This window comes from Streptomyces sp. NPDC048603 (assembly GCF_043199475.1).
Lineage (GTDB): Bacteria > Actinomycetota > Actinomycetes > Streptomycetales > Streptomycetaceae > Streptomyces.
Genome location: NZ_JBICVY010000015.1, coordinates 1 through 57,487, shown reverse-complemented (window position 1 = coordinate 57,487; position 57,487 = coordinate 1). Strand labels below are relative to the sequence as shown.

General features: G+C 71.4%; 51 protein-coding genes (1 of these 51 cut by a window edge). 5 read left to right on the top strand and 46 right to left on the bottom strand.

Annotated features, from left to right (window positions below; genetic code table 11):
- The 15 genes from ACGFQ9_RS31485 to pyrR form a co-directional block, all read right to left on the bottom strand.
- Positions 1-3,503, bottom strand: the 5' portion of a protein-coding gene (locus ACGFQ9_RS31485) for a trypsin-like peptidase domain-containing protein (RefSeq protein WP_393578540.1). It extends 100 nt beyond the left edge of the window; 3,503 of the gene's 3,603 nt are visible here — the first part of the coding sequence; its start codon is at positions 3,501-3,503; the stop codon falls past the left edge of the window.
- A 53-nt stretch (positions 3,504-3,556) separates the two neighbouring features.
- Entirely contained in the window at positions 3,557-5,680 is a 2,124-nt protein-coding gene (locus tag ACGFQ9_RS31480; RefSeq protein ID WP_393578539.1) for a primosomal protein N', read from the bottom strand.
- A gap of 176 nt (positions 5,681-5,856) precedes the next feature.
- Complete coding sequence (gene metK / locus ACGFQ9_RS31475) at positions 5,857-7,065, bottom strand: methionine adenosyltransferase (RefSeq protein WP_393578538.1); 1,209 nt, start codon at positions 7,063-7,065, stop codon at positions 5,857-5,859.
- A 191-nt stretch (positions 7,066-7,256) separates the two neighbouring features.
- Complete coding sequence (gene coaBC / locus ACGFQ9_RS31470; protein WP_393578536.1) at positions 7,257-8,474, bottom strand: bifunctional phosphopantothenoylcysteine decarboxylase/phosphopantothenate--cysteine ligase CoaBC; 1,218 nt, start codon at positions 8,472-8,474, stop codon at positions 7,257-7,259.
- A 92-nt stretch (positions 8,475-8,566) separates the two neighbouring features.
- The gene (gene rpoZ, locus ACGFQ9_RS31465; RefSeq protein WP_004948662.1) at positions 8,567-8,839 is read right to left on the bottom strand and encodes a DNA-directed RNA polymerase subunit omega; all 273 of its coding nucleotides are present in this window, start codon (positions 8,837-8,839) and stop codon (positions 8,567-8,569) included.
- Positions 8,840-8,879: 40 nt separating this feature from the next.
- The gene (gene gmk, locus ACGFQ9_RS31460) at positions 8,880-9,443 is read right to left on the bottom strand and encodes a guanylate kinase (protein WP_393578534.1); all 564 of its coding nucleotides are present in this window, start codon (positions 9,441-9,443) and stop codon (positions 8,880-8,882) included.
- A gap of 61 nt (positions 9,444-9,504) precedes the next feature.
- Positions 9,505-9,828: an integration host factor gene (locus tag ACGFQ9_RS31455; protein WP_016638838.1), complete on the bottom strand. Its 324-nt coding sequence runs from the start codon at positions 9,826-9,828 to the stop codon at positions 9,505-9,507.
- A gap of 213 nt (positions 9,829-10,041) precedes the next feature.
- Positions 10,042-10,878 (bottom strand): orotidine-5'-phosphate decarboxylase, encoded by an 837-nt coding sequence (gene pyrF, locus ACGFQ9_RS31450; RefSeq protein ID WP_393578533.1) that lies wholly within the window; start codon positions 10,876-10,878, stop codon positions 10,042-10,044.
- On the bottom strand, positions 10,875-11,984 hold the full coding sequence (locus ACGFQ9_RS31445) for a quinone-dependent dihydroorotate dehydrogenase (protein WP_393578532.1): 1,110 nt from the start codon (positions 11,982-11,984) through the stop codon (positions 10,875-10,877). The genes pyrF and ACGFQ9_RS31445 overlap by 4 nt, the downstream gene beginning before the upstream one ends.
- A gap of 108 nt (positions 11,985-12,092) precedes the next feature.
- Positions 12,093-15,401: a carbamoyl-phosphate synthase large subunit gene (carB, locus tag ACGFQ9_RS31440; RefSeq protein WP_393578531.1), complete on the bottom strand. Its 3,309-nt coding sequence runs from the start codon at positions 15,399-15,401 to the stop codon at positions 12,093-12,095.
- Positions 15,394-16,542 (bottom strand): glutamine-hydrolyzing carbamoyl-phosphate synthase small subunit, encoded by a 1,149-nt coding sequence (gene carA / locus ACGFQ9_RS31435; protein WP_393578530.1) that lies wholly within the window; start codon positions 16,540-16,542, stop codon positions 15,394-15,396. Before carA ends, carB begins: the two co-directional genes overlap by 8 nt.
- A complete protein-coding gene (locus ACGFQ9_RS31430) occupies positions 16,539-17,135 on the bottom strand; it encodes a hypothetical protein (protein ID WP_393578529.1) in 597 nt (198 codons plus the stop codon). The genes carA and ACGFQ9_RS31430 overlap by 4 nt, the downstream gene beginning before the upstream one ends.
- Positions 17,132-18,430 (bottom strand): dihydroorotase, encoded by a 1,299-nt coding sequence (locus ACGFQ9_RS31425; RefSeq protein WP_393578527.1) that lies wholly within the window; start codon positions 18,428-18,430, stop codon positions 17,132-17,134. The genes ACGFQ9_RS31430 and ACGFQ9_RS31425 overlap by 4 nt, the downstream gene beginning before the upstream one ends.
- A 2-nt stretch (positions 18,431-18,432) precedes the next feature.
- Complete coding sequence (locus tag ACGFQ9_RS31420; RefSeq protein WP_393578525.1) at positions 18,433-19,425, bottom strand: aspartate carbamoyltransferase catalytic subunit; 993 nt, start codon at positions 19,423-19,425, stop codon at positions 18,433-18,435.
- A 155-nt stretch (positions 19,426-19,580) separates the two neighbouring features.
- Complete coding sequence (gene pyrR, locus ACGFQ9_RS31415) at positions 19,581-20,168, bottom strand: bifunctional pyr operon transcriptional regulator/uracil phosphoribosyltransferase PyrR (RefSeq protein WP_393578524.1); 588 nt, start codon at positions 20,166-20,168, stop codon at positions 19,581-19,583.
- 303 nt (positions 20,169-20,471) lie between these two features.
- On the opposite strand from pyrR, the gene bldD reads away from it, so the two are divergent.
- Positions 20,472-20,972, top strand: a complete 501-nt coding sequence (bldD, locus tag ACGFQ9_RS31410; protein WP_125645028.1) for a transcriptional regulator BldD — start codon at positions 20,472-20,474, stop codon at positions 20,970-20,972.
- 119 nt (positions 20,973-21,091) lie between these two features.
- Here the strand turns inward: bldD and nusB are convergent, their stop codons facing one another.
- The 14 genes from nusB to ACGFQ9_RS31340 all read right to left on the bottom strand — a co-directional run bounded on the left by nusB (position 21,092) and on the right by ACGFQ9_RS31340 (position 34,194).
- Entirely contained in the window at positions 21,092-21,526 is a 435-nt protein-coding gene (nusB, locus tag ACGFQ9_RS31405; protein WP_393578522.1) for a transcription antitermination factor NusB, read from the bottom strand.
- A gap of 2 nt (positions 21,527-21,528) precedes the next feature.
- Entirely contained in the window at positions 21,529-22,095 is a 567-nt protein-coding gene (gene efp / locus ACGFQ9_RS31400) for an elongation factor P (RefSeq protein ID WP_393578520.1), read from the bottom strand.
- 54 nt (positions 22,096-22,149) lie between these two features.
- On the bottom strand, positions 22,150-23,262 hold the full coding sequence (locus ACGFQ9_RS31395) for an aminopeptidase P family protein (RefSeq protein ID WP_393578518.1): 1,113 nt from the start codon (positions 23,260-23,262) through the stop codon (positions 22,150-22,152).
- Positions 23,263-23,341: 79 nt separating this feature from the next.
- Positions 23,342-24,064, bottom strand: a complete 723-nt coding sequence (locus tag ACGFQ9_RS31390) for an AAA family ATPase (RefSeq protein WP_393578736.1) — start codon at positions 24,062-24,064, stop codon at positions 23,342-23,344.
- Positions 24,065-24,136: 72 nt separating this feature from the next.
- Positions 24,137-24,586 carry a type II 3-dehydroquinate dehydratase gene (aroQ, locus tag ACGFQ9_RS31385; protein ID WP_393578517.1) on the bottom strand — a complete coding sequence of 150 codons (450 nt, stop codon included), beginning with the start codon at positions 24,584-24,586 and terminating at the stop codon, positions 24,137-24,139.
- Positions 24,583-25,689, bottom strand: coding sequence for a 3-dehydroquinate synthase (gene aroB, locus ACGFQ9_RS31380; RefSeq protein WP_393578516.1), 1,107 nt, complete (start codon positions 25,687-25,689; stop codon positions 24,583-24,585). Before aroB ends, aroQ begins: the two co-directional genes overlap by 4 nt.
- Positions 25,686-26,204 (bottom strand): shikimate kinase, encoded by a 519-nt coding sequence (locus tag ACGFQ9_RS31375; RefSeq protein ID WP_393578515.1) that lies wholly within the window; start codon positions 26,202-26,204, stop codon positions 25,686-25,688. The genes aroB and ACGFQ9_RS31375 overlap by 4 nt, the downstream gene beginning before the upstream one ends.
- Entirely contained in the window at positions 26,201-27,385 is a 1,185-nt protein-coding gene (aroC, locus tag ACGFQ9_RS31370; protein WP_393578514.1) for a chorismate synthase, read from the bottom strand. Before aroC ends, ACGFQ9_RS31375 begins: the two co-directional genes overlap by 4 nt.
- 144 nt (positions 27,386-27,529) lie before the next feature.
- Positions 27,530-28,357, bottom strand: coding sequence for a shikimate dehydrogenase (locus tag ACGFQ9_RS31365; protein ID WP_393578513.1), 828 nt, complete (start codon positions 28,355-28,357; stop codon positions 27,530-27,532).
- Positions 28,354-30,189: an endolytic transglycosylase MltG gene (gene mltG, locus ACGFQ9_RS31360; RefSeq protein ID WP_393578511.1), complete on the bottom strand. Its 1,836-nt coding sequence runs from the start codon at positions 30,187-30,189 to the stop codon at positions 28,354-28,356. Before mltG ends, ACGFQ9_RS31365 begins: the two co-directional genes overlap by 4 nt.
- Positions 30,190-30,272: 83 nt before the next feature.
- Entirely contained in the window at positions 30,273-30,743 is a 471-nt protein-coding gene (gene ruvX, locus ACGFQ9_RS31355) for a Holliday junction resolvase RuvX (protein ID WP_393578510.1), read from the bottom strand.
- Positions 30,743-33,412 (bottom strand): alanine--tRNA ligase, encoded by a 2,670-nt coding sequence (gene alaS, locus ACGFQ9_RS31350; RefSeq protein WP_393578509.1) that lies wholly within the window; start codon positions 33,410-33,412, stop codon positions 30,743-30,745. The genes ruvX and alaS overlap by 1 nt, the downstream gene beginning before the upstream one ends.
- Positions 33,412-33,759 carry a DUF6167 family protein gene (locus ACGFQ9_RS31345; RefSeq protein WP_393578507.1) on the bottom strand — a complete coding sequence of 116 codons (348 nt, stop codon included), beginning with the start codon at positions 33,757-33,759 and terminating at the stop codon, positions 33,412-33,414. Before ACGFQ9_RS31345 ends, alaS begins: the two co-directional genes overlap by 1 nt.
- A 6-nt stretch (positions 33,760-33,765) precedes the next feature.
- Positions 33,766-34,194: a DUF948 domain-containing protein gene (locus ACGFQ9_RS31340; RefSeq protein ID WP_393578506.1), complete on the bottom strand. Its 429-nt coding sequence runs from the start codon at positions 34,192-34,194 to the stop codon at positions 33,766-33,768.
- 136 nt (positions 34,195-34,330) lie between these two features.
- Here ACGFQ9_RS31340 and ACGFQ9_RS31335 point away from each other — a divergent pair, with 136 nt between their 5' ends.
- Positions 34,331-36,508: an ATP-binding protein gene (locus ACGFQ9_RS31335; RefSeq protein ID WP_393578505.1), complete on the top strand. Its 2,178-nt coding sequence runs from the start codon at positions 34,331-34,333 to the stop codon at positions 36,506-36,508.
- Between the two features lie 13 nt (positions 36,509-36,521).
- Here the strand turns inward: ACGFQ9_RS31335 and rpsD are convergent, their stop codons facing one another.
- Positions 36,522-37,133, bottom strand: a complete 612-nt coding sequence (gene rpsD, locus ACGFQ9_RS31330) for a 30S ribosomal protein S4 (RefSeq protein ID WP_393578503.1) — start codon at positions 37,131-37,133, stop codon at positions 36,522-36,524.
- A 297-nt stretch (positions 37,134-37,430) separates the two neighbouring features.
- Here rpsD and ACGFQ9_RS31325 point away from each other — a divergent pair, with 297 nt between their 5' ends.
- The gene (locus ACGFQ9_RS31325; protein ID WP_393578501.1) at positions 37,431-38,105 is read left to right on the top strand and encodes a DUF2470 domain-containing protein; all 675 of its coding nucleotides are present in this window, start codon (positions 37,431-37,433) and stop codon (positions 38,103-38,105) included.
- Between the two features lie 46 nt (positions 38,106-38,151).
- Here ACGFQ9_RS31325 and ACGFQ9_RS31320 read toward each other — a convergent pair whose 3' ends face one another.
- The 4 genes from ACGFQ9_RS31320 to ACGFQ9_RS31305 all read right to left on the bottom strand — a co-directional run bounded on the left by ACGFQ9_RS31320 (position 38,152) and on the right by ACGFQ9_RS31305 (position 42,220).
- Entirely contained in the window at positions 38,152-39,504 is a 1,353-nt protein-coding gene (locus ACGFQ9_RS31320; protein WP_393578500.1) for a replication-associated recombination protein A, read from the bottom strand.
- 42 nt (positions 39,505-39,546) lie between these two features.
- Complete coding sequence (locus ACGFQ9_RS31315) at positions 39,547-40,152, bottom strand: vitamin K epoxide reductase family protein (protein WP_393578498.1); 606 nt, start codon at positions 40,150-40,152, stop codon at positions 39,547-39,549.
- A gap of 84 nt (positions 40,153-40,236) precedes the next feature.
- Positions 40,237-41,499, bottom strand: coding sequence for a histidine--tRNA ligase (hisS, locus tag ACGFQ9_RS31310; protein ID WP_393578496.1), 1,263 nt, complete (start codon positions 41,497-41,499; stop codon positions 40,237-40,239).
- A gap of 10 nt (positions 41,500-41,509) precedes the next feature.
- Complete coding sequence (locus ACGFQ9_RS31305; protein WP_393578495.1) at positions 41,510-42,220, bottom strand: MBL fold metallo-hydrolase; 711 nt, start codon at positions 42,218-42,220, stop codon at positions 41,510-41,512.
- Between the two features lie 154 nt (positions 42,221-42,374).
- Between ACGFQ9_RS31305 and ACGFQ9_RS31300 the strand changes: the two genes are divergently transcribed.
- Both ACGFQ9_RS31300 and ACGFQ9_RS31295 read left to right on the top strand, forming a co-directional pair.
- Complete coding sequence (locus ACGFQ9_RS31300; protein ID WP_393578734.1) at positions 42,375-43,148, top strand: peptidylprolyl isomerase; 774 nt, start codon at positions 42,375-42,377, stop codon at positions 43,146-43,148.
- Between the two features lie 183 nt (positions 43,149-43,331).
- Positions 43,332-44,561 carry a DUF349 domain-containing protein gene (locus ACGFQ9_RS31295; protein WP_393578494.1) on the top strand — a complete coding sequence of 410 codons (1,230 nt, stop codon included), beginning with the start codon at positions 43,332-43,334 and terminating at the stop codon, positions 44,559-44,561.
- Between the two features lie 132 nt (positions 44,562-44,693).
- On the opposite strand, the gene ACGFQ9_RS31290 is transcribed toward ACGFQ9_RS31295, so the two are convergent.
- The 12 genes from ACGFQ9_RS31290 to ACGFQ9_RS31235 form a co-directional block, all read right to left on the bottom strand.
- The gene (locus tag ACGFQ9_RS31290; protein WP_393578492.1) at positions 44,694-47,126 is read right to left on the bottom strand and encodes a RelA/SpoT family protein; all 2,433 of its coding nucleotides are present in this window, start codon (positions 47,124-47,126) and stop codon (positions 44,694-44,696) included.
- Positions 47,127-47,391: 265 nt separating this feature from the next.
- Positions 47,392-47,955: an adenine phosphoribosyltransferase gene (locus tag ACGFQ9_RS31285; RefSeq protein ID WP_393578490.1), complete on the bottom strand. Its 564-nt coding sequence runs from the start codon at positions 47,953-47,955 to the stop codon at positions 47,392-47,394.
- A complete protein-coding gene (gene secF / locus ACGFQ9_RS31280; protein WP_393578489.1) occupies positions 47,952-49,037 on the bottom strand; it encodes a protein translocase subunit SecF in 1,086 nt (361 codons plus the stop codon). Before secF ends, ACGFQ9_RS31285 begins: the two co-directional genes overlap by 4 nt.
- Before the next feature lies 1 nt (position 49,038).
- Positions 49,039-50,883 (bottom strand): protein translocase subunit SecD, encoded by a 1,845-nt coding sequence (gene secD / locus ACGFQ9_RS31275; RefSeq protein ID WP_393578487.1) that lies wholly within the window; start codon positions 50,881-50,883, stop codon positions 49,039-49,041.
- Positions 50,884-51,040: 157 nt separating this feature from the next.
- Entirely contained in the window at positions 51,041-51,511 is a 471-nt protein-coding gene (gene yajC / locus ACGFQ9_RS31270; protein WP_393578485.1) for a preprotein translocase subunit YajC, read from the bottom strand.
- Between the two features lie 164 nt (positions 51,512-51,675).
- On the bottom strand, positions 51,676-52,737 hold the full coding sequence (ruvB, locus tag ACGFQ9_RS31265) for a Holliday junction branch migration DNA helicase RuvB (RefSeq protein WP_393578483.1): 1,062 nt from the start codon (positions 52,735-52,737) through the stop codon (positions 51,676-51,678).
- Positions 52,738-52,790: 53 nt separating this feature from the next.
- On the bottom strand, positions 52,791-53,420 hold the full coding sequence (gene ruvA, locus ACGFQ9_RS31260; protein WP_393578481.1) for a Holliday junction branch migration protein RuvA: 630 nt from the start codon (positions 53,418-53,420) through the stop codon (positions 52,791-52,793).
- Positions 53,417-53,947 (bottom strand): crossover junction endodeoxyribonuclease RuvC, encoded by a 531-nt coding sequence (ruvC, locus tag ACGFQ9_RS31255; RefSeq protein WP_393578480.1) that lies wholly within the window; start codon positions 53,945-53,947, stop codon positions 53,417-53,419. Before ruvC ends, ruvA begins: the two co-directional genes overlap by 4 nt.
- 119 nt (positions 53,948-54,066) lie before the next feature.
- Positions 54,067-54,819 carry a YebC/PmpR family DNA-binding transcriptional regulator gene (locus tag ACGFQ9_RS31250; RefSeq protein ID WP_393578478.1) on the bottom strand — a complete coding sequence of 251 codons (753 nt, stop codon included), beginning with the start codon at positions 54,817-54,819 and terminating at the stop codon, positions 54,067-54,069.
- Positions 54,820-54,876: 57 nt separating this feature from the next.
- Positions 54,877-55,470, bottom strand: a complete 594-nt coding sequence (pdxT, locus tag ACGFQ9_RS31245; protein WP_393578476.1) for a pyridoxal 5'-phosphate synthase glutaminase subunit PdxT — start codon at positions 55,468-55,470, stop codon at positions 54,877-54,879.
- Positions 55,471-55,482: 12 nt separating this feature from the next.
- Positions 55,483-56,394, bottom strand: a complete 912-nt coding sequence (gene pdxS / locus ACGFQ9_RS31240; protein ID WP_393578474.1) for a pyridoxal 5'-phosphate synthase lyase subunit PdxS — start codon at positions 56,392-56,394, stop codon at positions 55,483-55,485.
- Positions 56,395-56,641: 247 nt separating this feature from the next.
- Entirely contained in the window at positions 56,642-57,181 is a 540-nt protein-coding gene (locus tag ACGFQ9_RS31235) for a hypothetical protein (protein ID WP_393578473.1), read from the bottom strand.
- Between the last annotated feature and the right edge of the window lie 306 nt (positions 57,182-57,487).

Below are 57,487 nucleotides of genomic sequence, written 5' to 3'. Positions count from 1 at the left end.
ATCCGGCAGAGATGCGCCAGCGCGCGGTCGGCTTCCGCCGTGCCGACAGTGTCGCCAGATGGGCTCTCTCCACCCGGGGGCGCAGGCAGCAAGCGCCGTACCGGGTCTCCCCCGCTGGGTCCGGCGACGGCGAGCAGGCCCAGACTGGTCAGCACCGCGGCCTGCTCGGTTACGGTCCCCGTCAGGTCCACGCCCCACATCCCACCGATCCGCACGATCGGGCCGGGCTCCTTCGGCAGCGGCATCGGGTGTGCGTAGGGCAGCGCGCCATCCCCCTCCGCTGCCATGGCCACCCCGGCTGCCACTTCCTGCTGGGTGATCTGCTCCTGCCGTACGGCCTTCCCGCTCGGCAACTCGTGCACCGTGAGCCGGTGCTCCACCCTCGGCCCGTCGGTGCTCTGCACGAGTACAGCCATTCGGGTGACTGCCGGATTCACGTCCATCATGGTCATGCCGGTGGGCTGCGCCCGTGTCCGCGTCACCTCGCGCCCCTTCGGGGCGGCCCCTCGCAGGTCCCAGACCTTGACGGTCACGGACGAGTCCCGGGCCTGGGTCACCGTGACCAGCTCCTCGCCACTGGGGAGGAGCCACATCCCGTCGACCTGTTCGGGCACACCCGGCATGACCTTCTTGATCCGCCCGTCGGACAGGTCCCAGACGATAAGCCGTCCGACCCACACACCACCTCCGGTCTGCGCGAGCAGTTGTCTGGAATCGGGGGTGAAGGCCAGCCGTGTGTACGACGGCGGCATGCTGTTCATGCCGGGAATGGTCAGGTCGGGCAGGTCGGGCAGGAGGTCATCCAGCGGGCTCTCCAAGGGGATCTGCTTGCCCGGGTAGGGGTCACCTTCCGCCGGCCTCTCCAGTTGCCGGACCTTCCCGCTCTGCACGTCGAACAACTCGACCGGGACGCCCCGCATGTCCAGCGGTGCCGAAGGAATCGCCGTGGGGGCACCCGTGGGCAATGCGGTGGGCGTCCCTGTCGGGGGCGCGGAGGGAAGCGCCGTCGGGAGCGCAGTGGGAAGCGAGGACAGCATGGAGCCCACCATCGCCACCGAGGTTCCGTCCGGCGTAACCGCCAGGAGGTCCGAGCGTCGGCCGGGCCGCATCCTGCGCAGCCCATCGGCCTCCTGACGCAGCACCAGCACTTCGCCGTCGGGTGCGCGGCCCGCTACCACCCGCCCCCCGGCTCCGGTGATGAAGGGATTCACCGGAATGACACCTGCCGACAGCAGGCCCTGGGTGCTGGAGTTCGGCACGAGAACATCCGCGAAGGCGTACTTCGCGTGCAGCTCTCGCAGGCGCGCCCGGGTCTGGGGGTTGTTCTCCGTACGGTACGCGCGCATGGCCAGCAGCAGCGCCGTGAACTCGCTGTCCTGCGAGGGCTTGGCGTCCGCGTCCCGCGACTGCTGGAGCAGCACCCCCGCCGCGGTGTGGGACGCGCCCTTCTCCACCCCGTCCTGGAACAGCCAGAACCCGCCCCCCACCAGCAGCGCCATCACCGTGACCAGTGCCCCCGCCGCGACCGCCCGGCGCTTCGCGCCCTTGTCGCTGGCCGCGATGTACGTCTCCTCCGCCGGACTCAGCTCCAACGGGCGCCCCGCCCGCCACCGGCGGGCGTCCCGCAGGTCCTGGCCGCGCAGCAGCCGGCGGGCGGGGTGGGCGTCGGCCGACCACAGGGCGATGCGGCGTCGCAGGCCCTCCTGCCACATGCGGAACTCGCGGTCCGCCTCGAAGTAGGTGCGCAGCCGCCCCCACTGGGTCAGCAGGGTCTCGTGGGCCAGTTCCACGGTCTCCACGGCCGGCCCGCCCTCCGGCCGGTACTCCTCGCCCGGAACGAGCAGGCGGGTGGTCATCAGCCGCTGTGCCAGGCGCCACTGCCCGGGGCGCAGTTCGGAGCGGGCGAGGGTGCGGCGGGTGGGGGCGGTGCCGGCGTCGCCGGGATGGACGAGCCGGACCAGCAGGGCTCGGGCGTCCCGCTGCTCGGACTCGGTGAGCGCGCCGGTCCAGATCTGTTCGGCGTGGGTGACCAGGGCGTCGTGGACCCGGCCGAGCGCTTCGTAGGCCTCGTGGCCGATCCGGCCCTGCCGCTGCCGTTCCCATAATCGGGTCAGCGTGAACTGCAGCAGCGGCAGCCGTGCCGGGTCGGTGCCGACGTCGGCGAGGATCCGGTCGACCAGGCCGGGTTCGTAGGTGACCCCGGTGCCGGCCGGTGGGCGGACCACCGCCTCGCGCAGTTCCTCGTCCGACATCGCGCCGACCGTGAACAGCCGGTCGCCGGCGAACAGCGGGGCGAGCCCCGGGTGGCCGAGGACGAGCGTGAGGAAGTCGGCGCGCAGGGTGGTGACGACCCGAAGGCGGGCTCCGGGGTGGAGGCTGTAGGCCAGGGCGGCGGCGAGCGCGTCGAGTTCGGCCGGCTCGGTACCGATGAGCGCCTCCTCGAACTGGTCGACGACCAGCAGCAGCCGGTCCTTGCCGCTCTGTGCGAGCACCCGCTCCACCACGTCGGCCATCCGGCCCTCCCGCAGCAGCCCGGCCAGCGCGGGCAGCTCGGCCAGCCGGGCCGTCTCCGCCATGCCGGGCTCCAGGAGCGGCAGCAGGGCCAGGGCCAGCGCCTCCAGCGGGGAGCGGCCGAGGCGGCCGGGCCGCAGCGCGGCGGTCTGGAGGTCCGTACGGGGATGGAGCAGCGGCATCACGCCCGCGTTCAGCAGGGAGGACTTGCCGCAGCCGGAGGGGCCGACCAGGTGGGTGGCGGGGGCGTGGCCGAGCAGGGCGGCGATCCGGCGGGCCGGTTCGAGTCGGCCGTGGAAGAGATGGGCGTCCCGTTCCTCGAACGCCTCCAGGGCCCGGAACGGGCATGCGGGCAGCGCGGTGGCGGCGAGTCCCGACCAGCTCTCGCGCAGGTCGTCCGTCGCTATCAGGTAGGCGGTGCGGACGTCGGTCCGGTCGTCGGCGGCCACGACCATGCCGACCACGCCGCCTTCGACCACGTCCCAGACGGGGGCGCCGGAGAAGCCGGGTATCACCTGGTGCTCGGCGGCCGGATCCGTGTCGTACTGGAGCCAGCCGGCGCCGGTCACGCCGCGCAGCCAGCCCACGCTCCAGGCGCCCAGGTCGTAGTCCTCCGGGAAGCCGAGGGTGCGCACACGCAGGTCGGCGGTGGCGCCGTGCTCCACCAGCCGGGCGATGGGTGCCCGGGCGGGCGGGTCGGTGAGCAGGCGGAGCACGGCGATGTCACCGGAGCCGTCGGGCCGCACCGGGATCCAGGCGCCGATCTCGGCGGCCAGCCTGGTGCCGCGTTCGGCCAGCGGGAAATCCAGCGCCACCTGCGCGGTGGGCGCCTCCCGGGTGTCCTCGGGGAGGCCGAGCAGCTTCGTGATCACGTGCGCGCAGGTCATCACCTCGCGCGGGCCGACCCGGAATCCGGCGCCCTGCGGGACCCCGTCGGCGTCCAGGATCCTCGCGACCGCCGCATCGCTCGGTGCCGCAACTCCCGACTCCATCGTGCCCACCCCCGTAGACCTGATCCCACCGGTCCCGGCAGGCTACTCCCGGGTCAGCCGATGTCGAGGGGGTCGATCCGGACACGTACGGCGTCAGCCGCGGGCACCCCGCGGGCCAGCCGGCCCGCCTGGGCCGCCTTCAGGGCGGAGGCCAGGGCCGCGCCGCTGCCCGGGCGGACGCGGACCAGGGCGCGTACGCCCGGGGACGGTTCGCCGCGGCGTCCGGGCACCGGGACCGGGCCGAGGATCTCCGCGTCCGCGGGCAGCGCGGCGGCTGCCAGGAAGGCGGTGACGGCCTCCTCCCGGCCGATCACCGAGGCCATCCGGGACACCGGCGGGAACCTCAGCTCGGCCCGTTCCGCGAGCTCCCGCAGGGCGTGGCCCACCGGGTCCCAGCGGACCAGCGCCTGCACCGGCCGAAGGGTCGGCTCGGCCACGATCACCACCTGGCCCTCGCCGCGCACCAGCGAGGCGGCGCCGATCCAGCGGCGCAGCGCCTCCTCGCCGGCCCGCAGGTCGGGGAAGCCGAGCATCGCCCAGCCGTCCAGCAGCAGGGCCGCCGCGTACCCGGCGCCGTCGGCCACCGGTTCGGCACCGGGCGTGGACACGACGAGGGCCGGCTGGTCCGGTACGCGTTCCAGTACGTGGTCCCGCCCGGAGGTGCGTACGGGCACGGCCGGAAACGCACGCCCGAGTTCCTCGGCGGTCCGGCGGGCGCCGACCACGCTGGCCCGGAGCCGGAAGGAGCCGCACTCCTCGCAGTGCCAGGACGGTTCGGGGCGGCCGCACCAGCCGCAGGCCAGGTCCCGCTCGTCGGGTGCCTGGAGCGGGCCCGAGCAGTGGCGGCAGCGGGCCGGGGTCCGGCAGCGTTCGCAGGCGAGCCGCGGCACGTAGCCGCGGCGGGGCACCTGGACGAGGACCGGGCCGGTCTTCAGTCCTTCCCGTACGGTCTCCCAGGCCAGGCTGGGCAGGCGGGCCGCACGGGCCGCCTCGTCGCGGGCCAGCAGTTCGTCGCCGACGGTCCGGACCCGGGGGGCCGCGGACCGTACGGTCGCCCGGTCGGCGATCAGCGGCCGTGCCCAGCCCGTCTCGACGAGCTGGGCGGCCTCGACGGTGCAGCCGGTTCCGCCCAGCAGGAAGCCGCAGCCCTCGGTCATCGAGCGCAGCTCCAGCACCTCCCGGACGTGCGGAAAGGGAGCCCGGTCGTCGCTGTGGCTGGAATCCCCGTCGTCCCAGAGGGCGACGAGCCCCAGGTCGCGCACCGGCGCGAACATCGCGGCGCGGGTGCCGATCACCGCGCGCACGGAGCCCCGGTGTACCGCGAGCCACTGGGCGTAGCGCTTCTCCGGGCCGGATTCGGCGGTCAGCAGGACGTGCAGTCCGGGGCCGAGCAGGTCGGTGAGCGCCCGGTCCACCCGGTCCGCCGACCGCCCGTCGGGCAGGACGGCCAGTGCGCCGCGGCCCGAGGCGAGCGTCGCCGCCATGGCCCGGGCGAGCTCCTCGGGCCAGCCCGGTCCGGGCAGGGCGGTCCACACGGCCCGCGGGTTCGCCCCGGTGGCGAGTTCCCGCAGGAAGCCGGGTCCGGCCGGGTAGCGTGCCCAGCCGCCGGGTTCCGGCGCGGCCGGGCGGGGCAGGGGTGCCGGGGAGGTGCGGGCCTCGGCCTTCGCGTGCCGGGGCGGGATGGCCAGCTGCAGTACGTCGGCCAGGCTGCCGGCGTAGCGGTCGGCGACGGCCCGGGTGAGGTCGAGCATCCCCGGGGTGAGCACCGGCTCGGGCGACACGACCTGGGCGAGCGCGGCCAGCGGTCCCTGGTACTCGGCCCGGGCCACCCGGTCGACGAGGTAGCCGTCGACCAGGCCGCCGCCTTCGCGGCGGCCGTCGCGGACGCGCCCCTTGCCGGCGCCGAACCGGACGCGGACCCGGACCCCTGGCCGGGCCTCTTCGGCGAGGTGGGCGGGGACGGCGTACTCGAAGAGCCGGTCCAGGTGGAGGACGCCCTTGTTGACCACGATCCGGGCGACCGGCAGGTGTTCGGCGAGCGGGGCGCCGCGCCAGGTGCGCGGTTTGGCCTTCTCCTCGGCCGCGTGCTTGGCCTTCGCCTCGGCGACCACCTCCCGGATGAGCGCGAGCTGTTCCGGCGGTCCGCCTGCTGCCTCGGATTCGTTGTCGCTGCTCACAGCTGCATTCTCGCAAAGCCCTCTGACACCGCCCGGGCCCCGGTGACGGGCCGGTGGTGCCCCGGCGACGCACGGAGGGCCCGGACCGTCTCCGGTCCGGGCCCTCCGTGCTGCTCTGGCGCCGTCAGGGGCTCAGCGCCCCCGCGGCCCTCGCCGCTGCGTGGTTCCCGCGGTCCTTACAGGCCCGCGGCGGCGCGGAGCGCCTCCACGCGGTCGGCGCGCTCCCAGGTGAAGTCCGGCAGCTCACGGCCGAAGTGGCCGTAGGCGGCGGTCTGGGCGTAGATCGGGCGGAGCAGGTCGAGGTCGCGGATGATCGCGGCCGGGCGGAGGTCGAAGACCTCGCCGATGGCGTGCTCGATCTTGGCGACGTCGGTCTTCTCCGTGCCGAAGGTCTCGACGAAGAGACCGACGGGCTCGGCCTTGCCGATCGCGTAGGCGACCTGGACCTCGCAGCGGGCCGCGAGGCCGGCCGCGACGACGTTCTTGGCGACCCAGCGCATGGCGTAGGCGGCCGAGCGGTCGACCTTCGACGGGTCCTTGCCGGAGAAGGCGCCGCCACCGTGGCGGGCCATGCCGCCGTAGGTGTCGATGATGATCTTGCGGCCGGTCAGGCCGGCGTCGCCCATCGGGCCGCCGATCTCGAAGCGCCCGGTCGGGTTGACCAGCAGGCGGTAGCCCTCGGTGTCCAGCTTGATGCCGTCCTCGACGAGCTCCTTGAGCACGTGCTCGACGACGAACTCGCGGACGTCGGGGGCGAGCAGCGAGTCGAGGTCGATGTCGGCGGCGTGCTGCGAGGAGACGACCACGGTGTCGAGGCGGACGGCCTTGTCGCCGTCGTACTCGATGGTGACCTGGGTCTTGCCGTCGGGACGCAGGTACGGGATGGTCCCGTTCTTGCGGACCTCGGTCAGGCGGCGCGACAGGCGGTGCGCCAGCTCGATCGGGAGCGGCATCAGGTTCGGGGTCTCGTCCGAGGCGTAGCCGAACATCAGGCCCTGGTCGCCCGCGCCCTGCTTGTCGAGCTCGTCCTCGTCACCCTCGACCCGGTTCTCGTACGCCGCGTCGACACCCTGCGCGATGTCCGGGGACTGGGCACCGATGGACACGGACACGCCGCAGGAAGCGCCGTCGAAGCCCTTCTTGGACGAGTCGTAGCCGATCTCCAGGATCTTCTCGCGCACGAGCTGGGCGATCGGTGCGTACGCCTTGGTGGTCACCTCGCCGGCGATGTGGACCAGACCGGTGGTGATCAGGGTCTCCACCGCCACGCGGGACGTGGGGTCCTCGCGCAGCAGGGCGTCGAGAATCGTGTCGCTGATCTGGTCAGCGATCTTGTCGGGGTGGCCCTCGGTGACGGACTCCGAGGTGAACAGACGGCGGGACACATCGCTCCCTGGGGTTGCAGCGGCTGCTGGCTGATCATTTGTCGGCACGGTACCGGGGGCTGCGCCCGTTCCGTACCGGGTTCAGCTTATCGGGCGCTGCCACCCGCAAGACCACCTGTCTCGCCTTCTGGGAGCTGTGTGACCTGCGGCACTACATTCTTGCGCCATCCGGAGCACCGGAACAAGGGGCTTCAGCGGGAAGGCGGCGCCGTGAGCCGGGCCGAAACGTGGTCCCAGATCACGTCCGCCAGGGCTTCCTTCGGGCCATGGGGCACAGGGGTCTCGGCCCCGTCGGACGCGAGGATCACGGCCTCGTTCTCCTCCGAACCGAAGGTCTTCTGTTCGCCGACCTCGTTGACCACGAGCAGGTCACAGCCCTTGCGCTTCAGCTTGCTCCGGCCGTTGGCGAGCACGTCGTCGGTCTCGGCGGCGAACCCCACCACGACCTGGCCCTCCCGGGCCCGCCGTGCGGAGATCTCGGCGAGCACGTCCGGGTTCCGCACCAGGGCGACCGGGGCGGGTTCCCGGCCGTCCTGCTTCTTGATTTTGCCCTCGGCGTATTCGGCGGGTCGGAAATCGGCCACTGCGGCGGCCATGACCACGGCGTCCGCGTCCGCCGACGCCCGCAGGACCGCTTCGCGGAGCTGGACCGCGGTGCCGACCCGTACGACGTCGGCGCCGGCCGGGTCCGGCAGCGCGGCGTTGGCCGCGATCAGGGTGACCCGGGCGCCGCGCGCCACCGCCGCGCGGGCCAGCGCGTAGCCCTGCTTGCCGGAGGAGCGGTTGCCGAGGAAGCGGACCGGGTCGAGGGGCTCGCGGGTGCCGCCGGCGCTGATCACCACGTGGCGGCCGGCGAGGTCGGGCTCGGCGATGCCGCGGGCCAGCACGCGGCGGCAGACCTCGAAGATCTCCTCGGGGTCGGGCAGCCGTCCCTTGCCGGTGTCCTTGCCGGTGAGCCGGCCGACGGCGGGCTCGATGACCAGCGCTCCGCGCCTGCGCAGGGTGGCCACGTTCTCCTGGGTGGCCGGGTGCTCCCACATCTCGGTGTGCATCGCGGGGGCGAAGACGACCGGGCAGCGCGCGGTGAGCAGGGTGTTCGTCAGCAGGTCGTCGGCGAGCCCGTGGGCCGCCTTGGCCAGCATGTCGGCGGTGGCGGGGGCGACGACGACGAGGTCGGCGGACTGGCCGATGCGGACGTGCGGCACCTCGTGCACGCTCTCCCAGACCTCGGTGCCGGCCGGGTGCCCGGAGAGCGCGGCCCAGGTGGCCTCGCCGACGAAGTTCAGGGCGGACGCCGTCGGCACCACCCGTACGTCGTGTCCGGATTCGGTCAGCCGGCGCAGCAGCTCGCACGCCTTGTACGCGGCGATCCCGCCGCTGACCCCCAGCACGACCTTCGGCTTGTCCACTGCGTCTCCCGCTCGTCGGTAGTCGTCGTTCCTATGACACACCACAGGCCCGGCAGCGGTGCTGCCGGGCCTGTGGTGAAGGTGCTCGTGCCTTACTGGGCCGGGGCCTCGATGGCCTCGGAGGTCAGCAGACCCGCGTTGATCTCGCGCAGGGCGATCGACAGCGGCTTCTCGTGGACGTGGGTGTCCACCAGCGGGCCGACGTACTCGAGCAGGCCCTCACCGAGCTGCGAGTAGTACGCGTTGATCTGACGCGCGCGCTTGGCCGCGTAGATCACGAGGCTGTACTTCGAGTCGGTGGCCTCGAGCAGCTCGTCGATCGGCGGGTTGATGATGCCCTCGGGCGCGGTGATGGAAGAGGACACGCTCTACCTTCCGAAGATGGGTAAATGATCAAAGAAACGATCAAACAACTTCCATCAAGGCTAGCAGCTCACGCGCCACGTCCTCGACGGAGGTGTTGACCAGGGTGGTGTCGAACTCGGATTCGGCGGCGAGTTCGATCTTCGCGGTGTCGAGCCGGCGCTGGATGACCTCCGGCGGCTCGGTCCCGCGGCCGGTGAGCCGGCGGACGAGTTCGTCCCAGCTCGGCGGGGCGAGGAAGACCAGCTGGGCCTCCGGCATGGACTCCCGGACCTGCCGGGCGCCTTGCAGGTCGATCTCCAGCAGGACGGGTTCGCCGCGTTCGAGCCGCTCGATCACCGCCCCCCGGGGCGTGCCGTAGCGGTTGCCCGCGAACTCGGCCCACTCCAGCAGTTCGCCGTTGGCGATCAGCTTGTCGAACTCGTCGTCCGTGACGAAGAAGTAGTGGACTCCGTGTCGCTCACCGGGCCGCGGCTTGCGGGTGGTGGCCGACACCGAGAGCCAGACCTCGGGGTGGACCTTGCGCATATGCGCGACGACCGTGCTCTTGCCGACCCCTGAGGGGCCGGAGAGCACGGTCAGCCGCGGACGAACCTCTGCTGCCATGAAGCGATTATCCCGGTTCTTGAGACTGCTCGGGAACACGGGACGAACTTCGGGCGACGCCTCAGGCGCCGCTGCCGCCGAACTCACGCTCCAGGGAGGCAATCTGGTTGGAGCCGAGACCCCGGACACGCCGGGACTCGGAGATGCCGAGGCGCTCCATGATCTGCTTGGCGCGGACCTTGCCCACGCCGGGCAGCGACTCAAGGAGAGCGGAGACCTTCATCTTGCCGATGACGTCGTTCTCCTGGCCCTGCTTGATGACCTCGTGCAGGGAGGCGCCGGAGTGCTTGAGTCGATTCTTCACCTCGGCCCGCTCCCGGCGAGCCGCGGCGGCCTTTTCGAGCGCGGCTGCGCGCTGTTCAGGGGTAAGGGGCGGAAGAGCCACGCCTACGTCACCTCGGATGTCGAACTGTCGGATACGGACCGAGCGCACGAACAGTGGTGCTCGTTCGCTCTGCTCGGAGACTAGCGGCCAGGACCGCTCCAGTCAGCGAGAACGGACGAAAAGTCCTGGTCAGCATCCACTGAACCGCACATCACGGACAAAATACCCCGGTTTTGTCCGACGGCCGACCTGCGATTTCGTCAAATCTCTCGGTCAGCCGGAGACGGCCTTGCGGATCTCGGCCGCAAAAGCCTCCGCGGAGGCACGCAGCGCGGCCACGTCCGGGCCGTGCTTGAGGACGCCGCGGGAGACGTTCGGGACCACGTTGCGGACCGCGGCGCCGAAGACCGCCGGGAGGTCCGCGGCGGTGGCGCCCTGCGCACCGATGCCGGGGGCGAGGAGCGGCCCGTTGATGTCCAGGTCGAAGGCGGACAGGTCGCCGAGGGTGGCGCCGACCACCGCGCCGAAGGAGCCCATGGGCTCGGCGCCGGCGTTCTCCGCCGCCAGGTGGGCCAGCATGGTCGCGCCGATGGTCAGGCCGTCCTCGCGCACCGCGCGCTGGACCTCGGCGCCCTCGGGGTTGGAGGTGAGCGCGAGGACGAACAGGCCCGCGCCGTTCTCCCGGGCCAGGTCGACGGCGGGCCGCAGAGAGCCGTAGCCGAGGTACGGGGAGACCGTCAGCGCGTCCGAGAACAGCGGGGCGTCCTTGTGCAGGAAGGTCTCGGCGTACGCGGCCATGGTCGAGCCGATGTCGCCGCGCTTGGCGTCCATGACGACCAGGGTGCCGGCCGCGCGGGCGTCCGCCACGGTCCGCTCCAGGACGGCGATGCCGCGGGAGCCGAACCGCTCGAAGAACGCGGCCTGCGGCTTGAAGACCGCCACGGAGTCGGCCAGGGCCTCGACCACCGTGCGGGAGAACCGCTCCAGGCCCGCGATGTCGTCGTTCAGGCCCCAGGAGGACAGCAGGGCGGCGTGCGGGTCGATGCCGACGCAGAGCGGGCCCCGGGCGTCCATGGCCTCGCGGAGGCGGGTTCCGAAGGAGAGGGTCACAGGCTGGCCTTCCGGGTCTCGGCGCCGACGGCCTCGGCGAGGGTGGCGTAGGGGCTGGCGGCCAGGCGGGCGGCCAGGCCCTTGTGGATGGCGCGGGCGTAGCAGGGGCCCTCGTAGATGAAGGCGCTGTAGCCCTGGACGAGGGTGGCGCCGGCCAGGATGCGCTGCCAGGCGTCCTCGGCGTTCTCGATGCCGCCCACGCCGACCAGGACCATCCGGTCGCCCACACGGGCGTACAGGCGGCGCAGGACCTCCAGGGAGCGCTCCTTGACCGGGGCGCCGGACAGCCCGCCGGTCTCCTTGACCAGGTCCGGGGAGGACTTCAGCCCCAGGCCCTCGCGGGCGATCGTGGTGTTGGTGGCGATGATGCCGTCCAGGCCGAGCTCCAGGGCGAGGTCGGCGACCGCGTCCACGTCCTCGTCGGCCAGGTCGGGGGCGATCTTGACCAGGAGGGGCACCCGGCGGTCGGTGACCGTGCGGTCGGCGGCCTCGCGCACGGCGGTGAGCAGCGGGCGCAGGGACTCGGTGGCCTGGAGGTTCCGCAGGCCGGGGGTGTTCGGCGAGGAGACGTTGACGACCAGATAGTCGGCGTGGCGGGCGAGGCGCTCGGTGGAGAGCACGTAGTCGGCGGCGGCCTCGGCCTCCGGCACGACCTTGGTCTTGCCGATGTTGACGCCGACCACGGTCCTGAAGACCGGGTTGCGGGCGGCCAGCCGGGCCGCCACGGCCTCGGAGCCCTCGTTGTTGAAGCCCATGCGGTTGATCAGGGCGCGGTCCGGCACGAGGCGGAAGAGCCGCTTCCTGGGGTTGCCGGGCTGGGCCTGGCCGGTGACCGTGCCGATCTCGACGTGGTCGAAGCCGAGCATGGACATGCCGTCGATGGCGACGGCGTTCTTGTCGAAGCCGGCGGCCAGGCCGAAGGGGCCGTGGAAGCGCAGGCCCAGGGCCTCGGTGCGCAGCTCCTTGTGCCGGGGGGCGAGGTAGGCGGCGACGAAGGTGCGCAGCACCGGGGTGCGGGCGGCCAGTCGGATCCACCGGAAGGCCATGTAGTGGGCCTGCTCGGGGTCCATCCGCTTGAAGACCAGATTGAAGAACAGCTTGTACATCGTCCGTTTGACCCCTTGAATCCCTTAAATCCCTTGTATGCCCGGAAGGAGCTCATGAAAGGGGGGACACCGGTCGCTGTCGCCGGTGCCCCCCTTTCGTACGGGCTGCTAGTCGCGGGCCGCGGTCAGGTGCTCCGCGTGCTCCTGGAGGGAGCGGACGCCCACGTCGCCGTGGTTGAGGGCGTCGATGCCCTGGACCGCCGCGGCGAGCGCCTGGACGGTGGTCAGGCACGGGACGCCGCGGGACACCGCGGCCGTACGGATCTCGTAGCCGTCGAGGCGGCCGCCGGTGCCGTACGGGGTGTTGACGATCAGGTCGACCTGGCCGTCGTGGATCAGCTGGACGATGGTCTTCTCGCCGTTCGGGCCCTCGCCCTCGGACTGCTTGCGCACGATGGTGGCGTTGATGCCGTTGCGCTTGAGGACCTCGGCGGTGCCGGAGGTGGCCATCAGCTCGAAGCCGTGGGCGACCAGCTCGCGGGCCGGGAAGATCATCGAGCGCTTGTCGCGGTTGGCGACCGAGATGAACGCCCGTCCCTTGGTCGGCAGCGGGCCGTACGCGCCGGCCTGCGACTTGGCGTACGCCGTGCCGAAGACCGAGTCGATGCCCATGACCTCGCCGGTGGAGCGCATCTCCGGGCCGAGGACGGTGTCCACGCCGCGGCCGTGGATGTCGCGGAAGCGGCTCCACGGCATCACGGCCTCCTTGACGGAGATCGGCGCGTCCATCGGCAGGGTGCCGCCGTCGCCGGTCTTCGGCAGCAGGCCCTCGGCGCGCAGCTCGGCGATGGTGGCGCCGAGCGAGATGCGGGCGGCGGCCTTGGCCAGCGGGACCGCGGTCGCCTTCGAGGTGAAGGGGACGGTCCGGGAGGCGCGCGGGTTGGCCTCCAGGACGTAGAGGATGTCCCCGGCCATCGCGAACTGGATGTTGATCAGGCCGCGGACGCCGACGCCCTTGGCGATGGCCTCGGTGGAGGCGCGCAGGCGCTTGATGTCGTAGCCGCCGAGGGTGATCGGGGGCAGGGCGCAGGCCGAGTCGCCGGAGTGGATGCCGGCCTCCTCGATGTGCTCCATGACGCCGCCGAGGTAGAGCTCGGTGCCGTCGTAGAGGGCGTCGACGTCGATCTCGATCGCGTCGTCGAGGAAGCGGTCGACCAGCACCGGGCGGGTCGGGGAGATCTCGGTGGACTCGGCGATGTACGACTGCAGGCGCGCCTCGTCGTAGACGATCTCCATGCCCCGGCCGCCGAGCACGTACGACGGGCGGACCAGGACCGGGTAGCCGATCTCGTCGGCGATGGCCTTGGCGCCGGCGAAGGTGGTGGCGGTGCCGTGCTTGGGGGCGGGCAGGCCGGCCTCCTGGAGCACACGGCCGAAGGCGCCGCGGTCCTCGGCGGCGTGGATGGCCTCTGGGGAGGTGCCGACGACCGGCACGCCGTTGTCCTTCAGCGCCTGGGACAGACCCAGCGGGGTCTGTCCGCCGAGCTGGACGACGACGCCCGCGATCGGGCCCGCGAGGGACTCGGCGTGGACGATCTCCAGCACGTCCTCGAGCGTGAGCGGCTCGAAGTACAGGCGGTCGGAGGTGTCGTAGTCGGTGGAGACGGTCTCCGGGTTGCAGTTGACCATCACGGTCTCGTAGCCCGCCTCGCTCAGGGCGAAGGAGGCGTGGACGCAGGAGTAGTCGAACTCGATGCCCTGGCCGATGCGGTTCGGGCCGGAGCCCAGGATGATCACCGCGGGCTTCTCGCGCGGCGCGACCTCGGACTCCTCGTCGTAGGAGGAGTAGAAGTACGGGGTCTTGGCGGCGAACTCGGCGGCACAGGTGTCGACCGTCTTGTAGACCGGGCGGACGCCGAGGGCGTGGCGGACCTCGCGGACGACGTCCTCGCGCAGGCCGCGGATCTCGGCGATCTGGGCGTCGGAGAAACCGTGCCGCTTGGCCTCGGCGAGCAGCTCGGGCTCGAGCTTCTCGGCGGCGGCGAGCTCGTCGGCGATCTCCTTGATCAGGAAGAGCTGGTCGACGAACCACGGGTCGATCTTGGTGGCCTCGAACACCTCCTCCTGGGTGGCGCCGGCGCGGATGGCCTGCATGACGGTGTTGATCCGGCCGTCGGTCGGGCGGACCGCGGTGGCCAGCAGCTCCGCCTTGTCTCCGGGCTCGCCGACGAAGGTGAACTGCGAGCCCTTCTTCTCCAGGGAGCGCAGGGCCTTCTGGAGGGCCTCGGTGAAGTTGCGGCCGATGGCCATGGCCTCGCCCACCGACTTCATGGTGGTGGTGAGGGTGGCGTCGGCCAGCGGGAACTTCTCGAAGGCGAAGCGCGGGGCCTTGACGACGACGTAGTCGAGGGTCGGCTCGAAGGAGGCCGGGGTCTTCTCGGTGATGTCGTTGGGGACCTCGTCCAGCGTGTAGCCGATGGCCAGCTTGGCGGCGATCTTGGCGATCGGGAAGCCGGTGGCCTTGGAGGCGAGCGCCGAGGACCGGGAGACGCGCGGGTTCATCTCGATGACGATGACGCGGCCGTCGACCGGGTTGATGGCGAACTGGATGTTGCAGCCGCCGGTGTCGACGCCGACCTCGCGGATGATCGCGATGCCGATGTCGCGGAGCCGCTGGTACTCGCGGTCGGTGAGGGTCATCGACGGGGCGACGGTGATCGAGTCACCGGTGTGCACGCCCATCGGGTCGAAGTTCTCGATGGAGCAGACGACCACGACGTTGTCGGCCTTGTCGCGCATCAGCTCCAGCTCGTACTCCTTCCAGCCGAGGATGGACTCCTCCAGGAGCACCTCGGTGGTCGGGGAGAGCGTCAGGCCCTGGCCGGCGATGCGGCGCAGCTCCTCCTCGTCGTGGGCGAAGCCGGAGCCGGCGCCGCCCATGGTGAAGGAGGGGCGGACGACGACGGGGTAGCCGCCGAGGGTGTCCACGCCCGCCAGGACGTCGTCCATGGAGTGGCAGATGACCGAGCGGGCGGACTCGCCGTAGCCGATCTTGGCCTTGACGGCCTCGACGACGCCCTTGAAGAGGTCGCGGTCCTCGCCCTTGTTGATCGCCTCGACGTTGGCGCCGATCAGCTCGACGCCGTACTTCTCCAGCACACCCTGCTCGTGCATGGAGATCGCGGTGTTGAGCGCGGTCTGGCCGCCGAGGGTGGGCAGGAGCGCGTCGGGGCGCTCCTTCGCGATGATCTTCTCGACGAACTCGGGGGTGATCGGCTCGACGTACGTGGCGTCGGCGATCTCCGGGTCGGTCATGATCGTCGCCGGGTTGGAGTTCACCAGGATGACCCGCAGGCCCTCGGCCTTGAGGATGCGGCACGCCTGGGTGCCGGAGTAGTCGAACTCCGCGGCCTGGCCGATGACGATCGGGCCGGAGCCGATGACCAGGACGGACTGGATATCGGTGCGCTTAGGCACGCTGGCCCTCCATCAGGGAAACGAAGCGGTCGAACAGGTACGCGGCGTCGTGCGGGCCCGCGGCCGCCTCGGGGTGGTACTGGACGCTGAAGGCCGGCTGGTCGAGCAGCTGGAGGCCCTCCACCACGTTGTCGTTGAGGCAGACGTGGGAGACCTCGGCGCGGCCGTAGGGGGTGTCGGAGACCTTGTCGAGGGGCGCGTCCACGGCGAAGCCGTGGTTGTGCGCGGTGACCTCGACCTTGCCGGTGGTGCGGTCCTGGACCGGCTGGTTGATGCCGCGGTGGCCGTACTTCAGCTTGTAGGTGCCGAAGCCGAGCGAGCGGCCGAGGATCTGGTTGCCGAAGCAGATGCCGAAGAGCGGGGTCTTGCGCTCCAGCACGCCCTGCATGACGGAGACGGCGTGGTCGGCGGTGGCCGGGTCGCCGGGGCCGTTGGAGAAGAACACGCCGTCCGGGGAGACCGCGTAGATGTCCTCGACCGTGGCGGTGGCGGGCAGCACGTGCACCTCGATGCCGCGCTCGGCCATCCGGTGCGGGGTCATGCCCTTGATGCCCAGGTCGACGGCGGCCACGGTGAAGCGCTTCTCGCCGATCGCGGGGACGACGTACGTCTCCTTGGTGGCGACCTCGGCGGAGAGGTTGGCGCCCTTCATCTGCGGGGCGGCCTGCACCTTGGCGAGCAGGGCCTCCTCGCGGACGCCGGTCCACGCCTCGCCGGAGAAGATGCCGACGCGCATGGCGCCGCGCTCGCGCAGGTGGCGGGTGAGGGCGCGGGTGTCGATGCCGGAGATGCCGACGACGCCCTGCCGCTCCAGCTCCTCGTCCAGGGAGCGCTGCGAGCGCCAGTTGGACGGGATGCGGGCGGGGTCACGGACGACGTAGCCGCTGACCCAGATCCGCGAGGACTCGGGGTCCTCGTCGTTCACGCCGGTGTTGCCGACGTGCGGGGCGGTCATCACCACGACCTGGCGGTGGTACGACGGGTCGGTCAGCGTCTCCTGGTAGCCGGTCATGCCGGTGGAGAACACGGCCTCGCCGAAGGTCTCCCCCACGGCTCCGTAGGCGCGGCCGCGGAAGACACGCCCGTCCTCCAGGACGAGTACGGCGGGAGCTTTGGCTGCTCCCCTGGTGGAGGTCGTCATCGTTCGGCGCCTTCCGTCGTGGTGATGGTGGTTTGGTTCATGGAGTTGATCGCCTCGACCCATGCGGCGTGCTCGGCCGCACGGTCGGAGCGGAATCCGGAGTCGATCAGCTTGTCGCCGTGCGCCCAGGTGACGACGAGCAGACCGCCCTCGGTGAGTACCTTGCCCGCGATTCCCTTGTCGAGGCGGGCGCCGCGCAGCTGCGCGGCCGGTACGAAGAAATCTGTTGCCCCCGGACGGACCACGTCGAGGCCCACCTCGGTGAGGGTGAGCTCGACCCGGCTGCGGACGCCCAGGCCGTGCGCGACGATCCGGTCGAGCCACTGCCCGGCGGTGGTGGACCCGTGGTACCGGCCGGTGAGGGCCAGCCGGTGTCCGGGGAGTCCGCCGGGTGCGGCGGGCAGCTCCGGCAGATCGTTCTGCAGGGCTCCCCGCCATTTCCAGCCTTGCCGCATCAGCCAGTACACGAAGGCGATGAAGAGGACCAGACCGGCCACCCACGCGATGCGGGCGCCCCAGTCCGTCACCTCCGCCGACTTCTGTTCGGTTTCCACGGCGGCCTTGTGAGCCAGCTGGATGACTGCAGGTGTCACGCGAGTTTCCCGTCCACGACCGTTGCCCGGCCCCGCAGGAAGGTGTGAGTGACGCGCCCCGGCAGCTCGCGGCCCTCGTAGGGCGTGTTGCGGCTGCGGGAGGCGAAGTGTGCGGGGTCCACGACACCACGGTACGAGGTATCGACCAGGGTCAGGTTCGCGGGTTCACCTGCCGAGACGGGGCGTCCGTGGTGGGCGAGGCTGCCGATGCGCGCCGGCGCGAAGGACATCCGGTCGGCGACCCCGGCCCAGTCGAGGAGGCCGGTCTCCACCATCGTCTGCTGGACCACGGAGAGGGCGGTCTCCAGGCCGACCATGCCCATGGCGGCGGCGGCCCACTCGCAGTCCTTGTCCTCGTGCGGGTGCGGGGCGTGGTCGGTGGCGACGATGTCGATCGTGCCGTCCGCGAGGGCCTCGCGCAGCGCCATCACGTCGGCCTCGGTGCGCAGCGGCGGGTTGACCTTGTAGACCGGGTTGTACGAGCGGACCAGCTCGTCGGTGAGGAGCAGGTGGTGCGGGGTGACCTCGGCGGTCACGTCGATGCCGCGGGACTTGGCCCAGCGGACGATCTCGACGGAGCCGGCCGTGGAGAGGTGGCAGATGTGCACGCGGGAGCCGACGTGCTCGGCGAGCAGCACGTCGCGGGCGATGATCGACTCCTCGGCGACGGCCGGCCAGCCGCCGAGGCCCAGCTCGGCGGAGACGACGCCCTCGTTCATCTGGGCGCCCTCGGTGAGGCGGGGCTCCTGGGCGTGCTGGGCGACGACGCCGCCGAAGGCCTTCACGTACTCCAGGGCGCGGCGCATGATCACGGCGTCGTCGACGCACTTGCCGTCGTCGGAGAAGACGGTGACCTTGGCGGCGGACTCGTGCATGGCGCCCAGCTCGGAGAGCTTCTTGCCCTCCAGGCCGACGGTGACGGCGCCGATGGGCTGGACGTCGCAGTAGCCGGCCTCCTGGCCGAGGCGGTAGACCTGCTCGACCACGCCGGCGGTGTCGGCGACCGGGAAGGTGTTGGCCATGGCGAAGACGGCGGTGTAGCCGCCGGAGGCGGCGGCGCGGGTGCCGGTGAGGACGGTCTCGGAGTCCTCGCGGCCGGGCTCGCGCAGGTGGGTGTGCAGGTCGACCAGGCCGGGGAGGAGGATCTGGCCGGCCGCATCGATGACGGTGCCGACGCCGTCGGCGGAGAGGTTCGCACCGACCTCGGCGATGGTCTCGCCGTCGATCAGGACGTCCTGCGGCTCGCCGCCCAGTACCTTCGCACCACGGATCAGGATCTTCGTCGTCTCACTCATGGTTACTTCGTCTCCTCGGTACGGGCGGCGGCGGGGGTGGTGGTCACGGCGGGCTCGGAGCCGCCCAGGAGCAGGTAGAGGACGGCCATGCGGATGGACACGCCGTTGGCGACCTGCTCGACGACCGTGCAGCGGTCGGAGTCGGCGACCTCGGCGGTGATCTCCATGCCGCGGACCATCGGGCCGGGGTGCATGACGATGGCGTGGTCGGGCATCTTGCCCATGCGCTCGGCGTCCAGGCCGTAGCGGCGCGAGTACTCGCGCTCGGTGGGGAAGAAGGCGGCGTTCATCCGCTCGCGCTGCACACGCAGCATCATCACCGCGTCGGACTTCGGCAGCACCTCGTCGAGGCTGTACGAGACCTCGCAGGGCCAGTTCTCGATGCCGACCGGGACCAGGGTGGGCGGGGCGACCAGGGTGACCTCGGCGCCGAGGGTGTGCAGCAGGTCCACGTTGGAACGGGCGACGCGGCTGTGCAGGACGTCGCCGACGAGGGTGATGCGGCGGCCGTCGAGGCCCTTGCCGAGGCCGGCGTCCCGGCCGACCAGGCGGCGGCGCATGGTGAAGGCGTCGAGCAGGGCCTGGGTGGGGTGCTGGTGGGTGCCGTCGCCGGCGTTGATGACCGGGGCGTCGATCCAGCCGGAGGTGGCGAGCCGGTAGGGGGCGCCGGAGGCGTGGTGCCGGATGACCACGGCGTCGACGCCCATGGCCTCCAGGGTCTGGGCGGTGTCCTTCAGGGACTCGCCCTTGGAGACCGAGGAGCCCTTGGCGGCGAAGTTGATGACGTCTGCGGAGAGGCGCTTCTCGGCGGCCTCGAAGGAGATCCGGGTGCGGGTGGAGTCCTCGAAGAACAGGTTGCAGATCGTGCGGCCGCGCAGGGTGGGCAGCTTCTTGATCGGCCGGTCCGCGACGCGGGCCATCTCCTCGGCGGTGTCGAGGATGAGGACGGCGTCGTCGCGCGTGAGGTCGGCGGCCGAGATGAGGTGGCGCTTCATCTGGGTGCTCCGTAGAGGTCGGGAGGATCAGCGGGTACGGCGTGGGCACCGTGGTGGCCCGGGTGCCGGCGGGCACGGGGCAGAACGGGGCGAGTCGGGCGGCGCAGGGCACGCTGAGGCGCAGGTCCGGATCCCGGACCTGTCACCCGTTCGGGCTACTGCTGCCCGGCTGCCCGGTCGGTCCGCTGGCCGAGCAGTACGGCGTCACGGCCGTCCTCCTCCTGGAGCTGGACCTTGACGGCCTCCCGCAGCGACGTGGGGAGGTTCTTGCCGACGTAGTCGGCGCGGATGGGGAGCTCGCGGTGGCCCCGGTCGACGAGGACCGCGAGCTGCACGGCGCGCGGTCGGCCGAGGTCGCCGAGGGCGTCCAGCGCGGCGCGGATGGTGCGACCGGAGAAGAGCACGTCGTCGACGAGGACCACGAGCCGGCCGTCGATGTCGTCACCGGGGATCTCGGTGCGGCCGATCGCGCGGGCGGGCTTCATCCGCAGGTCGTCGCGGTACATGGTGATGTCGAGGGAGCCGACCGGGATCTTGCTGCCGGTGATCTCTTCGAGTTTCGCGGCCAGCCGGCGGGCGAGGAACACACCGCGGGTGGGAATGCCGAGGAGCACCACGTCGTCGGCGCCCTTGGCGCGTTCGACGATCTCGTGGGCGATACGGGTGAGGACCCGGGCGATGTCCTGCGCCTCCAGAACGGGGCGGGCGTCGCCGGTCTCGAGCTGAGCAGCCTGGGCGTCCATGTAAAGGACCTCCTTCTCCGCCTCACGGGACGGTTCTTAAAGGACGTCTGTGCACTTCTGTGCGGTAGCCACGTTACCAGGGCCCTCCACCGGGCTCCGCGCGGGGGGCCACGAAGATCCCTCGCAGGGGTGCGAGCCGATCCATTCGGCTTGACGCAGCCAAGTAACGCTGCGTAACCTCACAGTGAGTTACCAGCCGCACGGCGGAGCCGCATGTGGTCAAGTAGTCACGGTGTCATGTCGTCACAACGTCATGTCATCGCAGTGCCCAGTAGTCACAGCGTCACAGCGTCCGGGAGCGTTATGTCCAGCGAATACGCCAAACAGCTCGGGGCCAAGCTCCGCGCCATCCGCACCCAGCAGGGCCTCTCCCTCCACGGTGTCGAGGAGAAGTCGCAGGGCCGGTGGAAGGCAGTGGTGGTCGGGTCGTACGAGCGCGGGGACCGCGCCGTGACCGTCCAGCGCCTCGCCGAGCTCGCGGACTTCTACGGCGTGCCGGTGCAGGAACTCCTGCCGGGCACCACCCCCGGCGGTGCGGCCGAGCCGCCGCCGAAGCTGCGTCTGGACCTGGAGCGGCTGGCCCACGTGCCCGCCGAGAAGGCCGGTCCGCTGCAGCGCTACGCCGCCACCATCCAGAGCCAGCGCGGCGACTACAACGGCAAGGTGCTGTCGATCCGCCAGGACGACCTGCGGACGCTGGCGGTCATCTACGACCAGTCCCCCTCGGTCCTGACCGAGCAGCTGATCAGCTGGGGCGTGCTGGACGCGGACGCGCGCCGCGCCGTCGCCCACGAGGAAGCCTGATCCTCGCCGGGTCGCGGCCCCACACATCTGAAGAAACGTATACGCGGTAACGGAAGGGCCCGCAGCGCATGTGCGCTGCGGGCCCTTCCGTATGGCCGGACTCTCCCGGTCCTCGCCGCTCAGTCCTCGCCGCGGCGGAGGCTGGGCTTGAGGTCCTTGAAACGGCCGAGCAGCCCGTTCACGAACGCCGGGGAGTCATCCGTGGAGAACTCCTTGGCGAGCTGGACCGCCTCGTCGATCGCCACGGCGTCCGGGGTCTCGTCCACCCAGATCAGCTCGTAGGCGCCCAGGCGCACGATGTTCCGGTCCACGACCGGCATGCGGTCGAGGTCCCAGTCCACGGCGTAGGTGACGATGAGGTCGTCGATCCGGTTCACCCGTTCGGCGTAGCCCTCCACGAGATTCATGGTGAACTCGCTGACGGGGGGCTGGCGGGTGTCGCTCCGCGAGTGGCGGATCCAGTCCGCGAGGACCTCGCGCACGGGGACCCCGCGCTGGTCGGCCTCGAAGAGGATCTGGAAGGCGCGCTTGCGCGCGTTGCTGCGGGCAGCCACGGTTAGCTGCTCACCCGGCCGAGGTAGTCGCTGGTGCGGGTGTCGACCTTGACCTTCTCGCCCGTGGTGACGAAGAGCGGGACCTGGATCTCGTGGCCGGTCTCCAGGGTGGCCGGCTTGGTGCCACCGGTGGAGCGGTCGCCCTGGACGCCCGGGTCGGTGTGCTGGATGACCAGCTCGACGGCGGCCGGGAGCTCGACGTAGAGCACCTCGCCCTCGTGGCGGGCGACGGTGGCGGTGAAGCCCTCGATCAGGAAGTTGGCGGCGTCGCCGACGGCCTTGCGGTCGACGTGCAGCTGGTCGTAGGTCTCCATGTCCATGAAGACGAAGTACTCGCCGTCCATGTAGGAGAACTGCATGTCGCGGCGGTCGATGGTGGCCGTGTCGACCTTCACACCCGCGTTGAAGGTCTTGTCCACGACCTTGCCGGACAGCACGTTCTTGAGCTTGGTGCGCACGAAGGCCGGGCCCTTGCCGGGCTTGACGTGCTGGAACTCGACTACGGACCAGAGCTGGCCGCCGTCGAGCTTGAGCACCATGCCGTTCTTGAGGTCGTTCGTGGAAGCCACGGTTGCGGAATCTCCTGCACTGGAAGACCGAGGGTGTGCGCACAGCCTGCGTGGCTACAGCGCGAGCAGCTCCTTGGTCGTAATGGTGAGTAGCTCGGGACCGCCGTCCGCCTCGGGGCGCACGACGAGCGTGTCATCGATCCGGACACCTCCCCGGCCGGGGAGGTGAACCCCCGGTTCGACGGTGACCGGCACGCAAGCGTCCAGTTTACCCATGGCCGCAGGTGCAAGCTGCGGGTCCTCGTCGATTTCGAGACCGACACCGTGACCGGTCCAGGGCGCGAGCGCCTCGCCGTGCCCCGCGGAGTCCAGCACCGAGCGCGCGGCATGATCCACGTCCCGGTAGGCGGCGCCGGGTACCAGGGCCTCGCGGCCGGCCCGCTGGGCCGCGAACACGAGGTCGTACAGCTCGATCTGCCAGTCGGCGGGAGTGGTGCCGATCACGAAGGTACGGCCGATCTCGCAGCGGTAGCCGCGGTACGCGGCGCCCAGGCAGACCGAGAGGAAGTCGCCCTCCTCGACCCGGCGGTCGGACGGGCGGTGGCGGGACCGGCCGGAGTTCGGGCCGGTGCCCACCGAGGTGGGGAAGGCGGGGCCGTCGGCGCCGTGGTCGACGAGCCGCCGCTCCAGTTCGAGCGCGAGGTGCCGCTCCGTCCGGCCGACCAGGATCGACTCCAGCAGCTCGCCCAGCGCCTGGTCGGCGATCTCGGCGGCGATCCGCAGACAGGCGATCTCCTCCTCGTCCTTGACCAGCCGCTGCTGCTCCACGGCGGTGCCGAGGTCGGCCAGGCGCAGCCTGGGGGCGACGGAGCGCAGGGCCCGGTGCCGGGCGACGGTGAGGTGGTGTTCCTCCACGGCCAGGGTCTCGGCGAGGACGGCGGGGCTCGCGGCGAGGTCGGCCGCGGCGACCGCGGGATCCGCGCCGGGGGTGGCCAGCACGGTCACCGCCAGCTGTTCGTCCAGCCGGCCCTCGTCCGGCTCGCCGGTGGGCGCCCCGGGGCTGAAGAGCACGTCGTCGGCCGTGCCCACCAGCAGCACGGCGCCGGCCGGGCTGGCACCGGCGAGGTAGCGGACGTTCGCCGGACGCGTGATCAGGGCGGCGGTGTTGCCGGCTGCGGCGCAGCGGTCGCGAAGCACGGCTCGGCGGGCGGCGTACACGTCGGACATGGTTCGAGCGTATTTGCGCGGCCCCGACCCTGCGCGCCGAGCGCGTCCGGCCGGGTCGTCGCGGGAGCCCGCGAGGCGGCTACCAGCGGGGTGGGGCGGTCAGGGCCCGCGCCAACGCCTCGTCCAGGGCCCGGGACGTGGCTTCCACGTCCAGGTTCGAGTTGTCGATGATCGGGAGGCCCGAGCCGTACCAGCCGGCCATGCGGCCGTGGATGCGGGCGACTTCCTCGTCGGAGAGCCGGCGGTTGCCCGAGCGCTCCGCGTTGCGTTCGAGCACGATCTCCAGGCCGGGCAGCAGGACCACCGGGAGCAGTCCCGGGCCCATGTGACGCTTCCAGCCGCCGAGCCCCACCACCGGCCGGTCGGGGAACACCGCGTCGTCGACGATGCAGGAGATCCCGTTGGCCAGGAAGTTCCGGGCGGCGAAGCCGCAGGTGCGGCGGGCGAGGCGGTACTGCGCCTCGGAGTGCTCGTTCCAGCCCGCCTGAGGGTCCGCGAACCCGGCGCAGACCCATTCACGGACGTCGTCGAGGCTGATGTGCGCGGTGGCCACCGGGCGGGTTCCGGCCCAGTGCCGGGCCACCGTCGTCTTGCCGGCCCCGGCCGGGCCGATCAGCAGGACCGAGAGGGTGGCCGCGCCGGTGCCGGGCGCGGCCGGCGGAGGCAGCGGAATGTGGCCGGTGGCCTCCGGCACCGGGGCGACCGGGGAACCCGGCCAGCCCTGCGCGGGGGGTATCGGCGGTTGCGGGGGCACGCCCGGGTGATGCCCCGGCGGCCCCCAGCCCCCCACTCCGTGCTGCATCCGCTGCCACTCCGTCCCGGTCACGGCCGGCCCGTCTCGTTCACGGCCGGCTGCTGATGCGAGAACGTTATCTCAGCCGGAGACTTCCTCCGCCAGTGCGCGCAGCGCCAGCCGGTAGGAGCCGAGGCCGAAGCCGGCCACCGTGCCGGTGGCCACGGCGGCGATGACCGAGGTGTGCCGGAACTCCTCCCGAGCGTACGGGTTGGAGATGTGCACCTCGATCAGGGGTGCGGTGCGCTGGGCCGCGGCGTCCCGCATCGCGTACGAGTAGTGCGTGAACGCGCCGGGGTTGATGACCACCGGGATCCGCCCGTCCGCGGCCTCGTGCAGCCAGCGGACGAGCTCGCCCTCGTCGTTGGTCTCCCGGACCTCGACGTCGAAGCCGAGCTCCGCGCCGAGCTTGGTGCAGCTCTCCACCAGGCCGGCGTACGAGGTGGCCCCGTACACGTCGGGCTCGCGGGAGCCGAGCCGGCCCAGGTTCGGGCCGTTGATCACCAGGACCTTGCGGACCTCGGCGCTCATGCCGACACCTCGCCGTACGCGGCGATCAGGTGGGCCGGGTCGGGGCCCTCCAGGACCGTCGGCTTGGCCAGGCCGTCGAGGACGATGAAGCGCAGCAGGTTGCCCCGCGACTTCTTGTCGACCTGCATGGTCTGGAGCAGCTTGGGCCACTGGTCGCCGCGGTAGGTGAGCGGCAGCCCGACGGAGGCCAGGATCGCCTTGTGCCGGTCGGCGGTGGCGTCGTCCAGGCGTCCGGCCAGCCGGCCCAGCTCGGCGGCGAAGACCATGCCCACGGACACGGCGGCGCCGTGCCGCCACTTGTAGCGCTCGTTCTTCTCGATGGCGTGCGCGAGGGTGTGGCCGTAGTTGAGGATCTCCCGCAGCCCGGATTCCTTCAGGTCGCTGGAGACCACGTCGGCCTTCACCTGGATGGAGCGGACGATCAGCTCGGCCGTGTGCGGGCCGGCGGGCGTACGGGCGCCCTGCGGGTCCGCCTCGATCAGGTCGAGGATCACCGGGTCGGCGATGAAGCCGGCCTTGATGATCTCGGCGAGGCCGGACACGTAGTCGTTGACCGGCAGGGATTCGAGTGCGGCGAGGTCGCAGAGGACCCCGGCCGGCGGGTGGAAGGCGCCGACGAGGTTCTTGCCCTCGGCGGTGTTGATGCCGGTCTTGCCGCCGACCGCCGCGTCCACCATGGCGAGCACGGTGGTGGGGACGGCGATCCAGCGCACCCCGCGCAGCCAGCTGGCCGCGACGAAGCCCGCCAGGTCGGTGGTGGCGCCGCCGCCCACGCCGACGATGACGTCGGTGCGGGTGAAGCCGGACTGGCCGAGCGCCTTCCAGCAGTAGGCGGCGACCTCGGCGGTCTTGGCCTCCTCGGCGTTCGGCACCTGGATGGCGACCGCCTCGTAACCCTGCTCGGCGAGGTCGTCGCGGAGGGCCTCGCCGGTGGAGGCCAGGGCCTCCGGGTGGATCACGGCGACCCGCTGGGCCTTCGTGCCCACCAGCCCGGCGAGCTCGCCGAGCAGCTGGTGCCCGACCAGAACCTCGTACGGGTCGTGACCGGCGCTGCCGCCGACGTGGATCCGCGTCACCTGCTGGTCGGTGTCCTGCTCCGTCATGAGTCCTTCAGCTCCAGTGCGTCGAGGACCGCCTGCGCGACCTCTTCGGGGGTGCGGTCGTCGGTGGCCACGACGACGCGTGCGACTTCGGTGTAGAGGTGGCGGCGGGCCTCCATCAGCTCGCGCCACGTGCGGCGGGGATTGACGGCCAGCAGCGGGCGGGCGGTGTTCAGGCCGACCCGGCGCACGGCCTCCTCCACGTCCATCGACAGGTAGGCGACCGGCAGCCCGGTCAGCAGCCGGCGGGTCCCCTCGTCCAGGACGGCACCGCCGCCGAGGGCGAGGACACCGGTGTGCCCGGTGACCGCCGCGGCGACGGCTTCCCGCTCCAGCGCCCGGAAGTGCTCCTCGCCGTCGTTCACGAAGATGTCCGCGATCTCGCGGCCCTCGTTCGCGACGATGTCGGCGTCGGTGTCCCGGTAGGGGACGCCGAGCCGTGCGGCCAGGAGCGCCCCCACCGTGGACTTGCCGGATCCCATGGGCCCGACGAGGACGACCAGTGGTCCGCCGGTCACCGGATCTGCAGGTTGTCGAGGTAGGACTGCACGTTGCGGCGGGTCTCGGCGACCGAGTCGCCGCCGAACTTCTCCACCACGGCGTCGGCCAGCACCAGGGCGACCATGGCCTCGGCGACGATGCCGGCGGCGGGGACGGCGCAGACGTCGGAGCGCTGGTGGTGGGCGGCGGCCGCCTCACCGGTGGCGACGTCGACGGTCGCCAGGGCCCGCGGAACGGTCGCGATGGGCTTCATCGCGGCCCGGACGCGGAGCAGCTCGCCGGTGGTCAGACCGCCCTCGGTGCCGCCGGCGCGGCCGGAGGTGCGCTTGATGCCCTCGGGGGTGGAGACGATCTCGTCGTGCGCCTTCGAGCCGGGCACGCGGGCGAGCTCGAAGCCGTCGCCGACCTCGACGCCCTTGATGGCCTGGATGCCCATGAGGGCGCCGGCGAGACGGGCGTCGAGACGGCGGTCCCAGTGGACGTGGGAGCCGAGGCCGACCGGGACCCCGTAGGCCAGGACCTCGACGACGCCGCCGAGGGTGTCGCCGTCCTTGTGCGCCTGGTCGATCTCCGCGACCATCGCCTTGCTCGCGTCGGCATCGAGGCAGCGCACCGGGTCGGCGTCGAGCTTCTCGACGTCGGCGGGGGTCGGGTAGACGCCGTACGGGGCCTTCGCCGCGGCCAGCTCCACCACGTGGGAGACGATCTCGATGCCGGCGACCTCCTTGATGAAGGAGCGGGCGATCGCGCCGAGGGCGACGCGGGCGGCGGTCTCACGGGCGCTGGCGCGCTCCAGGATCGGCCGGGCCTCGTCGAAGCCGTACTTCTGCATGCCGGCCAGGTCGGCGTGGCCGGGCCGCGGACGGGTCAGCGGCGCGTTGCGGCCGGTGTCCTTGAGCAGCGACGGGTCGACCGGGTCGGCCGACATCACGGTCTCCCACTTGGGCCACTCGCTGTTGCCGACCATCACGGCGACGGGCGACCCGAGGGACAGACCGTGCCGGACGCCGCCCAGGAAGGTGATCTCGTCCTGCTCGAACTTCATGCGGGCACCGCGGCCATAGCCCAGCCGACGCCGAGCCAGGTGGTCGGCCACCAGCTCGGTGGTGACCGGAACGCCGGCGGGAAGACCCTCCAGCGTCGCGACCAGCGCCGGTCCGTGGGACTCTCCGGCCGTCAGCCAACGCAACCTGCTCAACGATGCTCCTCATGCTCGCGCGTGATCCGGCAGTGGGCCGACCGGGGCGCGCAGCCCTGGTCCGCCACACTGAATCCTCCCACGTCCGGCCGGGTATGACGGGCCCCGGTCCAGCTGTCGGACGCCTTGTCCGTCAGGTGTGCATCAGGAATGCGCGGTTCGGGAGTCCAGCGCGCGCTGTCCGGCGGCCCGCATGGCCGCCAGCGGCCCCGGACGCCCGGTCATCTGTTCGACCTGGAGCACCGCCTGGTGGACCAGCAGGTCGAGGCCGCCGAGCAGGTTCCCGCCCCGCTCGGACCAGGCCGCGGCCAGCTCCGTCGGCCAGGGGTCGTAGAGCACGTCGAAGAGGGTTCCGGGGTGCTCCGGCACCGCGGCGGCCAGTGCGTCGGTGGCCCCGGCCGGGGTGGTGGCGATCACCAGGGGCGCCTCGAAGGCGGCCGCGGCATCGGCCCAGTCGGCCGTGCGCACGGCCACCCCGAGCCGCTCGCCCCACTGCCGCATTTCGTCGGCGCGCGCCCGGGAGCGCACGTACGCGGTGACCTCACCGGAGCAGATCCGGGAGAGCGCGGCCAGGGCGGAGGAGGCGGTGGCACCGGCGCCCAGCACGGCCGCCGAGGCCACCTTCTCCACGCCCCGCTCCCGGAGCGCCGCGATCAGGCCGGGGATGTCGGTGTTGTCGCCGGTCAGCCGGCCGTCCTCGGTGCGGACGACGGTGTTGACCGCCTCCACGGACGCCGCGGTGTCGCTGATGCCGTCCAGCAGCGGGATGATCGCCCGCTTGAGCGGCATGGTCAGCGACAGTCCGGCCCACTCCGGGCCGAGCTCCGCCACGAAGCCGGGGAGCGCGGCCTCGTCGATCTCGAAGCGGTCGTAGGACCAGTCGTCGAGGCCGAGCTCCTCGTAGGCGGCGCGGTGCAGGACCGGGGAGAGGGAGTGCTCGATGGGTGATCCGAGCACCGCTGCGCGCTTCACTGCTTCTTCTCTTGCCTTTCCTTCTCGTACTCCGCGCGGTTCTGGTTGTGCTCTTCGTTGGTGGTGGCGAACAGTGTCCGCTTCTCCAGGGAGACGAAGTAGAACCAGGGCCCGGGCTCGGGGTTGAGCGCGGAGTGCAGGGCCTCCTGACCGGGGTTCCCGATCGGACCGGGGGGCAGGCCCTTGATCTTGTAGGTGTTGTACGGGTCGTTGAGCGTGCGGAGCTTGTCGACGGAGCCGACGTCCAGCGTGCTCTGACCCTTCATGTAGTTGATCGTGGAGTCGAAGTCCAGCAGACCGTAGGTCTCGGTGTTGTCCGGGTCCAGACGGTTGTAGATGACCCGGGCGATCTTGTCGAAGTCGGGCTTGTTGTTGCCCTCGGCCTGGACGAGGCTGGCCAGAGAAACGACCTGGAGCGGGTTCTCCAGGCCCAGCTTGGCGGCCTGGCCCTGTACGTCCTCTTCGGTGTAGGCCTCGTTGGCCTTGGCGACCATCTGCTTGAGCAGGGACTGCGGGGTCGAGTCCTTGCCGAGGTCGTAGCGGGCCGGCCAGAGGAAGCCTTCCAGCGGGTCCTTGATGTCCTTGCTGTTGTTCGCCCAGGCGGGCAGCCCGAAGGTCTTGAACTCCTTCTTGGCGATCTCCGCGGTGGTCCCGTCGGGCTTCCTGAGGCGCTTGTCGATCTCCTTGTAGATCTGCACGTTGCGCCAGCCCTCGGGGATCGTGAGGACGTTCAGCTTCGTCGGGTCGCTCATCAGCTCGAGAGCTGACCTGGCGGACATACCTTTCTTCAGCGGGTAGAGGCCCGGCTGGATCAGCTTCGACTTGGGGTCGGCGTTGGCGGCGTCCACGAAGGCCTGGACGCTCTTGACGACGCCGGCTTCCTTGAGGGCGACGGCCATGTCGGTGAGGTTGGCGCCGGCCTTGATCTCGACGTCGACCGGGTCGCCGCCCTCGCCCGTGTAGTCCTCGGGCGCGCCGAACCGGTCCTGCAGGAACGAATAGCCGTAGTAGCCCACGCCGCCGACGCCGCCCACCAGGACGAGCGCCACGAACAGGCAGGCCACGCCGTTGCGTCCCTTGCGCTTCTTGGTCTTGCCCTCGCCGTCCTTGCCGCCGTCTCCGCCCTTGCCGCGGGCGGAACGGCGGGCGCCGGGGGGCGTGCCGTCGTCGTCGGCGTCGTCGCCGCCGTCATCACCGTCGCGGGCCCGGTCCTCCGCGGCCGGGTCGGCGTCCTCGCCGTCCACCTGCCATTCGGAAGCCGGCCGGCGGCGGCCCGGGGGCTCCGGCGGAGGGTAGGCCTCCTCCGTGCCGTAGCCGTCGGCGGTCTCGCCGGGGTAGGCGGTGGCCTGCTGCTGGGGGTACGGGTCCGGGCCCGCGCCGTACGGGTCACCCGCGTACGGCGCCTGCGGCGGAGCCGGGGTCGGGGTCTGGAAGTGGCCGCTCTGGGTGTCGTACGGCTGTTGCTGGCCGGCGTACGGCTGCTGCCCCTGCGGCACCTGCTGCTGGAACTGCGGGGACTGCTGCTGGAACTGCGGCGCCTGCTGGAACTGCGGGGGCTGCTGCTGGAACTGGGGGGCCTGGGGGTGAGCCTGGTACTGCGGATCCTGGTACTGGACGTTCTGGTACTGCTGGCCCGGGTACTGCTGGTCCGGATACTGCCCGCCCGGGTAGGGCTGGTCCGGATAGGGCCGGCCCGGGTACTGCGGCTGCTGGGGGTGGGCCTGGGGGTAGTGCTGCGGGACCTGCTGCTCTCCCGTCCACCCCGGGTCCCCGTAGAGGGGGTCCGCGGGGTGCCACGGTTCGGGGGCCTGGCCCCGCCCATACTCAGTCATCGATCCCCTAGCGCCGTGCCGCGTCGAATAGCCGACGGCTGTTCGAATGCCGCCACATCGCGCGGAACGTTACCGTATCGCGATCAGATGACCACTTCGACGCACTCGCCAGGCGGATTTCCAGATACCCGTTCGGTCTCAAGAGCATTTTGAAGAATGATCACAGCGGCTGCCTGGTCGATGACCGAGCGGCCCTTCTTCGCGTTCTTCCCCGAGGCCCGCAGGCCCTGGGCGGCGGTGACCGTGGTCATCCGTTCGTCCACCAGACGGACCGTCACCGGCTTGATGCCCTTGGCCAGCTCCGTGGCGAAGGCCCGGACCTTGGCCGCGGCCGGCCCCTCGCGTCCGCTGAGCGAACGCGGGAGGCCGACCACCACTTCAAGAGGCTCGTACTCCTCGACCAACTGGCGCAGCCGCCGGTGGGCGGCCGGGACGTCGCGTCCCGGCACGGTCTCCACCGGTGTGGCCAACACCCCGTCGGGGTCGCACGAGGCGACCCCGATCCGGGCGTCACCGACATCGATCGCGAGGCGTCGGCCACGGCGCAGCGGCATTACGCGGTCTCCCCCACCAGGCGCTCGACGGCGGCGATGGCGTCGCCGACCGCGACCGGGTTCTGGCCGCCGCCCTGGGCGACGTCGGGCTTGCCGCCACCGCCGCCGCCGAGGGTCTTGGCGGCGGTCCGGACCAGGTCACCGGCCTTGAGGCCGCGCTCGCGGGCCGCCTCGTTGGTGGCGATGACGGTCAGCGGGCGGTCGTTCGCCACGGCGAACAGGGCCACCACGGCCGGGCGGTCGCCCTGGATGCGGCCGCGGACGTCGAGGACCAGCTTGCGCAGGTCGTCGGCGCCGGTGCCGTCCGGCACCTGACCGGTGACCACGGCCACCCCGCGGATGTCCTGGGCACCGGCGGCCAGACCGGCGGCGGCCTGCAGGACCTTCTCGGCGCGGAACTTCTCGATCTCCTTCTCGGCGTCCTTCAGCTTGCCGAGCATGGCGGCGATCTTCTCGGGCAGCTCCTCCGGGCGGCCCTTGACCAGCTCCTGGAGCTGGGCGACGACCGTGTGCTCCTTGGCGAGGAAGTTGTACGCGTCCACGCCGACCAGGGCCTCGACACGGCGCACGCCGGAGCCGATGGAGGACTCGCCGAGCAGTTTCACCAGACCCAGCTGGCTGGTGTTGCCGACGTGCGTGCCGCCGCACAGCTCCTTGGAGAAGTCCCCGATGGTGACGACGCGGACCTGCTCGCCGTACTTCTCGCCGAACTCGGCGATGGCGCCCTGCTTCTTCGCCTCGTCGATGCTCATGATCTCGGCGGTGACCGCGAGCTCGCGGGAGAGCACGTCGTTGATCTTCTGCTCGACGTCGGTGAGGACCGAGCCGGGAACGGCGTTCGGCGAGCCGAAGTCGAAGCGGAAGCGGCCCGGCGAGTTCTCCGAACCGGCCTGGGCGGCGGTCGGGCCGAGGGCGTCGCGCAGCGCCTGGTGGGTCAGGTGGGTGGCCGAGTGGGCACGGGCGATGGCCAGGCGGCGCTTGACGTCGATGGCGGCGTACGCGGAGGCGCCCACGGTGACCTCGCCGACCTGGACGGAGCCCTTGTGCACCGAGAGCCCCGGGACCGGCTGCTGGACGTCGCGGACCTCGATGACGGCGCCGGAGTCGAGCTTGATGCGGCCCTGGTCGGCGAGCTGGCCGCCGCCCTCGGCGTAGAACGGGGTCCGGTCCAGGACGACCTCGACCTCGTCGCCCTCGGAGGCGGCGGGCGAGGGCATGCCGTTGACCAGCAGACCGAGGACGCGGGCCTCGCCCTGGGTGGTGGCGTAGCCGGTGAACTCGGTGGCGCCGGCGTTGTCGGCGACCAGCCGGTAGGCGGAGACGTCGGCGTGGCCGGTCTTCTTGGCCTTGGCGTCGGCCTTGGCGCGGTCGCGCTGCTCCTGCATCAGGCGGCGGAACCCGGGCTCGTCCACGGACAGGCCCTGCTCGGCGGCCATCTCCAGGGTGAGGTCGATCGGGAAGCCCCAGGTGTCGTGGAGCAGGAACGCCTTGTCGCCGGAGAGGACCTTGCCGCCGGCGGCCTTGGTCTCGGTGACCGCGGTGTCGAGGATGTTGGTGCCGCCCTTGAGGGCCTTGAGGAAGGCGGCCTCTTCGGCGAGCGCGACGGTCTCGATGCGCTTGCGGTCGGTGACCAGCTCGGGGTACTGCTGCCCCATCGTCTCGATGACGACGTCGATGAGCTCCTGGACGACCGGGCCGGTGGCGCCCATGAGGCGCATGTTGCGGATGGCGCGGCGCATGATGCGGCGCAGCACGTAGCCACGGCCCTCGTTGCCCGGGGTGACGCCGTCGCCGATGAGCATGACGGAGGTGCGCATGTGGTCGGCGACCACGCGCATCGAGACGTCGGTGTCCTTGGCCTGGCCGTAGCGCACGCCGGTCAGCTCGGTGGCCTTGTCCATGACCACGCGCAGGGTGTCGGTCTCGTACATGTTCTGCACGCCCTGCAGGATCATCGCCAGGCGCTCGAGGCCGAGACCGGTGTCGATGTTCTTGGACGGCAGGTCGCCGAGGATCGGGAAGTCCTCCTTGCCCTCGCCGGCGCCCCGCTCGTACTGCATGAAGACGAGGTTCCAGATCTCCACGTACCGCTCGTCGTTGACGGCCGGGCCGCCCTCGACGCCGAACTCGGGCCCGCGGTCGTAGTTGATCTCGGAACAGGGGCCGCAGGGGCCGGGCACGCCCATGGACCAGAAGTTGTCCTTCTTGCCCAGGCGCTGGATGCGCTCGGCGGGGACGCCGATCACGTCGCGCCAGATCGTCTCGGCCTCGTCGTCGTCGAGGTAGACGGTGATCCAGAGCTTCTCCGGCTCCAGGCCGTAGCCGCCGTCCGCCACGGAGCTGGTGAGCAGCTCCCAGGCGTACTTGATGGCGCCTTCCTTGAAGTAGTCACCGAAGGAGAAGTTGCCGCACATCTGGAAGAACGTGCCGTGGCGGGTGGTCTTGCCGACCTCTTCGATGTCGGGCGTGCGGACGCACTTCTGCACGCTGGTGGCGCGCGGGGCCGGCGGCTTGGTCTCGCCGAGGAAGTACGGCTTGAACGGCACCATGCCCGCGTTGACCAGCAGCAGAGTCGGGTCGTCCGCGATGAGCGACGCCGAAGGGACGACGGTGTGACCGCGCTCCTCGAAGAAGCTCAGCCAGCGACGGCGGATCTCAGCCGACTCCATTAGTGGTCCTCATTCCGGTTGTGCGAATAGGTGGGTCGAGAATTGTCGTTCTGGATGGCCCGCAGGCGGCGCGGCCCGGGAAGAGCGCGCACGTTGTCGGTCAGGGCCGGGTTGCCGGCGTCCTGGGTCAGCCCCAGTGCATCGTTCAGCTCGTCCTCGCGCTGGGTCATTCCCGCCTTGACGTCGAGGGCGAAGTCCTTGAGCCGGTGGCCCGCCTCCACGGCCTTCTCGGCGGCCTGGGCGGCGAGGCTCTCCGGGGTCAGCTGCTTCAGTTTGCGGTTGACCTTGGTGGTGGCCCACACTCCGGCGGCTGCGCCGGCGGTGAACCAGAAGGTGCGGCGGAACATCGCGGTCTAGCCCTTCTGCTTGCGGCGCCGGGCGGCCGGCACGGTCCGTCCGACGATCACGCTACGTCGCTCCGGGCGCACGGGCACGTCGTCCGTACGGCCCAGTGCCTTGCGCACCCCGTAGCCGAACGCCGCGACCTTGACCAGCGGGCCGCCGAAGGTGCTGGCCACGGTGGAGCTGAGTGCGGAGGCGTTGGAGGTGACTTCCTGGACGTCGCTGGTGATCGCGTCGACCTTGTCGAGCTGGGTGCGTGCGGAGCGGACGGTGGTGGAGGCGTCCGCGAGGAGCGGGACGGCCTGCTCGGTCACGTCCGCGACCAGCTTGGTCGCCGCCTTCAGCGTCTGCGCCAGCCTCACCAGCGCCACCGCGAGGAAGGAGACGAGGATCGCCCAGAAGACGGCCACGATGATCCCGGCCACCTCTCCACCGGACACGTTGCACCGCTCCCTGAAGTGTAAGAAAAGTCGTCCCCCGACCCTATCGCGCCGGGGGTGGCGCTCCGTACCGGAATTCCACCGGAGAGCGGCCGCCTTGTACGGGGCGCATCCGGAGCAGTACGCTCCGTGTCCCATGCGGACCGGGACCCACGGCAATCTTCCCTCCGAGCTCACCGGCCTGATCGGGCGGGGTGCCGAACTCGCGGCGCTGGCGCGGCTGCTGGAGTCCTCGCGGCTGGTGACGGTGACCGGGGTCGGCGGGGTGGGGAAGTCCCGGCTGGCGGTGGCGGCCGCGCGTGCGGCGCAGGAACGCTTCCCTGACGGGGTCTGGCTGGCCGGGCTGTCCGCCGTACGCGATCCCGCGCTGCTGGCGCTGACGCTCGCCGAGTCGCTGGGGCTGACCGACCACACGGTGCGTCCGCCCCGGGTGGTGCTGGCCGAGCACCTGGCGGACCGGTCGCTCCTGCTGGTGCTGGACGGGTTCGAGCAGCTGGTCGACGAGTGTGCCGGGCTGGTGGTGGAGCTGCTGGGCCGGGCGCCGGGGCTGCGGGTGCTGGCGGCCGGGCGGCGGCCGTTCGCGGTGGACGGGGAGCGGGCGTTCCCGCTGTCGCCCCTGGGCGGCGAGGACTCCGTACGGCTGCTGACCGAGCGGGCGGCGGCCGCCGATCCGGGGTTCGCCGCGGACCCGGAGGTGCTCGCGGAGGTGTGCGCACGGCTGGACGGGATCCCGCTGGCCCTGGAGCTGGCAGCGGCACGGCTGCGCGCGCTGTCCGCGGAGCAGGTGCTGGCCCGGCTGGACGACCGGTTCCGGCTGCTGACCGGCGGGACCCGCGGGGTGCTGCCCCGGCACCGGACGCTGCGGACGGCGATCGGCTGGAGCCACGAGCTGTGCACGGCGCGGGAGCGGCTGCTGTGGGCGCGGCTGTCGGTGTTCGCCGGGTGGTTCGACCTGGACGCGGCGGAGTACGTGTGCGCGGGGCCGGACCTCCCGGTGGAGGAGGTGCTGGACGTGCTGGGCGAACTGCTGGACCAGTCGCTGCTGGTCCGGGAGGACACGATGGCCGGGGGTCCCCCCGGCGGAGTCGGGGGGAGGGTCCGCTACCGGATGCTGGAGACCGTACGGGTGTACGGGGCGGGCTGGCTGGAGTCGCTGGGTGACACCGGGCGGCTGCGCCGCCGGCACCGGGACTGGTACCTGGGGCTGGCGACCTGGTGCGAGGTGGACTGGTTCGGGGACCGCCAGCCGGAGGTGGCCGCGCTGGTGGAGGCGGAGCTGCCGAACCTGCGGCTGGCGCTGGACTGCTGTCTGGAGGATCCCGAGGAGGTCCACCTGGGCCGGTTCCTGGCCGGGACGCTGTGGTTCTTCTGGGCCGGCTGCGGGCGGCTGACCGAGGGCCGGCTCTGGCTCGACCGGGCGCTGGCCCACGAGGCGGCGCACGGCACGGATGCGGACACCTCACGGCTGAAGGCGCTGTGGGTGCTGGGTTACGTGGCGGCGCTGCAGGGCGACGCGGTGGCCGCACTGGGTGCGCTGCACGAGTGCCGGGAGGGGGCGGAGGCGGCCGGGAACGCGGTGGCGACGGCGTACGCGGTGCACCGGATGGGCTGTCTGGCGCTGGTGTCGGATGACATGGAGCGGGCGGGCGAGCTGCTGGGGTCGGCGCTGGAGCGGTACCGGGCGGCCGGTGAGCTGAACAGCAACGTGCTGATGTGCCAGGTGGAGCTGGCGATGGTGCTGGCCTTCCGGGGCGACCTGCCGGCGGCGCGGTCGCTGTGCGAGGAGGTGCGGGAGCTCTGCGAGGAGCGCGGCGAGCGCTGGACGAAGGCGTACGCGCTGTACGTGCTGGCGTACGCGGCGCTGGACGCGGGGGATCCGGCGGCGGCCCGGCGGCTGCTGACCGAGTGCGTGGCCGTGAACCACGCCTTCCGTGATCTGGTGGGCCTGGTGCTGGCGGTGGAGCTGCTGGCGCTGGTGACGGTCACCGAGGGGCACGCGGCGGAGGCGGCACTGCTGCAGGGGGCGGTGGAGCCGGTGTGGGGCTCGGTGGGGCTGCAGCTCTTCGGGTCGGGGTACTTCAACGCGCCGCGGCTGATGTGCGAGGAGCGCTGCCGCGAGGTGCTGGGGCGGACCGGGTACGCCGCGGCGGCCGCGCGGGGGCGGGACCTGGGCGTCGACGCCCTCGCCGAGCGTGCGCTGCGGGGGCCGGTCCGGGAGGCGGCCGGCCGTTCTCCGAAGGGACCCGGGTCCGGAAACGGCGGAGGCCCGCAGCCCCCCGGAGGGGTGCTGCGGGCCTCACGAACAGCCGGGTGAGGCTACGACCGCATCAGCGGGCGTAGTACTCGACGACGAGCTGCTCGTCGCAGATCACGGGGATCTCCTTGCGCTGCGGCTCGCGGTCCAGGCGGAAGGCCAGGGCCTTCAGGTTGACCTGGAGGTAACGCGGGGTCTCGCCCTCGCCGGCGTAGCCACCCTCACGGGCGACCTGGAAGGGGTGCTTCTCGCGGCTGCGCTCGCGCACGGTGATGACGTCGTCCGGACGGACGCGGAACGACGGCTTGTCGACCTTGCCACCGTTGACCTCGATGTGGCCGTGGACGACCATCTGGCGGGCCTGGTAGATGGTGCGGGCGATGCCCGAACGCAGCACCAGGGCGTCCAGACGACGCTCGAGCTCGACGACCAGGGCCTCGCCGGTCTTGCCGGAGACCTTCTTCGCGCGGTCGTACGCGCGCGCCATCTGCTTCTCGCTGATGTCGTACTGGGCGCGCAGACGCTGCTTCTCGAGCAGACGGACCTTGTAGTCCGAGTTCTGCTTGCGGCCACGGCCGTGCTCACCCGGCGGGTAAGGGCGGGCCTCGAAGTACTTGACGGCCTTCGGCGTCAGGGCGATGCCGAGAGCACGCGACTTCTTGACCTTGGGTCGTGCCTGGTTCACGTGGAACCTACCTCCATGTAAGTTAGGTGAGCCTTACCTTATTTCGAGGAGGACGTAATGTCTCGACCGCATGGGATCCCCCTGCCCAGTGCGCATCGCAGTTCGGACGAGAAACGATCCACGTCCGCTTACGACGACGGTAGGCAAGGTCAGCCGCGTCCCAGGGAAGGCGCTCGACAGCTCACCGGAGCCGAGCGCGTACGAACCCTCGTAGAGTCCAACGCCTCAGTATCCCTCACTCTGGCGGGTGCTCGTGACCCACGGGGTCCGGGGGACCCCGCCGCGTTCGGGACAGGGATGCCGGCCGCACGGACCGTCACCCCGGACGGGGACGTGATTCTCCTTGTCTCCGGGGAATCCGCGGCTGCCAGGGCTGCCGCTCACGCCCAGGACGACGACCTCGCAGCAGTGATCGAGATCACTGATGTGGCGCCGGTGTCCGTGCCCCATCGTATCCGGGGCCGCGCCTGGCTGTCCGGCTGGCTCACCCCGGTGCGCGGCACCGCCGAACGGGCGTCCTGCGCCGCCCTGCTCGCCGACCGCCATCCGGTCGGCCAGCTGCTCGGCCTCGACGAGGGGATGCCCGGGGACCGGCCGGCCTGGATGCTGCTGCGGCTGGAGGTCGGGGTGATCAGCGTGGACGACCTCTGGGGCGCCGAGCAGGTGGACCCCGAGGCGTTCGCGGCGGCCGGACCCGACCCCCTGACCGGGCACGAGACGGAGCTGCTGCAGCACCTGCACGCGGCTCACCCGGAGCGGCTCGCGGACCTGCGGGGCCTGCTCGGGCCGCGCGCGGCGGACTCCCTGACCGCGGTGCCGCTGGCCCTGGACCGGCACGGGCTGCGGGTGCGCTTCCTCGACGCGGCCGGCGGCCCCTCCTTCGACGCCCGCTTCGACTTCCCGGACCCGGTGGCCGACGTGTGCAGCCTGCGCCGCGCGATGCAGGGCCTCTTCGCGGCCGCGGGCTCCTGACCTCCGGGCTGCGCATGCGCAGAGAAACGCCCGCGCAGCGGACGTCCTACGCCTCGCCGCGCAGGCGGGCGCGGACGCGCTCGACCACGTCGGCGTAGCGCGCCTCCGCGCCGTAGCGGGTCGGCTCGTAGTACCGCTTGCCGTGGATCGTGTCCGGCGCGTACTGCTGCGCGGCGATCCCGCCCGGCACGTCGTGCGGGTAGACGTACCCCTGCGCGTGCCCCAGCTTCGCGGCCCCCTTGTAGTGCCCGTCCCGCAGATGCGGCGGCACCGGGCCGGCCAGCCCCGCCCGTACGTCGGCCAGGGCGGCACCGATCGCCGTCGTCGCGGTGTTCGACTTCGGGGCGAGCGCCAGGGCGATCGTGCAGTGGGAGAGGGTCAGGGCCGCCTCCGGGAACCCGATCATCGCGACCGCCTGGGCCGCGGCGACCGCCGTCGGCAGGGCCGTCGGGTCCGCCAGGCCGATGTCCTCGCTCGCCGAGATCATCAGGCGGCGCGCGATGAACCGGGGGTCCTCCCCCGCCTCGATCATCCGCGCCAGGTAGTGCAGCGCCGCGTCCACGTCCGAACCGCGGATCGACTTGATCAGCGCCGAGGCCACGTCGTAGTGCTGGTCGCCGTCCCGGTCGTACTTCACCGCCGCGCGGTCGACCGTCTCCTCCAGCGTCTCGAGGGTGATCTCCGGCTCGCCCTTGGCGATCGCGGCACCCGCGCCCGCCTCCAGCGCGGTCAGCGCCCGCCGCGCGTCACCGCCGGCGATCCGGAGCAGGTGCGCCTCCGCGTCCCCGGCCAGGGTCACCGCACCGCCCAGGCCCCGCTCCTCCGCCAGGGCCCGGCTCAGCAGCCCGGAGAGGTCGCCGTCGGTCAGCGGCTCCAGGGTCAGCAGCAGGGAACGGGACAGCAGCGGCGAGATCACCGAGAAGTACGGGTTCTCCGTGGTGGCGGCGATCAGCGTGACCCAGCGGTTCTCCACCGCCGGCAGCAGCGAGTCCTGCTGGGCCTTGCTGAAGCGGTGGATCTCGTCGAGGAAGAGGACCGTTTCCCTGCCGTACCCGCCGGCCGCCCGGCGGGCTCCGTCGATGACCGCCCGGACCTCCTTGACCCCGGCCGTGATCGCGGACAGCTCCACGAACCGCTTCTGCGTGGCCTGGCTGACCACGTACGCCAGGGTGGTCTTCCCGATGCCGGGAGGCCCCCAGAGGATCACCGAGGAGGAGCCGGCCGGGCCGCCGCCGCCCTCGCCGACCAGCCGCCGCAGCGGCGATCCGGGCTTGAGCAGGTGCTGCTGGCCGACGACCTCGTCCAGGGAGCGCGGGCGCATGCGGACGGCGAGCGGTGAGCTCGCCGGGTCCTTCTCCTGGCGGTCCTCGGCGGCGGCGGTGAACAGATCGGGTTCCACGCCTTGAAGCCTAAGCGAGCGGACCGACAGCCCGGTCCCGCGTCAGGAAAGCCAGAAGTCCCACCAGCGGGTCAGGATCAGCATGCCGATGATCCCGATGTGCAGCACCGGCGGCACCCAGGCGAACTCGGCGAAGAAGGACTTCAGCCAGCCCGGCGCCGGGAGCAGCCCCTCGCGGACGTTGTGCGCGGTGACGTACCAGAACATGACGATGGTGGCGACCCAGGCCAGGCAGCACCACAGGCAGAGGGCGTTGATGTTGTACAGCGACTGGTAGGTGAGCCAGGCGCAGAAGCCGACGCCGAAGAGCGTGCCGGCGTTGAAGGTGAGCCAGTACCAGCCCCGGAACCGGGCGCCCGCCAGCAGGCTCATGCCCACGCAGATCACGATGCCGTAGGCCACCAGGCCCAGCATCGGGTTGGGGAAGCCGAAGGCGGACGCCTGCTCGGACTTCATGATGCTGCCGCAGGCCACCACCGGGTTGAAGCTGCAGCCGGGGACGAAGTCCGGGTCCTCCAGCAGCTTGAACTTGTCGATGGTGATCACCCACGCGGCGAGCAGCCCGGCCGCTCCGGTGATCACCAGCAGCCAGGCCAGCGCCCGGCTCCCGCCGACCGTCCGTGTGGATTCCGCGCCCGATGTCGTCATGCCGAGCATTCTGCCGCACCCGGTCCTGGGTTCACGCCCCGGACCGGGTGCGGATGATCATGCGTTGCCGGCGTGCCGCAGCCCTCAGGCCAGCTTGGCGCGGACCGCCTCGACGAGCCCGTCGACGGGTACGGCGGTCTGCTCGCCGGACTCCATGTCCTTGAGCTGGACGACGCCCTCGGCGAGGTCCCGCTCGCCGGCGACCACGGTCAGCCGCGCACCGCTGCGGTTCGCGTCCTTCATTGCGCCCTTGAGGCCCTTGCCGCCGTAGCCGAAGTCCGCGGCGATGCCGGCCCGGCGCAGCTCGGTGACCTTGCCGAACAGCAGCCGGCGGGCCTCGTCGCCGATGGCGACGGCGAACACGCTGGTGCCGGCCGGGATGTCCAGCTCGATGCCCTCGGCCTCCAGGGCCAGCACGGTGCGGTCCACGCCGAGCGCCCAGCCGACCGACGGCAGGGCCGGGCCGCCGATCATCTCGGACAGGCCGTCGTAACGGCCGCCGCCGCCGACCGCGGACTGGGCGCCCAGGCCGTCGTGCACGAACTCGAAGGTGGTGCGGGTGTAGTAGTCCAGGCCGCGCACCAGCTTGACGTCGTCCTCGAAGGCCACGCCCGCCGCGGTGACCAGCGCGCGGACCTCCTCGTGGTACGCCTTGCAGGCGTCGCACAGGTAGTCGCGCAGCAGCGGCGCGTCGACCAGCTGCTTCTGCACGTCCGCGCGCTTGTCGTCGAGCACCCTCAGCGGGTTGATCTCGGCACGGCGCAGGGTCTCCTCGTCCAGGTCCAGCCCGCGCAGGAAGGTCTGCAGCGCCTCCCGGTACACCGGGCGGCACTCCTTGTCGCCCAGCGAGTTCAGCAGGATCCGGAAGTTCGACAGGCCCAGCGAGCGGTACGCCTGGTCGGCGAGGATGATCAGCTCGGCGTCCAGGGCCGGGTCCTCGGCGCCGATCGCCTCGGCGCCGACCTGCGAGAAGTGGCGGTAGCGGCCCTTCTGCGGGCGCTCGTAGCGGTAGTACGAGCCGGAGTACCAGAGCTTGACCGGCAGGTTGCCCTGCTTGTGCAGGCTCGCCTCCAGGGCGGCGCGCAGCACGGAGGCGGTGCCCTCGGGGCGCAGCGCGAGCCTGTCGCCGCCCTTGGTCTCGAAGGCGTACATCTCCTTGGTGACGATGTCGGTCGATTCTCCGACACCGCGGGCGAAGAGGTTGACGTCCTCGAAGCCGGGGGTCTCGATGTATCCGTAACCCGACGTGCGCAGCGGGCCGGAGATGGCCTCGCGGACCGCCAGGTACTTGGCGGAGTACGGCGGGATCAGGTCGTACGTGCCCTTGGGGGCCTTGAAGGTGCTCACGAAACTCTCGTCACATTCCTCGTCGTGGGGCGGCGGTGCCGTCTCCCAGGCCGGCGGCGACTTCCCTGAGGTAGGGGTTGGTCGCGCGCTCGCGGCCGATGGTGGTCTGGGGGCCGTGGCCGGACAGCACCACGGTCGAGTCCTCGAGCGGCAGGCACACGCGGGCCAGCGATTCGAGCATCTCGGCGTGGGAGCCGCCGGGCAGGTCGGTGCGTCCGATGGAGCCGGCGAAGAGCAGGTCACCGGAGAAGAAGACCGGCGGGATGTCCGCCGCCTCCGGCATCCGGAAGGTCACCGACCCCTTGGTATGGCCGGGCGCGTGCGCGACCGAGAACTCCAGACCGGCCAGGTTCAGCGTGCTGCCGTCGGTCAGCGTGCGGACGTCGTCCGGCTCGCCGACGGTCAGCTCGCCCATGAGCGGCATCCCGATGGAGCGGCCGAGGGCCTTCTCCGGGTCGCTCAGCATGTAGCGGTCCTCGGGGTGGATCCAGGCGGGGACGTCGTGCGCTCCGCAGACCGGGACCACCGAGGCGACATGGTCGATGTGGCCGTGGGTGAGGACGACCGCGACGGGCTTGAGCCGATGCTTCTTCAGCGTCTCCTCGACTCCCTGGGCGGCCTGGTGGCCCGGGTCGATGATGACGCACTCCTCACCGGCGGCGGGGGCGACCAGGTAGCAGTTGGTGCCCCAGGCCCCGGCGGGGAATCCGGCAATCAGCACGTTCGTCCTCACGTCGGTCTCGACTGGGCGGGTCAGCAGGAAATGCTGCAGATCAGAGCCTACCGGCGCCGCTCATCACACAGCGAACCCATATACGGTACGGCCTGACCCTGCCCGCACATTGGTACCGGACATGCACAAGGAGACGACCCAGGTGGTCACGAGCGATCAGCGGCGGCGTCAGCTCGCCAGGGAGAAGTACGAGCGTCAGCAGAAGCGCCGCGCCGAGGCACGGCAGAAGACGCGCAGGCGGACGGCGGTGATCAGCGCGGCCGCGGCCGTGGTGGTGGCACTGCTGATCGGCCTGGCCGTGGGCGGGGTGTTCAGCAGTGAGGACTCCGGTGAGCCCAGCGCCTCGAACTCCCCGTCGGCGGCGCCGACGCCGAAGCAGTCCCCGTCGCCTGCGATGGCGATCGACGCCAAGGCGAAGTACACGTTCTCGCTGAAGACGAACCAGGGCGAGATCAAGATCGACATGGACGCGGCGAAGACCCCGCAGACCGTGAATTCCTTCAAGTCGCTCGCCGACAAGGGCTACTTCGACGGCACCAAGTGCCACCGGCTGACCACCGAGGGCATCTTCGTGCTGCAGTGCGGCGACCCTGAGGGCACCGGCATGGGCGGCCCCGGCTACACCATCCCGGACGAGAACCTGGACGCGCTGGGCAAGGCCAACGAGACCGGCCAGGTGATCTACCCGGCCGGTACCGTGGCCATGGCCAACACCGGTCAGCCGGGCTCGGGCGGCAGCCAGTTCTTCCTGGTCTACAAGGACAGCCCGCTCACCCCGACGTACACCCCGTTCGGCAAGCTCGACGCGGCCGGTCTGAAGATCGTCCAGGACGTCGCCAAGGAGGGCACCGTCGAGGGCGGCATCGCCCCGAAGAAGGGCGTCACCATCGAGAAGGCCACGGTCACCAAGAACTGACCGTCCCGGCGCCCCGGGCCAGGCCGCCGCACCCCGCAGCGATATTCCGTCGTGCGGGATGCGGACAGCCGGCCCGGCGGTCGCCTATGTTTGCGTTGTGCAGGGCGGGCGCTGCCCGCCCCCTGGAACTGTGGACGATGCCGAGGGGTGATCCCCGTACGGGCATCAGGTGGAGGAGGCGCTGTGAGCAGCGACCCGTGGGGCCGCGTCGACGAGACGGGCACCGTGTACGTGCGAACCGCCGATGGCGAGAAGGTCGTCGGCTCGTGGCAGGCGGGCACCCCCGAGGAGGCCCTGGCCTACTTCGAGCGCAAGTACGAGGGCCTGGTGGTCGAGATCGGCCTCCTCGAGCGGCGGGTGCGGACCACCGATCTGTCCGCGAAGGACGCGCAGACCGCGATCGACCACATCCGCCAGCAGGTGGAGGAGCACCACGCGGTGGGTGACCTCGCGGCGCTCGGCACCCGGCTGGACAAGCTGGTCGCGGCCGTGGAGTCGCGCCGCGAGGAGCGCAAGGTCGCCAAGGCCAAGCAGACCGACGAGGCCCGGAAGGCCAAGGAGGACCTGGTCACCGAGGCGGAGCAGCTGGCCCAGAGCGACCAGTGGCGCTCGGCCGGCGAGCGGCTGCGCGCGCTGGTGGACACCTGGAAGGGCCTGCCCCGCCTGGACCGCAAGTCGGACGACGAACTGTGGCACCGGTTCTCGCACGCCCGGTCGGCCTTCTCCAAGCGCCGCAAGGCGCACTTCGCCGCGCTGGACTCGCAGCGCGAGGACGCCCGCAAGGTCAAGGAGCGGCTGGTCGCGGAGGCCGAGTCGCTGTCGAAGTCGACCGACTGGGGTCCGACGGCGGCCCGCTACCGCGAGCTGATGGCGGACTGGAAGGCGGCCGGCCGTGCGCAGCGCGAGTCGGAGGACGACCTGTGGAACCGCTTCCGCGGTGCCCAGGACGTGTTCTTCGCGGCGCGCGGCGAGGTGTTCGCCGTACGTGACGCCGAGCAGGTGGAGAACCTGAAGCTGAAGGAGGAGCTGGCCGACGAGGCCGAGAAGCTCGTCCCGGTGACGGACCTGAAGGCGGCCCGGGCCTCGTTCCGCTCCGTCAACGAGCGCTGGGAGGCCATCGGCCACGTCCCGCGGGACGCCCGTCCGAAGGTCGAGGGCCGAATGCACGCGGTGGAGCGCGCGCTCCAGGAGGCCGAGGAGGCCGAGTGGCGCCGTACGAACCCGGAGGCGCGGGCCCGCGCGGCCGGTCTGACGGGCCAGCTGCAGGCGGCCGTCGACAAGCTGCGCGAGCAGATCGACGCGGCGCGCGCGGCGGGCAACAACGCCAAGGCCGACAAGCTGGCGCGTGAGCTGGAGGGCCGCCAGGCCCTGCTGGACCAGGCCCTGAAGGGCCTGGAGGAGTTCGGCGGCTGACGCCTGCCTCTCCCGCTGTCGCGGCTGAAGCGCGAGGGCCCCGGTACGGATCTCCGATCTTCCGTACCGGGGCCCTCGCGTCTCCGGCGCCGCTCCCCCGGAAGGGACGGCCGGGGCCGGGTCAGGCTCTGATCACGGTCTCCTGGCAGAAGTCACGCGGTAGACGTCGTAGACGCCCTCCACGCCCCGAACGGCCTTCAGGACATGGCCCAGGTGCTTGGGGTCGCCCATCTCGAAGGTGAAGCGGGAGGTGGCGACCCGGTCGCGGGAGGTCTGGACGGCCGCGGACAGGATGTTGACGTGCTGGTCGGAGAGGACCCGGGTGACGTCCGACAGCAGGCGGGACCGGTCCAGCGCCTCGACCTGGATGGCGACCAGGAAGACGGAGGACTGGGTCGGTGCCCACTCGACCTCGAGGATCCGCTCGGGCTGCTGCGAGAGCGAGTCCACGTTGACGCAGTCGGCACGGTGAACCGATACGCCGCTGCCGCGGGTGACGAACCCGATGATCGGGTCGCCGGGCACGGGGGTGCAGCAGCGGGCCAGCTTCACCCAGACGTCGTCGACGCCCTTGACCACCACGCCCGGGTCGGCACTGCCGCGGCGCTTGCCGCGGCTGCGCGACGGCGGGACGCTCTCCTCGATCTCCTCGCCCGCGGCCTCCTCGCCGCCGAGCGCCTGCACCAGCTTCTGGACCACGGCCTGTGCGGAGACGTGACCCTCGCCGATGGCGGCGTAGAGGGAGGAGATGTCCGGGTAGCGCATCTCGTGCGCGAGGGTGACCAGGGAGTCGCCCGTCAGGATCCGCTGGATCGGCAGGTTCTGCTTGCGCATGGCCCGCGCGATGGCGTCCTTGCCCTGCTCGATGGCCTCGTCCCGGCGTTCCTTGGAGAACCAGGCGCGGATCTTGTTGCGGGCGCGCGGGGACTTGACGAATCCGAGCCAGTCGCGGGACGGGCCGGCGCCCTCCGCCTTGGAGGTGAAGACCTCGACCAGGTCGCCGTTGTCCAGGGTGGATTCGAGCGGCACCAGGCGGCCGTTGACCCGGGCGCCTATGGTCCGGTAGCCGACCTCGGTGTGCACGGCGAAGGCGAAGTCGACCGGGGTGGCACCGGCGGGCAGCGCGATGACGTCGCCCTTGGGGGTGAAGACGAACACCTCGTGGCGGGACAGGTCGAAGCGCAGGGACTCCAGGAACTCGCCCGGGTCCTCGGTCTCCTTCTGCCAGTCCAGGAGCTGGCGCAGCCAGGCCATGTCGTTGACGGTGTCCTGGCCGGCGCTGCCCTTGGCGGCCTTGGGGACGTCCGTGCGGATCTTGGAGCTGCCGGCGACGGTCTCCTGCTTGTACTTCCAGTGCGCGGCGATGCCGTACTCGGCGCGGCGGTGCATGTCGAAGGTGCGGATCTGGAGTTCGACCGGCTTGCCGCTGGGCCCGATGACCGTCGTGTGGAGCGACTGGTACATGTTGAACTTGGGCATCGCGATGTAGTCCTTGAACCGGCCGGGGACCGGATTCCATCGCGCGTGGACGGTGCCGAGGGCCGCGTAGCAGTCGCGGACGGTGTCCACGAGGACGCGGATGCCCACCAGGTCGTAGATCTCCGCGAAGTCACGGCCGCGGACGATCATCTTCTGGTAGACGCTGTAATAGTGCTTGGGGCGGCCGGTGACGGTGGCCTTGATCCGGGCGGCCCGCAGGTCGACCATCACCTCGTCGGTGACCACCGCGAGGTACTCGTCCCGCTTGGGCGCGCGCTCGGCGACGAGCCGGACGATCTCGTCGTACATCTTCGGGTAGAGGATCGCGAAGGCGAGGTCCTCGAGCTCCCACTTGATCGTGTTCATGCCGAGGCGGTGGGCCAGCGGCGCGTAGATCTCGAGGGTCTCGCGGGCCTTCTTCTCCTGCTTCTCCCGCTTGAGGTAGCGCATGGTGCGCATGTTGTGCAGACGGTCGGCCAGCTTGATCACCAGGACCCGGGGGTCCTTGGCCATGGCCACGACCATCTTGCGGACCGTCTCGGCCTGGGCGGCCTCGCCGAACTTGACCTTGTCCAGCTTGGTGACGCCGTCCACGAGCAGGGCGACGGCGTCGCCGAAGTCGCGGCGGAGCTGCTCCAGGCCGTACTCGGTGTCCTCGACGGTGTCGTGCAGCAGTCCGGCCATCAGGGTGGCCGGGTCCATGCCGAGCTCGGCGAGGATGGTGGTCACCGCGAGCGGATGGGTGATGTACGGGTCGCCGCTCTTGCGCTTCTGACCGCGGTGCCAGCGCTCCGCGACCTGGTACGCCTGCTCGATCTGGCGGAGCGTGGCCGTCTCGATCTTGGGGTCGTTGCTGCGGACTATACGGAGCAGAGGTTCCAGCACCGGGTTGTACGGGCTCGAACGCTGGACGCCGAGACGGGCGAGGCGGGCACGCACCCGGTTGGAGGACCCGGCGGGCTTCAGCGGCGCAGAACGGGGCGGCACGGCGGGCGGCGCCGGCTTGGGCGCGGCCGCGGCCGCCTGGGGCTGCTCGGCCTTCGGGTCGGGCTGCGCGGCGGAGATGGGCTGGACCTCGTCTGGCAAGAGCGCTCCTCTGGGGGTCCCACCGGACGCAGTCCGGGGGAGGATCCGGGGCCCCGGTCAGGTCCGGATAACCCATGGTAGCGAGCCGCGCCGACAGACGTTCCCCCCGGCCGCCATGCGGACCCCCTCCCTCCACACCCTCCACCAGGCCCCGGGCCCCCGCGAACCGGGACGGCCGCGGGAACGCCGAAGCGGCGGCTTCCTCCGAGTGGGGGGAAGCCGCCGCTTCGGTCGACCGGGCGGCCCGCGTGGGAGCCGCCCGTGCCTAGACCACGATCAGCGCGTCGAGCGGGGCCCCCGCAAGGGCCCGCTCCAGCCGGACGCGGCCGCTGAGGAACGACAGTTCCATGAGCACCGCCACGCCCGCGACCTGCGCCCCGGCCCGCCGGATCAGCTCCAGCGAGGCCTCGGCGGTGCCGCCGGTGGCCAGCACGTCGTCGATGACGAGCACCCGGTCCTCGGCCGTCAGGGCCTCGGCGTGGATCTCGATCTCGGCCGTGCCGTACTCCAGGTCGTACGACTGCGCCAGCGTCGCCCCCGGCAGCTTCCCGGCCTTGCGGACCGGGACGAAGCCGATGGCGGACCGCACCGCCACCGGCGCCGCGAGGATGAAGCCGCGGGCCTCCAGGCCCACGATCTTCGTCGCCCCGCAGCCCGACGCGATCCGGGACAGCTCCTCGGTCAGCGCGGTGAACGCCTCCGGGTCCGCGAGCAGCGGGGTGATGTCCTTGAACATCACGCCCGGCTTCGGATAGTCCGGTACGTCCGTGATCCGGCTGAGCAGCAGCTCGCGCACCTCGTCCGCGACCGGTCCGGGGCGCCCGCTCACCGGCGCCGGCCCGTCGCGCGGCCCGTCGTGCGGCCGGTGGTCCGGCCCTGGGTGACCACCTCGGGGCCGCCCTCGCCGTCGGCCGGGTCGTAGTCCGCGGACTCGCCCTTCGCGGCGGCCGAGGCCCGCTTGGCGAGCACCCGCTTCCGCAGCGCCTTGATCGTCGGCTCACGCTCCTTGAGGTCCACGACCAGCGGGGTCGCGATGAAGATCGAGGAGTACGCACCGGCCGCGAGGCCGACGAACAGCGACAGCGAGATGTCGTTCAGCATGCCCGCGCCCAGCACGCCGCCGCCGATGAACAGCAGGCCGGCGACCGGCAGCAGCGCCACCACGGTGGTGTTGATGGACCGGACGAGGGTGCCGTTGATGCTCTTGTTGGCCAGCTCGCTGTAGGTGAAGCGGGTCTGCTTGGTGATGTCGTGCGTCGACTCCTTGAGGCCGTCGAACACCACGACGGTGTCGTACAGCGAGTAGCCGAGGATGGTCAGCAGACCGATGACCGTACCGGGGGTGACCTCGAAGCCGACCAGGGCGTAGATGCCGACGGTGATGGTGAGGTCGTGGATGAGCGCGATCAGCGCGGCCACGGCCATCCGCCATTCGAAGGCGATCGCCAGGTAGATCACCACGAGGACCATGAACACGCCGAGACCGGTCCACGCCTTGTTCGCGATCTGCTCGCCCCAGCTGGGGCCGACCAGATCCGCGTTGATGTCCTTCTCGGCGATCTTCAGCTCGGTGGCGAGCTGCTTCTTCACGTCGGTCGCGGCGTCCGTGTCCAGACCGGAGATCTGGATGCGGAGGCCGCCGGTGCCGAGCTTCTGGACGATGGCGTCGTGACCGGACGCCTCCTCGGCCTCCTCGGTGGCCTTGGCCACGGACACGGCCGTCTTCGGGGTGGTGAAGACGGCACCGCCCTTGAACTCGATGCCCATGTTGAGGCCCTGGACGGCCAGGGCCACGATCGCCGTGATGGTGATCAGAACGGAAACGCCGTACCAGACGAAACGCTTGCCGACGAAGTCGTACCCGACCTCGCCGCGGTACAGCTTGGCGCCGAGATCTCCGAGCTTCGACATCTCACGCCTCCTTAACGTCGACGGGGGCAGAGGTGGAGCGGCGGGACCGGCGCAGCGGCGGCTTGGCGCCGAGCCGCTTCGGGTCCAGTCCGGACCACGGGTGCCCGGAGGCGAAGAACTTCGTCCGTGCGAACAGCGTCATGATCGGCTTGGTGAAGAGGAACACCACGACCACGTCGAGCAGGGTGGTCAGACCCAGGGTGAAGGCGAAGCCCTGCACCTTGCCGACGGTGACGATGAACAGCACGGCCGCCGCCAGGAACGACACGAAGTCGGAGACCAGGATGGTGCGCCGGGCGCGGGGCCAGGCCCGCTCCACCGAGGACTGCAGCGAGCGGCCCTCGCGGATCTCGTCGCGGATGCGCTCGAAGTACACGATGAACGAGTCCGCGGTGATACCGATCGCGACGATCGCACCACAGACGGCGGGCAGGTTCAGCGCGAAGCCGATGCCCTTTCCGAGCAGCGCCATGATCGTGTACGTGAGGATCGCCGAGACCAGCAGCGAGGCGACCGCGATGAGCGACAGCCCGCGGTAGTACACCAGCAGGTAGATCACGACGAGGGCGAGGCCGATGGCGCCGGCGATCAGACCGGCCTTCAGCTGCTCGCTGCCGAGTGCCGAGGTGACGGTGGTGACGCTGTCCTCCTGGAAGGACAGCGGCAGGGCGCCGTACGAGAGCATGTTGCCCAGGTCCTGCGCGGACTGCTGGGTGAAGCCGCCGGAGATCTCGGCGCTGCCGCCGGTCAGGGCCTGGCTCACCGACGGGTCGGAGACGACCTCGCCGTCGAGCACGATCGCGAACTGGTTCATCGGCGGCTGCTGCGCGGCCAGCTCACCGGTGATCTTCGCGAACTTGTCGGCGCCCTTGTCGTTGAACTTCATCGTGACGATCCAGGCACCGCGCTGCGGGTCCAGGATGCCCTTGGCCTCGGTCACGTCCTTGCCCTCGACACCGGCCGGGCCGAGGATCCACTTGCCCCAGCTGTCGCCGCGCTTGCCGCAGGCGAGGGTGGGGTCGGACGGCTTGGCGGCCTTGCCGACGGTGGCCCGCACGCTCTCCTTGGTGCAGTCGAGGGTGGCGAACTGCGCCTGCAGGGCTGCGGCGCCGTTGTCCGCGCCCGCGGGGGCCGAGGAGCTGGGCGTCGGGGTCGGCGCCGCCGGGGAACCGGTCGCCTTGTTGTCGTCTGCCTTCTTCGACTGGCCCGCCGACGGGGTCGGCGTGGGCGTGCCGGGGGCCTTGAGGCCCTCGGTCAGGGCACGGCCCTGCGAAGTGGCGCTGGACGACGGCGTGGCCGACGGGCTGGACTTGCCCTTGTTGTCACCGGCCTTCGGGGAACCCGAGGCGCTCGCGGACGGGGTCGGGGAGCCGCTGGGCGCGCCGCTCGGCGAACCGGAGGGGCTGGCCGTCGGAGTGGGCTCCTGGGCCATGCCCATGTCCTGGTAGGCCAGGACCGGGCGGAAGTACAGCTGGGCGGTGGTACCGACCTGCTCGCGAGCCTGCTTCTCGTTCGTCCCCTTGGGGATGTTCACGATGATGTGGTCGCGGCCCTGGGTCTGGACCTCCGCCTCCGAGACGCCGAGACCGTTGACGCGGCGGTCGATGATCCCGACCGCCGTGTTCATGTTGGTCTCGTTGATCGCGTTCGGCTTGCCGGGCTCGTTCTTGGCCTTGAGCGTGATGCTCGTACCGCCGGCGAGGTCGATGCCCAGCCGCGGAGTCGTCTGCTTGGAGAGGAACATCCCCGCGGTGAGCGCCACCATCGCGATCAGGATGATCGCCAGGGCGCGCCCCGGCCTCCCCTGAGCCCCCGTGGGCCGCCGGCCCTTCTTCGGTGCTGCCACCTTTGTCGTATCTCCCTGTCCAACCGTCCGGCGCTCGGTCAGCGCGCGTACGGCCACGAAATGTGTGGTGGGGACCCCTGCCCCCCGCAGAAACGGGCCTGTCCGGGGGACCGCCGCGGCCGCCGGTCGGACGGCACGGGGTCCCCCGCCAGGTGCGTTACTTCGCGCCGCCCTCGGCGTCGCCCTTGGGCTCGTCCTTCTTGCCCAGGTCGAGCTTCGGGGCCGCGTCGGCGTCCTTGTCCTCGGCCTTGGCCTCGGTCTTGTCCTCGGTCTTGTCCTCGGCGGACTCGATCAGCGAGGAGGCGTCGTCCGGGACGACCGGCGTGTCGATGGTCAGATCATCGGTGGCACCGTGGACGATGCGGTTGTACTCGTCGTCCTCCAGTACGGCGCCGATGGCGTTCTTCGCGTAGATCGCGTGGACACCGGGGGCCACCTCGAGGGTGACGGTGTCGTCACCGATCTCCTTGACCGTGGCGTACATGCCGCCGATGGTCCTGACGCCGGTGCCGGGGGTCATCTGGTCCCGCATCTGAGCGGCCGCCTGCTGCTTCTTCTTGGCAGAGCGGGTCATCAGGAACATCGCCCCGATGAGCACGATGAACGGGAGGAAGGTCACGAGGTTCACGAGACGAAGATCCTTCGCACGACCGCGCCGGAGGGCGGCCTTTTCTACGGGGGTGGGTATGCCGACCTGCAGGGTCGGCATCGGCGGAGTCTAGGCGAGTCCACACCGATGGAACAACGCCCAGCATGGCACCGCAGTTCCAACCGGGGCGAACCTCCGCGCCGTCACGCCCCGAAGAGTCCCTGCTGGGCGCCTTGTGCCCCGGGGGCGACGAGCCCCAGATGAGCCCATGCCGCGGGGGTGGCGACCCGTCCCCTCGGCGTCCGGGCGAGCAGGCCCTCGCGCACCAGGAAGGGCTCGGCGACCTCCTCCACGGTCTCCCGCTCCTCCCCCACGGCGACCGCGAGGGTGGACAGGCCGACGGGGCCGCCGCCGAACAGCTTGAGCAGGGCCTCCAGCACCGCCCGGTCCAGCCGGTCCAGGCCGCGCGCGTCCACCTCGTACACCTGCAGGGCGGTGCCCGCCACCTCGCGGGTGATCACGCCGTCGGCCTTGACCTGCGCGTAGTCACGGACCCGGCGAAGCAGCCGGTTGGCGATGCGGGGGGTGCCGCGGGAACGTCCGGCGATCTCGGCGGCTCCGTCGGCATCGATCTCCACGTCGAGGAGGCGGGCGGAGCGGTGGATGACCCGCTGCAGCTCCTCGGGGGCGTAGAACTCCATGTGGCCGGTGAAGCCGAAGCGGTCGCGGAGCGGCGGGGGCAGCAGGCCGGCCCGGGTGGTGGCGCCGACCAGGGTGAACGGCGGCAGCTCCAGCGGGATGGCGGTGGCACCGGGCCCCTTGCCGACGATCACGTCGACCCGGAAGTCCTCCATCGCCATGTAGAGCATCTCCTCGGCGGGCCGGGACATGCGGTGGATCTCGTCGAGGAAGAGCACCTCGCCCTCCTGGAGGGAGGAGAGGATCGCGGCGAGGTCGCCGGCGTGCTGGATGGCGGGGCCCGAGGTGATCCGGATGGGGGCGCCCATCTCCGCGGCGATGATCATCGACAGGGTGGTCTTGCCGAGTCCGGGCGCCCCGGAGAGCAGCACGTGGTCGGCGGTGGCACCGCGCTGCCGGGCGGCCTTGAGGACGAGGTCGAGCTGCTGCCGGACCTTCTCCTGCCCGACGAACTCGTCGAGGTCCTTCGGCCGCAGCGCCGCCTCGACGGCGCTGTCGTCCCGGTCGGCGTCCGCGCCGACCAGCCGCGCCTCCGCCTCGGCGGTGGTCTCGTCGTCCCAGTTCACGATGTGCCTTCTCGGTGTGTGCGGTTGGGTCCCGGCCGGTGGCCAGACGGTCTCTAGCGGGCCCGGTTCAGGGTCTGGAGGGCGGCCCGCAGGAGCTGCGGCACCGGAGCCGAGCCGGTCTCCGCGATGGCCGCCTCGGCCTGCGGGGACACCGCGTCGACGGCGTCCTCGGCCTCGCGGGCGGCATAGCCCAGCCCGATGAGGGCGGCGGAGAGCTGCTCGGTCCAGGGAGCCGGGCCGGAGGCGGCCCGCTGGGCGCCGACCAGGCCGCCGGTGCCCAGGGGGGCGCCCAGCTTGTCCTTCAGCTCCAGCAGCAGCTTCTGCGCGCCCCTCTTGCCGATGCCCGGCACCGCCGTCAGCGCCTTCTCGTCACCCGTCGCGAAGGCCGTCCGCAGCGCGTCGGGGCTGTGCACGCCGAGCATGGCCTGGGCGAGCCGCGGACCGACCCCGCTGGCCGTCTGCAGCAGCTCGAACACCAGGCGCTCGTCGTCGTCGGCGAAGCCGTAGAGGGTGAGCGAATCCTCACGGACGACCAGCGAGGTCGCGAGCCGGGCCTGCTCGCCGGTCCGCAGCCGGGCGAGGGTGGCGGGGGTGCAGTGGACGAGCATGCCGACGCCCCCCACCTCGATCACGGCGCTGGTGGGGGCGAGAGCGGCCACCGGGCCGCTGACGAAGGCGATCATGCGCTTCGGCCTTTCGAGGCGTGCAGGGCTACGGCCTGCTGCAGGCGGTTCTGGGCGGGGGCCCGCCAGATGTGGCAGATGGCGAGGGCGAGCGCGTCGGCGGCGTCGGCCGGCTTCGGCGGGGCGTCCAGCCGCAGCAGCCGGGTCACCATGGCCCCGACCTGGGCCTTGTCGGCCCGGCCGCTGCCGGTGACAGCCGCCTTCACCTCGCTGGGGGTGTGCAGCGCGACGGGTATGCCGCGGCGCGCGGCGCACAGCATGGCGACGGCGCTGGCCTGCGCCGTGCCCATCACGGTCCGCACGTTGTGCTGGCTGAACACCCGCTCCACGGCGACAAGTTCGGGCCGGAACTCCTCCAGCCACTGCTCGATGCCGCGCTCGATCTCGACCAGCCGGATCCCGATGTCCGCATCGGCGGGAGTCCGTACGACGCCCACACCGAGCATCTTCAGGGGACGCCCGGCGACCCCCTCGACCACACCGACACCACACCGGGTCAGACCGGGGTCCACCCCCAACACTCGCACCCGGCCCCTCCTTCGCTCACCAGTTCCTGCACGTCCGAGCAGGCTATCCGGTAGGTCTGACAACGCAGCGGGCCGACGGGGGTGTGTCCCCGTCGGCCCGCTGCGCGGAAGGCCGCGGATCAGGCGTCGACCTTCTCCATGACCTCGTCGCTGACGTCGAAGTTGGCGAAGACGTTCTGCACGTCGTCGCTGTCCTCCAGCGCGTCGATCAGCTTGAACATCTTGCGCGCGCCCTCTTCGTCGAGCTCGACCTGCATGGTCGGGACGAAGCTGGACTCGGCCGAGTCGTAGTCGATGCCGGCCTCCTGGAGCGCGGTACGGACCGCGACCAGGTCGGTGGCCTCGCTGATGACCTCGAAGTTCTCACCGAGGTCGTTGACCTCCTCGGCGCCCGCGTCGAGCACCGCACCGAGGACGTCGTCCTCGGACAGCTCGCCCTTGGGCAGGACGACGACGCCCTTGCGGTTGAACAGGTACGAGACCGAGCCCGGGTCGGCCATCGAGCCGCCGTTGCGGGTCATGGCGACGCGCACGTCGGAGGCGGCACGGTTGCGGTTGTCGGTGAGGCACTCGATGAGCACCGCGACACCGTTCGGGCCGTAGCCCTCGTACATGATCGTCGCGTAGTCCACGCCGCCGGCCTCGAGGCCGCCGCCGCGCTTGACCGCGGAGTCGATGTTCTTGTTCGGCACCGAGCTCTTCTTGGCCTTCTGGATGGCGTCGAAGAGGGTCGGGTTGCCGTCCGGGTCGGCGCCGCCCGTACGGGCCGCGACCTCGATGTTCTTGATCAGCTTCGCGAAGAGCTTGCCGCGCTTGGCATCGATCACGGCCTTCTTGTGCTTCGTCGTAGCCCATTTAGAGTGGCCGGACATCTGCCTGTCTCCTTCGCGTAACCAACAGTGTTTCGCCTCGATCCTACCGGGACGCGGTCAGGCGCTTGCGCGCACCATGTCGACGAAATACGCGTGCACGCGGTCGTCTCCGGTGAGTTCGGGGTGGAACGAGGTCGCCAGGACGTTGCCCTGGCGGACGGCGACCGTGTGGCCGTCGTACTCGGCGAGGACCTCGGCGGAGGCGCCGACCGACTCGACCCACGGCGCGCGGATGAACACGCCCTCGACCGGACCGCCGTCGATGCCGGCGAACTCGATCCGCGCCTCGAAGGACTCGTTCTGCCGCCCGAAGGCGTTACGGCGCACGATCATGTCGATGCCGCCGAGCGTCTCCTGGTCCTCACGGCCGTCCAGGATCTTGTCGGCGAGCATGATCATGCCCGCGCAGGTGCCGTAGACCGGCATGCCGGCCCGGACCCGCTCGCGGAGCGGCTCCAGCATCCCGAACAGGACCGCGAGCTTCGACATGGTCGTGGACTCGCCGCCGGGAATGACCAGGGCGTCGACCTCGGCGAGCTCCTCGGGGCGCCGGACCGGCCTGGCCACGGCGTCCGCCGCGGCCAGGGCGATCAGGTGCTCCCGTACGTCGCCCTGCAGGGCCAGGACGCCTATCACGGGGGGATTGTTCATCGGGGTTACGCCTTACCAGCCGCGGTTGGCGTAGCGCTCGGCCTCGGGCAGGGTGTCGCAGTTGATGCCGACCATGGCCTCGCCCAGGTTGCGGGAGGCGTCCGCGATGACCTTCGGGTCGTCGTAGAAGGTGGTGGCCTTCACGATGGCGGCGGCACGCTTGGCCGGGTCGCCCGACTTGAAGATGCCGGAGCCGACGAAGACGCCCTCGGCACCGAGCTGACGCATCAGCGCGGCGTCGGCCGGGGTGGCGACACCACCGGCGGAGAACAGCACGACCGGGAGCTTGCCGAGCTCGGCAACCTCCTTGACCAGCTCGTACGGGGCGCGCAGCTCCTTGGCCGCGGCGAACAGCTCGTTGTTGTCGAAGCCGCGCAGCTTGGCGATCTCGTTCTTGATCTGGCGCAGGTGGCGAACGGCCTCGACGACGTTGCCGGTGCCGGCCTCGCCCTTGGAGCGGATCATGGCCGCGCCCTCGGCGATACGGCGCAGGGCCTCGCCCAGGTTGGTGGCGCCGCACACGAACGGGGTGGTGAAGGCCCACTTGTCGGAGTGGTTGACCTCGTCGGCCGGGGTGAGGACCTCGGACTCGTCGATGTAGTCGACGCCCAGCGACTGCAGAACCTGCGCCTCGACGAAGTGGCCGATGCGGGACTTCGCCATGACCGGGATGGAGACCGCGCCGATGATCTCCTCGATCATGTTCGGGTCGGACATCCGCGCGACGCCGCCGTCCTTGCGGATGTCGGCGGGAACCCGCTCCAGGGCCATGACGGCCACGGCGCCGGCGTCCTCGGCGATCTTCGCCTGCTCGGCGTTGACCACGTCCATGATCACACCGCCCTTGAGCTGCTCGGCCATGCCACGCTTCACGCGGGCGGTGCCGGTCTCAGGGGTCTGCGGGGTGGGGGAAAGCGTGCTCACGGGGTGACCTCACTCGAAAGGTACGGATCTACTCGGCCGAGCAAACCGTCCGGGACCAGTCCACTGCAAGAGCCAATAAGGAGCCGGTGGCTCCTTCCGACTTGGCCATCCGGTACAAAACCCCGGTCCGGCGATGCGGTACGGGAAGCCCGGCCGGGGCCGGCCAGGGCCGATCAAGGCCGGTAGCCGGTCAGGGCCGGTAGTTCAGTCCGGTCAGGGCCGGTAGTCAGTCAAGGCCGGTAGTCGGTCAGGGCCGGTCCGCCAGCAGGGCGGGCGGCTCGTCGTCCATCTCGAACGCCAGCGGAAACGGCGCGTGTCCTGCCAGTCTGAACCACCGGACCTTCCGATGGGTGCGCAGCGCGCGGGCGGCACGCACCGCGTCGTTGTGGAACCTCCGCGCCATCGGCACCCGCCGGACCGCCGCCGCCAGATCCTCGGCAGCTTCCTCACCCCCGGGCGCCTCCCGGAGCGCCTCCACCTGCGCGGCGTCCCCGAACACGGCCCGCAGCGCCTGGCTCAACTCGCTCTCGGCCACCTCGCGCTGCTCCTCCTCGGCCTGCCGCGCCGCGTGCGCGGCCTCGTACAGCACCAGGGAGGAGGCGGGATCCAGCGCCCCGGAGGTGGCCACCTCCACCGCCACGGACGCACGCCGCACGAGCTGCGCGTCCAGCGCGGCCCGCGCCGCGTCCATTCGCACATGCAGCCGGTCCAGCCGCCCAGCGGTCCAGCTCAGGTACACCCCGATGACGGCGAGCCCCACGACGATCCATACGAGCGTTTCGATCACGCGGGGTGACACTACCGTCCCGTGCGCTCCTCCCGCCCACCGCCCGTCACCCGCCGCTGGGCGGGGAAGTGGGGGGCGGAGGGCGGCGGGTTCCGCTGGGCGGCAGACGGCTGCCGGGCGGGTCCGGACTGGGCCGCGGCTACGCCCCAGGCCAACCGGCTGGTGGGGCGGGGGTGGGGTGTGCTGGGGCTCCGCTGGGTCGGCGTCACGGGGGTGCCCGGGGGCTGCCCGTCAGTCCTCATCGTCCTTCCGTGCCGGCCGTCGGCGTCAAGGGCGCGACGTTGTCGCGTCGCCTCCGGCGATGGC

Excerpts from the sequence above, each read along its gene's own strand:
- gmk (WP_393578534.1), bottom strand. The coding sequence starts at position 9,443 with ATGGCAGCAGAGGTTCGTCCGCGGCTGACCGTGCTCTCCGGCCCCTCA.
- ACGFQ9_RS31445 (WP_393578532.1), bottom strand. The coding sequence starts at position 11,984 with ATGTACAAGCTGTTCTTCAATCTGGTCTTCAAGCGGATGGACCCCGAG.
- carA (WP_393578530.1), bottom strand. The coding sequence starts at position 16,542 with ATGACGACCTCCACCAGGGGAGCAGCCAAAGCTCCCGCCGTACTCGTC.
- ACGFQ9_RS31425 (WP_393578527.1), bottom strand. The coding sequence starts at position 18,430 with ATGAGTGAGACGACGAAGATCCTGATCCGTGGTGCGAAGGTACTGGGC.
- ACGFQ9_RS31420 (WP_393578525.1), bottom strand. The coding sequence starts at position 19,425 with ATGAAGCGCCACCTCATCTCGGCCGCCGACCTCACGCGCGACGACGCC.
- pyrR (WP_393578524.1), bottom strand. The coding sequence starts at position 20,168 with ATGGACGCCCAGGCTGCTCAGCTCGAGACCGGCGACGCCCGCCCCGTT.
- bldD (WP_125645028.1), top strand. The coding sequence starts at position 20,472 with ATGTCCAGCGAATACGCCAAACAGCTCGGGGCCAAGCTCCGCGCCATC.
- ACGFQ9_RS31395 (WP_393578518.1), bottom strand. The coding sequence starts at position 23,262 with ATGTCCGACGTGTACGCCGCCCGCCGAGCCGTGCTTCGCGACCGCTGC.
- ACGFQ9_RS31390 (WP_393578736.1), bottom strand. The coding sequence starts at position 24,064 with ATGCAGCACGGAGTGGGGGGCTGGGGGCCGCCGGGGCATCACCCGGGC.
- aroQ (WP_393578517.1), bottom strand. The coding sequence starts at position 24,586 with ATGAGCGCCGAGGTCCGCAAGGTCCTGGTGATCAACGGCCCGAACCTG.
- aroB (WP_393578516.1), bottom strand. The coding sequence starts at position 25,689 with ATGACGGAGCAGGACACCGACCAGCAGGTGACGCGGATCCACGTCGGC.
- mltG (WP_393578511.1), bottom strand. The coding sequence starts at position 30,189 with ATGACTGAGTATGGGCGGGGCCAGGCCCCCGAACCGTGGCACCCCGCG.
- ruvX (WP_393578510.1), bottom strand. The coding sequence starts at position 30,743 with ATGCCGCTGCGCCGTGGCCGACGCCTCGCGATCGATGTCGGTGACGCC.
- alaS (WP_393578509.1), bottom strand. The coding sequence starts at position 33,412 with ATGGAGTCGGCTGAGATCCGCCGTCGCTGGCTGAGCTTCTTCGAGGAG.
- ACGFQ9_RS31345 (WP_393578507.1), bottom strand. The coding sequence starts at position 33,759 with ATGTTCCGCCGCACCTTCTGGTTCACCGCCGGCGCAGCCGCCGGAGTG.
- ACGFQ9_RS31335 (WP_393578505.1), top strand. The coding sequence starts at position 34,331 with ATGCGGACCGGGACCCACGGCAATCTTCCCTCCGAGCTCACCGGCCTG.
- ACGFQ9_RS31325 (WP_393578501.1), top strand. The coding sequence starts at position 37,431 with ATGCCGGCCGCACGGACCGTCACCCCGGACGGGGACGTGATTCTCCTT.
- ACGFQ9_RS31315 (WP_393578498.1), bottom strand. The coding sequence starts at position 40,152 with ATGACGACATCGGGCGCGGAATCCACACGGACGGTCGGCGGGAGCCGG.
- secF (WP_393578489.1), bottom strand. The coding sequence starts at position 49,037 with ATGTCGAAGCTCGGAGATCTCGGCGCCAAGCTGTACCGCGGCGAGGTC.
- ruvA (WP_393578481.1), bottom strand. The coding sequence starts at position 53,420 with ATGATCGCCTTCGTCAGCGGCCCGGTGGCCGCTCTCGCCCCCACCAGC.
- ACGFQ9_RS31250 (WP_393578478.1), bottom strand. The coding sequence starts at position 54,819 with ATGTCCGGCCACTCTAAATGGGCTACGACGAAGCACAAGAAGGCCGTG.
- pdxT (WP_393578476.1), bottom strand. The coding sequence starts at position 55,470 with ATGAACAATCCCCCCGTGATAGGCGTCCTGGCCCTGCAGGGCGACGTA.